The sequence below is a fragment of the Enterobacter sp. KBR-315C3_2022 genome (assembly GCF_041399425.1).
GTDB lineage: Bacteria > Pseudomonadota > Gammaproteobacteria > Enterobacterales > Enterobacteriaceae > Enterobacter.
The window spans coordinates 172,055-229,725 of record NZ_JBGKEB010000005.1 but is presented as its reverse complement, the minus strand read 5'-3'; the positions used below and the strand labels follow the sequence as shown (position 1 = coordinate 229,725).

Genomic DNA, 57,671 nt, shown 5'->3' with positions numbered 1-57,671 from the left:
TAATTCCCTGACTTCCATTGTAGAAATTAACTGCCATTATTAATTCCTTTGTTTTTAAATTACATTGTAGTGATTTTAGTGGTGTGTTTAGTGGTCACACAGTAGCATGGATACGGTTTTACAGTCACTAAAAAACACATCTGGTAGTCAGATTGAGGTTAAGTGGTGGTTTTAAGTGGGTTTTTAAAAGGTAATAGCGTGGTGTGAGTGTAGTCGTTAATGTTATTAAATTTCTTTCTAATACCTTGTTTTCTGGTTTTTATCTTCAATATTCCCTTTGTGAAAGGCGCATCTTAGCTACCCGATCATCCTTGTGTACACGCGCTTTTTCATCCCCATCATGGTGCCTGGTTCGCTGCTGGATACATTTTTGGCATCAGGTATGGTTACCCTGGTATAGTTTCACTTCATTGCTCAGAATCAGGGAGATGGCTTCTGTGAGTTGTGGAAATTTGGGCGTTATAGTGGTTGAGGTTATTTGAGGCGACAAAGTGTCTTTTTTTTGGTTGTTGGTAAAGATAATTCCAGAGTGAACGTGCATGGCTTTTATCGCGTATAGACCAGGCCTGACGTAACCTGCTCTGGTATTGTAGTCAGGCCCGATGTGTTGGATTGGTATTAATATAATAAAGAAGGGGGTGTCTTTATAGTTCAACAACAGTTAATACAAGCGTATTGCATCAGAAGGGTGAGTGATAGCTAAGAAAAGAATGACATCTGAAAGGGAGTGTTACTGTTAAGAAGAGTGTTACCGATGATATCAGTCGGTAGGTAAGGTTGTTATTAAGATAGTACTTGAGCTCAGATATATCCCCTTTATCAAAAAACAGGGTGAGGTGGTTGCCCTGAGATAAGGCTACGTAAATACGTTAGATATTAAATTTAGTGATATTGTTGCAGGTGTATAAACCTTCTTGGAGTGTAGTGCTGTCGATAATGTATCAGGGGAGTAACCTTGGCGTAAGGCAGCTTTTAGCGAAGTGAAAATGCATAGTGAATATTACTGGTGTTAGCCTGCCTGCTTAACGTGTTATTACGAGAGCTAGCCAGGAAAGATCAATGACAGCTGAATGGCTTGTATTGATCCGTTTAGTGTGTGCCAGAGTATTGATTACATCAACGAACCATAATCCATGTTGTAGCCTGCGTCGGGAGTAATAATCGGGGTAGATACCATAAGCTGAATAACGCAGTTAAAACTTGTTTATTCTTATGGGGAAGGCCATCAGTATGCAGGGATGATTAATACACTGGATGTCAGTGATTTGATAAGTGACTGAGCGTTTTAATTCTGAATATTACTGAAGCTTTCTGAAAGTCCCTGTAATCGCATGAAAGATAGAGGTAATGGAAATCTTTGAATGGTTCGAATACGTTGAACCTGACGCGACACAGTGCGTTTTAGAAGGTATTGAATAGTATTATCTTTCGGGGTAATGAATGGGCTAGTAATGTCAGTTTCTCAGCGGGTGCAGATTGTATAGTAGTCACTAGGATCCGCATTGCTGGCAGACCGGCAGGAACAACGGCATTATCAGAGCTACCTGGCCATTGATTGCATCAGGGCTTAATGCCTGGCTGTGGCAGATGTATAATGTTTCTTTTTTCATCAGTACTCTAAATAAGGCTACACATGGACGCAGAGAAAATTCAGTCAGATATCGATGCTCTTTTGACATACATGAACGATGACATGGAGAACCTCGGAGAAACGATCAAAACCGTTTCATTTGGATTCGATGCTGGCCAGAACGATCGCATCGCTATTGACGAGCTGCTTCACTGGTCGGAAGAGTATTTGTTCAAAATCATCAATATCTGTCATTCCCGTTCTCTCGTGCGTAAGGATTATGGTGGCTTTCAGGATGTCTCTCTGACAGAAGAAGGCCAGAGTCGCGCTATCTCAGTCAAACACGGGAAAAATCGCTCATACGAGTTAGGGGCCAGTATGCAGATTGCTACGCTAAATGTTCATGGGCCAGCGCAGGTTGGCAACGGTAACACACAAAACATCCACAACGTATTTAACCAGTTGCTTCAGCAGATCGAGATGTCTTCAGCTTCAGATGAAGAAAAACAGGAAGCTAAGAGCCGCCTTGCTAAATTTCTGGAACACCCTCTGGTCGGATCTATCGTTGGCGGACTTGCTGGTTCGCTTCCAGGTCTGATGGGATGATGGACGATCTCAAAGAAACGATCCGGCTACGTTGTGCATTTTGCAGATCAGAGCAGTTCGCCTTACCTTACACGGATTACTCACCTCCTGGTCACAGTTTTGTCGTCTGTGCCAATTGTGGGAGGGAAAATGATGTGACATCTCTGCTCATCAACGCTAAATCGAAAGGGATGGAAATAGCCCGGGCGTATGCTGATGGGCTGGTTGAACAGATGAAGAAGGATTTCGTTAACTCTTTTAAAAATAGCAAATACATTAAGATAAAGTGATCGGCCACGACAGCATCGAAGAACAACTCTTCAGGGAGTACAAATGACCAGAGAAGCGATAACGCCATTAAACTACACATCTTCCGCGATCGATGATCTGCGTGAGCTGGAACGTAATTGTCTGTATGAAGCGCCGTATTCAGCTCACGTTCTGCGCAATGTGATAACCCTGCTGGAGAACAGCGTTAAATTCATCCTGCCAAACTGCGCTGATTTTATTGCTCCCGAAGACCTGCGGCAGACGCATCTGGATCTGGCTCGTTTGCCTTATCCTGTGGTGACGTTTGAAATCCCCTGGGAGAAAGAAGGTACGCTTGAGACCTATTTTGACAAACAGGCCCTGCGCTCAACGAAACGGATAGCGTTATGTTGGGAAGCAAAAGTGGAACTGGAGCCAGTACCAGGAATTAACCATGTGCTGGAGCGTTTCCCGGGAGGTGGTGTTTTTGTATGTTCTGTCTACTGGGTCGATGATAGTCGGCGCTGGGACCCGAGCTACGGTGCTCTCTTTTACCCCTACGATAATACGCTTAATACCGTTGTTGATTTAACCTCTCGCCCTGGTGCCACCAGACTGGCTGTGGCCTCGTTGCAGGATGCAGGCCTGGTACCCCAAACGCACATGAAACAATACAAGGCAGAACCTGTGGTTATCCTGCCGGAGTTTGCCAGCCAGACGGAATCTTTACTGGGAAGCCGCGATAAGCTTTTTGCAGACATTATCATCAACTCCCGGGATGAACTTCAGGCATTCATCAACGCCTGCAGTATCCTGAATTGCGCAAATGTGGTGGTGGATGAACTGGTACCGTCGAATAGCAGGAAAGCCCAATGGGCCAGAGGAAAACGCGTCAAGGTACAGGAGCCGGCTGTAAAACCCCGCTTTACCTACAAAGTGCTGCAGATTTCGGATGAACAGCGTTCACATTCAGGAGGAAGTGGTCTCAGTACGGGGTCGCATACGAAACGAATGCATCTTCGCAGAGGTCATATTCGCCGCCGGGGGGAACGGCTGATCTGGATCCGTCCGTCGGTTGTGAACCCAGGTTCTGCACAGGGCATTGTTACCAAAGATTATCAGCTAAAAAAATCAGCTGAGTAGCCGTTACGTTGTGAAAGGTTGGCGCGAAACCTTTCTCCGTTGTCTGTTGGCCTTGGTATTCGCATCACCATGCCGCACTAAAGCCCTGTTTTTTAAGTCTGTGGCGGGTTTGTTTCACGTAAGCTACGTCAATGAGCTCATCCGGCGGCAGATCGCGTGTGATATTACAAATTGTCGCCAGCGCTGAATCTGAGAGTTTAAACGTTCGTGGTAAGGCGTAGTAATCCCCTGTTTTTTGCATGCCGATGTTATCGAATAACGCTCTGAAGAAATCCGTCAGCGAAGGGCGGCGTGCTTTAATTATCGCCTCTGTCGCTTCATCGGCAAATGTAACCTCAACCTCCTCCATACCCAGCGAACGAATAATCCCGGCAATGCCAGGCCAGTACTTAAGGTCGAAACTATTAAGCCGCTGCATTTCTGGTTTAAGGTGAAGCTGATAATGACCGCACCCCTCTCCGGCATCATCGATAAATTCGGTGAGTTTGAGCATACGCTCGCAATGAAAATGACCGTTCCCACTAAGCTCTGAACGTCGCTCCAGCATTTCAGCCAGTTGCATGCTCATGGTGCTGATATTGTCATTCAGGGCCGCCAGCTCCTGATGATCAGCACGTAGTTTTGCAAAACGCGAATCTGTTCCAAAGCTACCGGCATGGATAATCTGCTCAAGCAGCACCCAGAGCTGTTGTCTGGTAATGCTACAGGTAGAAATCTCCCTGTACACTGATGCCATTTCATCATGACGTTCGATAAGCCGATTAAAAACAGCCCATGTTGAAGGCCACGATGGTGGAACGGTTTTTTGCCAGCCAGACAGCTTCTCATTCAACAACAACAGGGCAATCGCCGGTGCTTCATCAACGCCAATAATCATCGTTACTTCCTCTGGTTCTTATCTGTTCATGTCCATTGTTCACTGAAGCCCTGGAGATGTCGGTAACGGGAAGACTGTTTTTTGGCAGCCTTCAGGTCACCTTGCATCTGAAACGTTGTTATCTCATGGCTCCAGTCGCAGTGCTGTTACCTGTAGTGTTTTCCACCTGCCCCCCGATATTTTCCAACTCCAGCCGTTTCTGAGGGAGCGGCTGGTGGATTTGTTGAAGGCAATAAATTTTTTTTAACGGCACCGGTAATGGTTATGAACGATAACCCACCGGAGTCCATTTTAATGAGTTACACATACGACCCTTTCTGGCAGCAACGCATCGCCGATACCTTCAGTTGCGCACTGAACGCTTACACCCGCTTACTGGCCCTGCGTGTTGACCTCCGTCTGCCGGATACGCCAGCGGCAAGCGATGCCGCTGTTATCTCCCGCTTCACCGATGCCATGAAAGCCCGCATTGCAGCCCTTCAGGCGCGTCAACGTCGCGAGGGCAAACGCGTCTGGCCGACCACGCTGCGTTTTGTCTGGGCGCGGGAGTTTGGTGAAATCAAAGGGAAGAAGCATTACCACGCGGTGCTGTTGCTGAACCGCGATACGTGGTGCGGACCGGGGGATTACAAAGACCCGGATTCGCTTGCAGGTATGATTAAGCAGGCATGGTGCAGCGCCCTGAAGGTGGACACACAGGAACATGCCGTTCTGGCCCGCTTCCCGAAGAGCCCTGTGTCCTGGCTGACGCGCGGTAATACCACAGAGCTTCAACAGGCGCTGGCGCAGGCCGCTTATCTTGCCAAACGCGAAACCAAAGTCACCGGTGATGGTGAACGTAACTTCGGTTGCAGCCGCGGCTGAGCCAGTCATATCGATTCACCAGGCCTGAACATACGGGCCTGGTAATTTTTTACAACGTTTCCCTATCCTCTGAGGCGAACCGGTAACCCCATGATTCAACCACCACCGGACGTCTCCCGACAGCCATATCCTCAGAGGGAGAAAAATACCATGACCACGTTGAATACGAACATTAATGTCAGCACTGACACACTGCTTTCAGCTCAGGACCCGCTTATCGACATGACCTTTATCACCACGTACACCGGTATGACGGACAAGTGGTTCTATAAACTGATTGGCGACGGGCTGTTTCCCAAACCCATCAAGCTGGGCCGCAGCTCCCGCTGGCGCAGAAGCGAGGTGGAAACCTGGATGCAGCAGCGTATCGCAGATTCCCGTGGTGTCTGAGCAGGCGAGGTCTCCTGATGGAAAAACAACGACGTACTAAACCACAGAACATCCCGGCGCGCTGGAAGTGTCCCCGTTGCCGGAGGCAGTATTGTGGTGCAAGACCCTGCCCCGTTTGTTTTCGTACCTCTGTAGCATCTGCACAACCGTAATCCCGGTGGTCTGCAGAGACTGAATACCAATAATCATCTTCCGCTAACGCATAACTGACCCGCCATTCACACAGCCATGCTGCCCATACCGGGACGGCTTACGCCTGCGTGTTGTCTGGCGGTAAGGAGCACCACGATGTACGCCAAATCTTTCATAGCCCTTGACGGTAATGGTCGTCCCACCGGAGCCAGAACCGCACAACGGTATCCGTATGACCGCTACACCTGCCACCTGTGCGGCAGTGCGCTGCGATACCATCCTGAATACAACACAGAGCGACCGTTCTTTGAACACCGGTCCGATATGCTGACAGATAACGGGCGACAGCATTGTCCGTATGTCAACCTGGAAGCGAAAGGGACCCGCCATATCCAGCAGCTGCAATGGTATGTACCGGATGCCCGTCCGCTAGTTTACCGCGCCGACTGGCACTGTCACGGTTGCAGCAGTGATTACCACGATGAGCGTTATTGCCTGACCTGCCGAACCGGTGAGTTCAGCAGGACGCTCTCTGATGCTGAAATCCGGACTGCAGAGGTTACGGCATGCGCGTACTGAAATGTTACCTGGCAAATGACCGTGAAGGCCACTTTGTGACGGCCAGTGAGGCCATGAGCGCACCGGGGCAGATATGGAGTTGTGCTTCCTGTGGCTGTCGTCTGGTGCTGCATGCCGGCACCTTCAGCGACCCGGCATGGTTTGAACACGATACGCAGACTGTGGCCAGGGATGTGCTGATGAATTGTGCCCATCTCGACCCGCAAGTGAAAGCTGAGGCCCTGCACAGGAAGTTACGCAATATGCTCAACGGCCTGGATGCTACGGTAATGACGCTGTCCTGGTACTGCGTGTGGTGCGGTGACCATTATCAGGGCGTGAAGCACTGTTACCGGTGCCAGACCGGTATCTACAGCATCGAAGAAGCTCACTGGCAGAGAAACTACTGCTGCACTACCAGATAGTTCCTCATTCTTATGAACAAGATACTACCGTAGAGGTGGTATCACTCCCTGATTCAATCCGAAGAGGTTTGCATTGTGAATCATTCTTACATACGGGCGTCTGATGCTGTCAGCGCGGATGCCGTCAGTACGCGTGCATTTCTGCAACAGGCCGTTGACCATTACCCGCGACTAGCGGCATTCAGCTTTACGCTGAAATTGCCGTATCGAGAAACCCTCAGCGAATACCGGTCATTAATTCTGCATTTTCATACTGAAGTCTGGCAGCGCACCGGCGAATATTCGCGCCAGCGTCAGCAGGCGCGCCAGAGTTCACCGCCAACAATCCTTCGATGGATGTGGGAGTCTGTCAGTGCACCAGAGTGCAAAATGGTGCTGCTGATGAATCTTGATACGCTGGGTGCCTTGCGCGATGAGGTCGTACAGCAGGAGATGAGCGGGATACTCAGAGAGGCATGGTGCGAGGTGATGCATGCTGATAGCAACGTCACCAGTATGGCGTCTTTCGTTATCAGTCGCACAGGAAAGTTTTTATTTTCACGGTCATTCAGTCAGTTACAGACCAAGGTGAATGAAATGGCATCTCTCGTCATGACGGCCAGAACGGGTGTGGTTTGTCCGTGACGGAAAGGCTTCTCCAGTAAAGCAGATGTCAGTTATACAGAGCTTCCTCGATGTATTCCGCGCCGATATAATTTCTGAATGAAAAAAGCTCACGATACCTTACCGCCTGAACAAACCGTTACGGCACTCGCGCATTTTGCATGGTGTGCCCTTGTCGCCTTACGTACCGCGCAGCAGGATGGCCAGGCGTTGTCGCCACTCAGTACGCATGCATTTTTGCAGCGCTGGTTAACTGTGGCGTATAAGCAAAAACGGTTTCCGCGTGCAATTGCATCCGATATTGAAGGGTTACTGACGCTGGGGCGCAGTAAAGGCCCTGCTGCTGGCTTACATCATCGTCTGGAATATCTCTGGTCTTCGTGCTCGGGGCCAGTGTCTGCGACGTCGGATTTGTACCGGCTGACGTATGCAATTGAACAGCTTAAATCGCAGGGCTGGGTCAATGCAGCGGTGAGTGACGGTGACTGGGACAATGAAGCGCTTCTGGTCCAGGAATACAGCGATACGGATGCACTGCTGGTAAGGAAGTCGGCTCTGACCGGTGGATTTTCGGAAGAGGGCAAACTGGTTGCGACGGTTGAGTTTCTGGCGACGGGCAACCTGTCAGCATGTACAGCGGTTTTTCAGGCCCATCTCCTCCCGTCGGTCATGATGGCATCGAACCGGATCGCATTACAACCTGAGCAATAGGACAAATATTCTCAACGCATCGGGTAATCTGAAGTTCCCTGAATGGCAGGTATCAAGATCGTGCTCACCTCCTGGTATTAAGGGATGTGTTAAGGGTTGTCGTGAAATTTCCTTTCTTCTGACGAAAACAAATAAGCCCCGTTTAAATGAATAATAAGAAATGATGAAAATCTGAAAATGTCGTCAATTTTTCACTTGCTCAGCCACGTCTGCTTCTCATTTTTGATAAAAGTACAAAATCAGATATTTCACGTGATTGGTGGTATTTTGTACAAAACCTTCCCCTAAGCTAAATCGATCATTTGCTGCACACCCTTATCCTATAAGGCCTGAAGGGGTTGTGCAAGAAAATTCTTATAAATCAGAAAGATGAACTTTTATTGTTAAAGCTTATAAATGTAAAGTTTTGTTACATTTTTTCATTTCCGATCTGGCAGGGAACGTTCCTACACTCCGGCTATTGGGTCTTATCTGAAATTTTCCATTTCAGACAAATGCTCAAAAATACAGTGTCGGCATGCTGGTGGATGGAATGCGCCCGCTTTTTAGTTCCGGGAATTTTATTTACGTCGGATGACGCGAACCGGAAAGTTGTTCTGGCAGGGTAATTTTTTCTTATTTATTTCTCACTGGCATTGACCGTTTCTATTACTCCATAGAACAGGGACAGCCATGTCTAACTCTTCCTTTCAGTCCGAAATACCTAAAGCGCGTATTAATTTAAAACTTGATTTGCACACTGGTGGTGCGAGCAAGAAAACGGAGCTCCCCCTGAAATTGCTGGTGGCGGGCGACTTCAGTAATGGTCAGGAGTCTGCCCCCCTTTCTGAGCGCAAAAAAGTTGATTTGAATAAAAATAATTTCGACTCAGTGTTGTCCGAATATTCCCCGAACGTCAATCTGACCGTTAAAAACACACTGGCTGATGATGGCAGCGAAGACAACATCAGCCTGACCTTCCAGAGCATGAAGGATTTCACCCCGGAGCAGGTCTCCCGTCAAATACCTCAGCTGAAGGCGATGCTGTCCATGCGCAACCTGCTTCGCGATTTAAAAGCGAACCTGCTGGACAACCAGGCATTCCGAAAGGAGCTGGAAAAAATTCTGCTCGACCCGGCATTAAGCGCAGAACTCCGCTCAGAGCTGTCTGCTCTGGCACCTAAACAGCCATAACGGTCACGATGATATAACGGATTAAAAAGGAAGATGCTGATGTCTGTAAAAAATGAGAATGCGGCTGGTGGCGAAAGCGTGGTGCTGGAACGTCCTGCAGCAGGTGGCGTTTATGCGTCCCTGTTTGAAAAAATCAACCTGAACCCGGTGTCCGAGCTGAGTGCGCTGGATATCTGGCAGGATGCACAGGCGATGTCGGATGCGACTGCTGATGAGCGTCTAACGGCGGGGATGCAGGTATTCCTGGAATGCCTGATAAAATCGGGTTCAAAAGTTGAAAAACTCGACAAAAACCTGATTGACCATCATATCGCGGAGCTGGACTACCAGATTAGCCGTCAGCTGGATGCGGTGATGCACAGCGACGAATTTCAGGCGGTAGAAAGTCTGTGGCGCGGGGTGAAATCCCTGGTCGACAAAACTGATTTCCGCCAGAACGTGAAGGTGGAACTGCTGGATATGTCCAAGGAAGACCTGCGTCAGGACTTCGAAGACAGTCCGGAAATCATCCAGAGTGGACTGTATAAACACACATATATTGATGAATATGACACTCCGGGCGGTGAGCCGATTGCCGCGCTGATTTCCGCTTACGAATTTGATGCGTCAGCGCAGGATGTTGCTCTGCTGCGCAACATTTCAAAAGTGTCTGCCGCAGCGCATATGCCGTTTATCGGCTCTGCAGGTCCGAAATTTTTCCTCAAGGATTCGATGGAGGAAGTTGCGGCCATTAAGGACATTGGTAACTACTTCGACCGTGCGGAGTACATCAAGTGGAAATCCTTCCGTGAGACAGACGATGCCCGTTATATCGGTCTGGTGATGCCGCGCGTGCTGGGTCGCCTGCCGTATGGCCCGGATACTGTGCCGGTTCGTAGCTTCAACTACGTGGAAGAAGTGAAAGGCCCCGATCACGATAAATACCTGTGGACCAACGCATCCTTCGCCTTTGCATCCAACATGGTTCGTAGCTTCATTACCAACGGCTGGTGTGTACAAATTCGTGGCCCGCAGGCCGGCGGAGCCGTGCAGGACCTGCCTATCCATCTGTACGATCTCGGTACCGGCAACCAGGTGAAGATCCCGTCAGAAGTGATGATCCCGGAAACCCGTGAGTTTGAGTTTGCGAACCTGGGCTTTATTCCATTAAGTTACTATAAAAACAGAGATTATTCCTGCTTCTTTAGCGCTAACTCCACGCAGAAGCCGGCCCTGTATGACACTGCCGATGCGACGGCTAACAGCCGTATCAACGCGCGTCTGCCGTATATCTTCCTGCTGTCACGTATCGCCCACTACCTGAAGCTTATTCAGCGCGAAAATATCGGCACCACCAAAGACCGTCGTCTACTGGAGCTTGAGCTCAACACCTGGGTGCGCAGCCTGGTGACCGAAATGACCGACCCGGGCGACGAACTGCAGGCCTCTCACCCGCTGCGTGATGCAAAAGTGGTGGTGGAAGACATCGAAGATAACCCGGGCTTCTTCCGCGTGAAGCTGTACGCCGTGCCGCACTTCCAGGTAGAAGGCATGGACGTCAATCTGTCGCTGGTTTCCCAGATGCCGAAAGCCAAGTCATAAGGCGAGAGGAAATCAGGGATGAAAATTTACCGCCCACTTTGGGAGGACGGGGCCGCTCTGGCCCCGCAACAGTTCCAGCAGCAGGCCCGCTGGAATGAGCACGTTGCCAGCATGGTCGCCCGGATGGGGGTTTCTCATCCCTGGGGCGTGGTTGCGGCAGAATTTGACGATGCTGCACTGGCGCTCGCGCGCCTGAATGTTATCCGTCTGGTCGTACGTTTCCAGGATGGCACGATTGTTGATACGGATCTGGCGGATAATATTCCGCCGGTCTGTGATTTGTCTGCCGCAAACGGCTCTGAGGCTGTTGAGGTAGTTGCCGCACTGCCGCTGCTGAGCGCCAGTGGTAGCAACCTCGATAACGGACAGGACAGTGAGCGCCCGCGTCGCTGGAAAGCTGAGCGTGTGGTGGTGCAGGAACTGGCTGGCCATGAAAGCGGGGAACTCGCGATCCTGCGTCATGCGCTGACCCTGCGCCTGTCCAACCAGGAAAACGCAGCATACCTGACCTGTCCGGTGGCCCGTCTGGTGCGTAATGCGCAGGGGCAGTGGAGCCGGGACCCGTCCTTTATCCCGCCAATGCTGTCTGTTGCTGCCAGTCCGTGGCTTGCCACCGAGCTGGGTGACCTGCTGGTCCGTCTGCAGGCCCGTCGCCGTCGCCTGATGGCTATGCGCCGGGAAAGCAATGAGCGGATGGCCGACTTTGCGGTCGCGGATGTCTCCCTGTTCTGGCTGCTCAATGCCCTGAACAGCGCTGAACCCGTACTGACTGAATTGTTGCAGACCCCGTCCCGTCACCCGGAACTGCTTTACCGCGAACTGGCCCGTCTGGCCGGCAGCCTGCTGACCTTTTCGCTGGAGCACGATGCCAGTGATATTCCGGCGTACCAGCATGCTGTACCTGAACGGGTCTTCCCGCCGTTACTGGCCCTGCTGGATAAGTTACTTGAAGCCAGCCTGCCATCGCGGGTTGTCAGTATCCAGCTTGAGCATCAGGACCAAATCTGGAAAGGCTCCCTTCACGATGCGCGCCTGCGCGAAGGCGCTGATTTTTATCTCTCGGTGCGTTCCTCCATGCCGAATCACGAGCTCCAGACCCGGTTCCCGCAGATGTGTAAGGCGGGCAGCTTTGAGGATGTCTCGGATGTGGTGAACGTGGCGCTGAGCGGAATAGAGATCAAACCTCTGACGCATGTTCCCGCCGCGATCCCTCTGCGCCTGGAGAACCAGTACTTTTCGCTGGACCTGAGTTCTGACGTGGCCCGGACCATGCTTGAAATGGGCAGTTGTACCTTCTATACCCCGCGTTCTCTGGGAGAGGTGAAACTTGAACTTTTTGCGGTGCTGCGTACATGAATACATCAGAAATGAGTCAAATTGAGCGTACGTTCTACCCCGGCTGGTTGATGGCCAGTCAGCTCCGGGGCGGACAGGAGATCCGCGACGGGGAAGGGCTCTACCGCCGGGCCTGCCGCCTGGTGCAGGAGGCGAAAGCCGCGCTGACGGAGGCAGGCTACAGCGATATCAGCCGGGAGCACATGGTCTATGCGCTGTGTGCCTTGCTGGATGAGAGCGTCCTGAATCGCGGGTCGACAGATGACGGTTACCTGTCGTGGCGGCGTGATCCGCTGCAGGCGCATTTTTTTGGCACCCTGAATGCCGGTGAAGAGCTCTGGGAGCGTATTCGCAATCTGCTTAAAGAAACGGCACCTGATATGGCGGTGCTGACCTGTATGTACCGCACCCTTCAGTTGGGCTTTGTCGGGCAGTACCGGGCTGAAGACGATGAACGACGTGAAGATGTGGTACGGGCACTTGGTGAACGGGTGCCTGCCTTTACGCTTTCGCAGGATGCGCCGATTGTCGCAAGGGCTTCCCGTCTGCGCAGCGGTCGTCGTCTGTACTGGCTTTCCTGGATTATCGGGACGGCTGTGCTGGTGGGGCTGTGGTTCTTCCTTTCATCCTCCCTCACCGAACTGGTGAGTCAGACGGTCAGACCGGGGTAAAGGATGCGTGATGTTTACCGGAGTCTGTTAACCGCCCTGGCGGGCGTACTGGCACTGTGGCTTATTCTGGGCTTCTGGCCGCTGTCGGTCGAGAGCCGTGTGGCACTCAGCCTGCTGGTCATTCTGTTGTGCGGGGCGATGCTCTGGCGTCAGCGGCGGGCATCACAGCGGCGGGCACTGGCACTCAGGGATATTGTGGACGAGAGCCTGCCCCCGGAAGATTTTCAGGGCGCGGTCATTCTGGTGTGTGGCGATAACCGCGCACTGTTCGCTGAGTCTGTCCGGCATCGTGAAACCCGTCAGGGCTGGTATCTGCGGGTAAAAGACGCAGAACAGCTGCCCTTGCTTGCCCAACATCTGAGTCTGATCCGTCCGGCCCTGGTGTCACAAATCTCCGTCATGCTGGCGGTGGTACCTGAAAAGCACACATCCGGTGATGATTTTACCCATTCTTTGCGCGGCTGGCAGCGTGTCGTCGTCCAGTGCCGCTCGGCATTTGGCACTCTCCCCCCGCTGTGGACCGTGACCTGGGTATCGCCTCCTGTGGCTTGCGCAGAGGCAGAGCCCGTCTGGTTTACCACGGTCAGTCAGCGGACCGGCATTCAGGTATATCAGCCCGGTCAGGGTAATGTGTCACTGACGGAATGGACCCGGGAGACAAGAGCAGACGGACGCCTTTCCCGTCTGAGTCAGATTTTGTGGCTGGACGGTCTGCTTGCCTGGCAGAACAGCGCGGTCAATGACCTGCTTTCGGTACGACAGGGAGATCTACCGGCAATGAAGCCCTGCGTGCAGGGCATGTGCATGGTGCCGGTGAGCGGTATCGCGGGCAATCTCTGGCAACAGCACATCACCGCCGTGACGGCGCTGCCACCGGATGCCGTTGTCACCACAGAGCCACTGCCGCTGCCTGAACTGCTGCTGCCGGCGTTGCCACGCCGACGTGGTGTCAGCCGCAGAATGGTGTTCTGGCGTTATGCCGGATTACTGTGCGGGATTTTTCTGGCACTTGCCATGCTGGCGTCCTGGATGAACAACCAGCGTCTCATTCGTAATGTTGGCGATCACCTTGCGTTATATCACCAGCTGACGGGTAATCCTGTTGCACCGAAACTGCGTGCGCAGCAGCGCCTCAGAGCCGATGGCGCATTACTGGACGACTGGCAGCGTCGCGGGGAGCCACTGCGTTATCGCCTGGGGCTGTATCAGGGGCTGCGTCTGGTTCCACCTATTGAGGCCGCCGTCAGCGACTGGGCTCCACCTCCACCGCCTCCACCGGTCATTAAGAAAATTATTGAGGGTCCGAAAACCATTCGCCTCGACAGCATGTCGTTGTTCGATTCGGGCAAATCGGCGCTGAAAGCCGGATCCACCAAAATGCTGGTGAACTCGCTGGTCGGCGTTAAGGCGAAGCCGGGCTGGCTGATTGTCGTGTCCGGCCATACCGATAACACCGGTAACCCGAAGCTTAATCAGACGCTGTCCCTGAAACGTGCCGAAGCGGTACGCGACTGGATGCGTGATACCGGTGATGTGCCGGAAAGCTGTTTTGCGGTGCAGGGCTATGGCGAAAGCCGCCCGGTCGCAACGAATGACACCCCGGAAGGGCGCGCACTTAACCGTCGTGTCGAAATCAGTCTGGTTCCGCAGGCAGACGCCTGTCAGATACCGGGCAATCCCCAGGCGTCATCGGATGATGGCGCAGATAAAACTGTAATGGAGTAAATCACATGGCAATTCCTGTTTATCTTTGGCTGAAAGACGACGGCGGCGCGGACATCAAAGGGTCTGTGGACGTTCAGGATCGTGAAGGCAGCATCGAAGTGGTTGCGCAGGAGCATAACCTGTACATCCCGACGGATAACAACACCGGCAAGCTGACCGGTACCCGCATCCACACCCCGTTCCTGTTCACCAAGGAAATCGACTCCTCCAGCCCGTATCTGTACAAGGCTGTGACCACCGGTCAGACCCTCAAGTCTGCCGAATTCAAGTGGTACAAAATCAACGACGCGGGCCAGGAAGTGGAGTACTTCAACACGAAGTTAGAAAACGTGAAAGTGGTGAAAGTGAATCCTGAAATGTATGACATCAAGGATCCTTCCAAAGAGAAGCATAACCACCTTGAGCGCGTAGAACTGCGCTACGAAAAAATCACCTGGACTTACAAAGACGGCAACATCATTCATTCCGATTCCTGGAACGAACGCGCCACCGCGTAAGAAAGACCGCGGGCAGCGCATCCTGCCCGCTTTTCTGCTTTTCACAACGCCTGCCTCGCGGACGTTCTGCAAAGCAGTCACACATTTTATCAGCACTGACCTTATGGGCATCGGTTAACGGCCAGGGGCGGTAGCGTGTCAAAAGAGAGGGAATGAAATCCATGGAAAATCCAGCCGTTCTGTTACGTCGCCTGAATCCTTACTGTGCCCGTGCGATGGAAGGGGCGGCCTCGCTCTGCCAGACCCGTGCGCATGCGGAAATCCTGCCTGAGCACTGGCTGCTGAAGTTGCTGGAGCAGGGCGAAGGTGACCTGACGGTGCTGGCCCGCCGCTATGAATGGGATATGGATGCGCTGTGGCAGGATTTGCTCGGCTGGCTGGATAATCAACCGCGCTCGGTGCGCCATCGTCCACAGCTCTCGGAAAACATTCAGATGCTGATGCAGGAAGCCTGGCTGATTGCTTCGCTCAACAGTGAAGAGCAGGTCCGCAGTCATCATCTGCTGATGGCCCTGACCGGCAAACCGAAACTGCTGCGTTGTGACGGTCTGTGGCCGATGCTGACTCTGGCACAAAGCCAGCTGGAGCGCCTGCGCCCGTTACTCGATGCACAGTCGGACGAACGTCCAGAATTGCAACTGGAGAAGGAACTGGCGCAGAGCCACGGTGGAGAAGTGGAGTTTGTTGGCCGTCCGGTTGGTGCAGAGCTGAAAGATGGTGAACTGAACCCGGCTCTACAGAACGCGCTGGATAAGTTCACTCTCGACGTTACCGCCAAAGCGAAGGAAGGCAAAATCGACCCGGTATTTGGTCGTGATACCGAAATCCGTCAGATGGTGGACATTCTCTCTCGTCGTCGTAAGAACAACCCGATCTTGGTCGGCGAGCCTGGCGTGGGAAAAACGGCGCTCGTGGAAGGGCTGGCGCTGCGTATCTCCGAAGGTAATGTGCCGGAAAGCCTGAAAACAGTCGTTCTGCGTACCCTGGACCTCGGTCTGCTGCAGGCGGGCGCGGGCGTAAAAGGCGAGTTCGAACAGCGCCTGAAAAATGTCATTGATGCCGTGCAGCAGTCGCCTGTGCCCATCCTGCTGTTTATCGACGAAGCGCACACCATCATTGGCACGGGCAACCAGGCCGGCGGTGCAGATGCGGCGAATCTGCTGAAGCCTGCCTTGGCGCGTGGTGAACTGCGTACCATTGCCGCCACTACCTGGTCTGAATACAAGCAGTATTTTGAACGCGATGCCGCGCTGGAGCGCCGCTTCCAGATGGTGAAAGTGGACGAGCCGGACGACGACACCGCCTGCCTTATGCTGCGTGGCCTGAAATCCCGCTACGCCGAACACCATGGCGTGCATATTACGGACGATGCGGTACGCGCCGCCGTTACGCTTTCACGCCGCTACCTGACGGGCCGCCAGTTGCCGGACAAAGCCGTTGATCTGCTGGATACCGCCAGTGCCCGCGTGCGCATGAGTCTCGACACCGTGCCGGAAGCGCTGACGCAGTACCGCGCACAGCTCACCGCGCTGGACATTGAGAAGCAGGCGCTGCTGGAAGATATCGCGCTGGGCAATAATCAGCATGGAGAACGTCTGGCGGCGATTGAACAGCAGCAGAACGACCTGATTGTCGAACTCGATATTCTGGAGAGTCAGTACGGTCGCGAGCTGAGCCTGACGGAACAGCTGCTGGACGTGCGCCAGGACATCAGCCGCCAGGCCGATATCACCACTCTGCAAAACCAGCTGTCGGTGCTGCAGGGCAACTCGCCGCTGCTGTCGCTGGATGTGGACACCCGCACCGTGGCGAACGTGATTGCCGACTGGACCGGTGTACCGCTCTCCTCGCTGATGAAGGATGAACAGACCGAACTTCTGGTGCTGGAAAATGAGATCGGCAAACGTGTGGTCGGCCAGAATGTGGCGCTGAATGCCATCGCCCAGCGCCTGCGCGCGGCCAAAACCGGGCTGACGTCTGAGAACGGTCCGCAGAGCGTGTTCCTGCTCGTTGGCCCGAGCGGTGTCGGTAAAACGGAGACCGCGCTGGCGCTGGCGGATGAGCTGTACGGCGGAGAAAAATCCCTTATCACCATCAACTTGTCTGAATACCAGGAGCCGCACACCGTTTCGCAGCTCAAAGGTTCCCCTCCGGGCTATGTCGGTTACGGACAGGGCGGCATTCTGACCGAAGCGGTGCGCAAGCGTCCGTACAGCGTGGTGCTGTTGGACGAAGTGGAAAAAGCGCACCGCGACGTGATGAATCTGTTCTATCAGGTCTTCGACCGCGGTTTTATGCGCGACGGTGAAGGGCGTGAAATCGACTTCCGCAATACCGTTATTCTGATGACCTCCAACCTCGGTAGTGATCATCTGATGCAGCTGCTTGATGAGCAACCAGAAGCGACTGAAGGCGATTTGCAGGAACTGCTGCGCCCGATCCTGCGTGATCACTTTCAGCCGGCGCTGCTGGCCCGCTTCCAGACTGTGATTTATCGCCCGCTGGCAGAAACCGCCATGCGCACCATCGTGGAAATGAAGCTCGCTCAGGTGAGCCAGCGCCTGCATCGTCATTACGGCTTGTCCACGAATATTGAAGAGAGTCTCTGTGATGCACTCACTGCTGCCTGCCTGCTTCCGGATACCGGTGCGCGTAATGTTGACAGCCTGCTTAACCAGCAAATTCTGCCGGTGCTGAGCCAGCAGCTGCTGACCCACATGGCCGCGAAGCAGAAACCCACTTCCCTGACCCTGGGATGGGATGAGGAAGAGGGGATTGGGCTTGAATTTTCAGGCGCGTCTGAACGCTAATCCGGAGGCAGAGAATGTCCATTCATGATGCCAGTAAGAAAAAGAAGGACGACAAGAATCAGGACGATGATTCCGTCAGAAAACTGACCACCGGGGAAATCGCCTTAGCCAGAACGGTATTTGGTAACAGGATCGATTACGAAAAGGTGAAAATTCATCATGGTAGCTATCTGCCATTTGGATTGCAGGGCGAGAATGTCGCAATGACACCTAATGGTGAACTGTATTTTCGTACCACGTTATACAGAGAGGATTTTTCTCAGACGCTGGATGACCTTCAGCATCTCTTCATTCATGAGATGAGTCATGTCTGGCAACGTGCCAAGGGAATGAACGTCATCGGTAGAGGTCTGGTGAGTTGGTTGGTCAGCTATCGCTACACCCTTGACGGTCGTTTGTTGAGTGATTATCCAATGGAGCAGCAGGCACAGATAATTGCCGATCATTTCACCTTGCAGGCGCATGGTTACAAAGCATGGATTACATTACGAAGATCGAATGGCGTTACTCTGGATGGAGATATTTCAGAAAGTGCTATCCGGCAACATTACAAAGAAGCGCTAAGAGGGTTTCCATGGTGATAAAAAGATATAGCACTCTATTTTTTAGGGGGGTAACCGTGCCCTTCGTTTTTCTGCTGGCAGGGTGTCCCGGTAAAGGGGATCGACTTCAGCTTGATGAAACGACACAGGTTAAATTGGTTAGTGATAGTATTTGTTTCCACATTAGAAATGCGCAGGATTATCAGCCCGCAATTATATCGATAAATCCAAGAGGTACGCCTCCGAAGAAACAAGGGTTTATTGATAATCCATCACTATCAATCAGATCAGAACAACTATGTATCCCTCCATCGTTTTATCAATTTGCAGATAATGGGAAATACATCGTTGATTTTGTTTTGACCTCTGCCGGAAATGTTGATGAACCAAGAAAGTTTGTTGTTGGTGTAGGGATAGACCATGGCCAGGTATATAACTTCCCCCTGACGGATAAAGAAATATTAAGACCATATGGCTCAATTGACGTTTCTGAATAGTGCCCCGGCATAACGTTATGAAGGTTTTTATCTTTTTAACTTTAATGATGGCGGGAGTGTTGTTTCTTCCTTATACGGGTTTTTACACATTCGTTAAGCGCTTTATCCCCATTAGTGGCGACGGCGAATACGGCATGAACAATTTTGAAATGACCGTATTGCTGATTAAAACCCTTGCCTGCGCCCTCGGGGCTGGAGTCGTAATCACGCTTTTACGTACTCGCTGAGTACCCCTGATTAAACCTGTTACTGCCCGTCGGCAAGAAAGTCATGGACTGCAGGTTATCCCATGGAGCCAATAATCATGAGTCTGACAGATACGCTTAAGAACACCCTGTCTGCGCTAACTGAAGGCGGACTGAACCGCTACCGTCTGGATATTCCGTCCTGCACAGCTTCACTGGATGTGGAAGAGTTTAACGGTAAGGAGTTCATGAGTGAGCTATATCACTACGACATTATCTTTACCAGCAGCGATCAGAATATCAGTTCAGCGCAACTGTTGACCAAACCTGCCACGCTGACCATGGGAACCGGGCCTCTGATGGGGCTGACCGGGCAGAAAGTGGTGCATGGTGTGGTGACGCATTTTAAGCGTATCAGTGGCTCACGTGACCAGACGACGTACCAGATTATTATTGAGCCTTTCCTGTCTCTGCTGCGAAAACAATTCCGTACTCACCGCTTTTTTGTCAATAAATCGGTACCGGAAGTTGTCGCCGAGGTGCTGCAGGAACATGGCCTGAAAGGCTGGGAATATGAGTTCACTCTCAAAGCTGACTATCCGAAGCGCGAACAGATTAACCAGTACAAGGAAAATGACCTCGCGTTCATTGAGCGTCTTCTGGCCGAAGTGGGGATTTTCTATTTCTTTACCCTGCAACCCGACACCCAGACTGAAGTGGTGCATTTCGCAGACAAGCAGAGCGCATGGACGTTCGGTAAGTCTCTGCCGCTCAGCAGCCCGTCAGGGATGAATGATAATGCCGCTGACTCGGTGTGGGGGGTTAACGTCCGACAGAACGTGGTTGAGCGCTCCGTTACCGCCAGTGATTACAATCACCGTGAAGCACAGAATATACTGACTTCTGTACCGGCGGACATGACCCGTGGCGACGGTGACGGTGTTACCTATGGTGATGTTTATCACTACCTGCCGCGTCACCTTGAGCGTGGTGACAAAATAACGCCGACGGCGGAAACCGGTAACTTCTGGGCGCGCCTTGAACACGAGCGTTTTCTGTCGGGGCAGACGACTATCAGCGGCTGCAGTAATAATGCCCTGCTTTCTCCGGCCCAGGTGCTGACCATCAGTGAACGTGTGGTACCGCCGACACTGCCATCAGAAACGGACAACGGCATAATCATTACCCGCACGGGCTATATTGCCAGTCGTAAGAATGCTCTGGTCGTGATGTGGGAAGGGATGCCGTACTACGAGAACCGTTGCTGGCGTCCTGCGGCTAAAAAGCGACCAGTGGTCAGCGGTACGCTGACGGCCCGCGTCACCAGCGCCAAAGACAACGACATCTACGCCTGGCAGGATGCATCCGGCATGTACCGGGTGAAATTTGATGCTGACCGCGACGATAAACGCCAGGGCATGGAAAGCATGCCCGTGCGCTTTGCCAAACCTTACGGTGGTGACAAATATGGCTTCCACTTCCCGCTGATACAGGGCACTGAAGTCGCTATTGCGTTCCATGAGGGTGATCCGGATCGTCCGTATATTGCCCATGCCCTCCACGACTCCCGCCACGTAGACCACGTCACTGAAGCCAACAGCACGCGCAACGTTGTCAGGACCGCGGGACTGAACAAGCTGCGGATGGAGGACAAGCGTGGTGAAGAGCATATCAAGCTCAGTACGGAGTACGGAGGTAAGACTCAACTCAATTTAGGACACAACGTCAATGCTTCCAGGGTTCTTCGTGGCGAGGGGGCGGAGCTGCGCACTAACGACTGGGTCAGCGTTCGTGGTGGGAAGGGGGTGTTACTTACCGCAGATGCGCAACCTGATGTCGGCAGTATAATGCTTGAAATGGACAGCGCTGTTGAACAACTCGAACAGGCTCTCACGCTGGCAAGAAGCCTGCAGGCTGCGGCTAAAGGGGCGAAGGCAACAGTATCCGATATCGACAGCCAGAAGACACTTAACCGTTCACTGAAATATCTGAAAATGCCAGGAATGCTGGCCAGTGCGCCAGCCGGAATAGGCATTCTAAGTCCTGAGGCTGTCCGGCTTGCTTCAGGCGGGGCAAGTATTGGTCTGATGTCCGGGAAAAACACGGATATCAGCACCGGGCAATCGTTCACTGTAGCGGCAAGCGAGGCTGTAAGTTTGTTTGCACAGGCTGCAGGAATGAAAATGTATGCCGGGGGAGGGAAAGTTGATATTCAGGCGCAGGCGGATGCCATGAATGTCTCAGCATTACAGGACATCACTGTCGCCAGTGGTCAGGGGAGCGTGAAGGTAAATGCCAGCAAGGAACTGATTTTAAGCTGCGGGGGCGCTTATATAAAGCTTAGCGGCGGGAATATTGAACTGGGATGCTCGGGGAATATTTTACTGAAAGCCGCCAATGTCAATCAGACCGGACCAGCCAGTTTAGATACACCGCCGGTGACCTTCCCTAAAGGATATGGCGGAACTTTTACCGTTACCGATCCCGAATCAGGGGATATCAAACCATTCACCAGTTATAAAGTAACGTCTCCTGATGGTGAGATATTTGAAGGAATATCTGACTCGTCAGGGAAGACCGCACCGCTTTACACATCGATGCCTGGCAACGTAAACATTGAATTTCCACGTGAGCAAAAGGATGAAGGGCCTGGGCATTGGGTTACTATTGACCATGATTATCATGGGTTGAAAAATACTGCAATTATGGCAATCAATCGCTTAACCTCTATGGGAGATGAAGGACGTGTTTTTGGTTCTGAAGGAAAGGACTATATGAATACGAAAAGAGATAAAATTCAGGAATGGCAGCCTTTGCCATCTGATGCCGCCGACGAGACAGTTCAAAAATCAGCAGTACATCGCTATGGAGAGCAGAGAAAAGTAACGCAAACTTTCTTGGAAGGTGACGATGCCTGGGCTATTACCGGCCAGTCGTGGCACTGGCAACCAACTACCGCTGATGATGTCTATGAGGGAAGTAAATGAAAGTTTTCTTAAAACGGAATCGTGTATTGTATTTTTGGGCTATGTTTGACCTCTTTTACATTGTCAGATTTGGTTGGTTGAATATCTCTCAGGGCCGAATTCCTTTAGTTGATGATATATTATCTTTTAGCGATATCTATCCGCAGCAAGGAGTGTATTCGCTAATCCTTTTTTCATTCTCATTGCTGCTTAACATATCAATTATCTTTTCTGCTGTAATGTTCTTAAAAAAGTGTAAGTATGCAAATTGGATAGTCTATGTTCAAACGCCATTCAGGTTGTTTTTCATAATTCCTTCTATATCGATATTGCCATGGGTGTTTAAATCTATGTCAATCAAGGCTGGAGTGATATTTCTTGCTGCTGTGTTCATCTCAGAGATAATAAAGATTGGAACATTTTATCTAACAAGAAAAGAGAGCCAATAAGTTTGTTATTAAACCTGGATAAGGAGGGATGTTTATGGCAGGCAGTTCATTAGTGACATCTGTGACGCATACAGAAGCAAAAGCTACAGCGGGAAAGCAGAAACCGTATTGGGTCGAATTCCAACTTGTAGATGAACAGAACGAGCCAGTGGCTAATATGCCATGGACTGTGGAAAGCGCTCATCCTGTTTCCGGGCCGGTGGAGGGATTCACTTATTCTGGTCAGAGCGATGCTGACGGGCTAATCAGGGTCGACATGCCGCACGGTCTGGAGCTGAGACTGACTTTAGACAATAATCAGCTGGTAACGGAAATGGAAAAACGCGCCTTGCGTGTTAGCAGGGATGCGGAAAATGATTCTGTTGTTCGTCCTGGGGCAGAAGGGAAGGGCTATATCTGGCACTATGCGGTAGTGGGAGAGCTCTGCCAGAGTTCCCCAAACCTGGAATTAAGACCCGGAGAAATGTTGCCCGCATATCACTTCCCTGCAAAAACAGCATTTAAGGGAATTAAAATCCGTACAAATGAACTTGAAAAACGCCATGTGATTGAAATATGCCCTTTCAGAGCCTGGGAGCTTGTTCTGCATCATAAAAAGGACTATTCCATTGCGAATGGAATTAACCTCGGGGCGGCAGCGACACTTGCCTATGCAAACGCCAGCACTCTGGATACGGTGTCAATTACGCGCTTTTTTATTAACCAGTGTCAGGATCTTTCCCGCTTACCCCAGCTTTATAAAGACGGCTCTGCATGGAATACGCTGGTACAGGATGTTCCCTTCAGCCATCGGTATTATCCCCCGGTGTTTATGGATACCTCACGGGATACTTCGCCTAAGGTGGATAAGAAGGATTCACAGGCAACAGCACAGACAGGGGGCGATACTGCTGCAACAAAGGCAGATGGTGATACGCAGCTTTATTATGTTTATAACGCGAATAAGGTGATCGTTGCCTGGCGCGGAACGGCCAGCTTGTTTGATGTGGGGACGGATCTTGCGTTCAGGCCGGTAAGTTCTGAAGTCTGTGATAAAGATAAAACGCAATGTACTGGCTTACTACCTGCTGGAAAAGTGCATACCGGGTTCTGGAGTGGTTATAGTCGCGTTGAGAAGAAATTTAAAGAGGAAGTCGAAACATTAAAAGATCTGCTGGCAAATCTTAAGTTGTTTATCTGTGGGCATAGTTTAGGTGGCGCACTGGCATTAATTCATGCAGCAAAACTGAAGGACTATAACCCGATACTTTACACCTATGGAATGCCGCGAACTTTTACCCGCGATGCCGTAATGCAATTATCGGAGATTACCCATTTCCGCCATGTTAATGATAACGATCCGATTCCAGCCGTACCTGCGGAGGCCAATCTGGATAATGAACTATACAAACTCTGGGGATGGCTTGGCGGTACACTGGGCTTTTTCTGGTCAGTGGGTGAACTTCTCGCTTACCAGATGGTTGCCTGGGGAGACTGCTTCTGGCACCACGGTAATACGGTGGCCTTTCTCACCGTCACCCAGAGCAGGGAGTGGAAAGAGTGTAAGAGAGACCTGCCAACGCCGGCAGGGTGTATTCCTATCAGAAGTTCACTTCCTCTTAAGGCTAAGCTTTACCTGGTGCCTGCGCTGGCGGAACAGGAGATGCAGCAGGCTGGCCAGCAGCAAAAAGAGTTTAAAGCGTCATTAACGCAGGTAGATCTAAATGACTTTTTCCCCAGAGGCAGTAATCCGGACAGAGGCGTAAATTTAAATCTTTTTGAACATTTTATGACCTCCTATATGCCCTATATGTATAACAAGGTGTTAGAGCTGATTGATAATGCCGGGATAGTGGAAAAGCGTACCTTTACTGAGCATCGTTATAACGTTGATTCATTCAGGGAGCAGATGGAAGAAAATAAAAATGCCATACCAGAGAAAGAGTTAGCAAGAAATAACATCTTTCTGGGTATAGAAGGGCTGCTTGGCGTATCGCTTTCCCCTACGTTATCCATGCCGTCTGGCAACGATACGCTTTTGCGGTTTGCTCAATACGGAGAAGAGGTGATGGAAAATGTATAATCAAGCAAAAATTATTCTGCTTTCCCTGGTGTTGTTTTCCTCGGCGGGTTGCAGCATAAGTCGGGCCGTAAATAAAACGTTATCTCCACCGGCAGATACAAAATGGGTCAATATTGAAGTAAAAAATCCGTCTCAGTATACGAAACCGTTTCCGCTTGAGGTCAGATACATCTCGTATGAATGCATGAAAAAGAGAATCAGTGGATTTGATGGCTCAGTTATCACGGAGCCAAGCTATAACGTTATTGGTATCCTTATGCAGCAAGATATCGGGGATATCTGGAAAGCAAAAGTTGCTATGACTGGCGGTGGCTCGTGTAAATGGACCCTGAGTGCGGTCAATTTAGGTATCGAGTATATAGACGCAACACACCTTGGCAAAGATCTTGTACCCGGTACAGCGGTAGGTGTGACGCTTGCTTTTGATAATGATGCTTCGCGTAATGGCCAATTCACCTTCTCTACCGGTGACTTAAATATTTCACCTAAATATTATCCATATATTCGAGAAAGGAAAATAGCAGAGAAAACAAAATCACTTTCTCTGTTAGGGAAAAACAATTTCCTTTCTTATAGAGTGTCTGAATTTAGTAATATTTATTTTCACCCTGAAATTGATGAGATGAAAGTTGTTAAGTATATAGAGCCAGAAAAAAAAATCGATGGTGTGTACTCCAAGATAATTTATCCGGACGGAAGTGTTGCTCCTGAAAAAACTCTCTTCCCTGATTTTGATAAAGTTGACAAGATGAAAATCAATTGATTGTTTTTTATCGAGAGTGAAATATGGCAAAAGGTCTGGTTTTACTTGGTGACAATACGTCTCATGGTGGAAAAGTAATTTCCGCCTCTTCCGCTATTACAGTCGACGGAAAAAAAACAGCATTAGTCGGTGACATGGTGAGTTGCCCGATTGAAGGTCATGGCACAAATCCAATTGTTGAAGGATCAACGCACCGGACATTTAACGGTCGCGCTGTTGCCGTCGATGGCTGTAAGTGCCAGTGTGGCTGTACGGTAATTTCAAGTGCGATGAACAGCACCGTAGGATGATAAATGGGCTGGGAAAGGTCGAAAGCAACAACAACGGAATTGCCACCTGAGCCGTCGTTTTTTGGGTGGCTGATGGCTGGTGGTGTTGCTGCTGTTGTGGGGGTACTGCTGTTTATACTCCATGCTTCTGGTATGGTTAAAGCACTGGCTACATTCAATATCTGGTGGCTGGCAATCAGCCCTATGATTGGCTGGTTATTCCTGTTTTGTCTGCGTGGCTGGCTCTGGGGAAAAACGGTTGATGAACACCGTTTTTTGCTAAAGGAAGCTGAATACGGACAGCAGCAGTGGGAATCCTGGGCAGGGCGTTATCTGGCAGTGCTTGGCAGCAGTGCTCTGTTGCCTTCAGGTGTGACGTCTGATGCTATCGCGAAATCAGAGGTATCAGGCGCACCGCAACTTCTTTCACTGACCAGCCATTTTGGCGCTCAACCCGTAACTTTCGGCTCTCTGTTAGAGCTGGGTCTGGCTGGTGTGCAGAACGCAATCGCGACACTACCTGCTACCGTGCCACTTAATATTACTGTTGTGAGCGACAACAATTCTGCGGAATCTGCTTCTCAATTTCACAAAGTCTGGGGAAATCTATATCCCGATCGCGCTATCTCTGGTTCCGTTTCTTTTTGTGAAACCCTGTCTTTTGCCTGGGTTGAAGAGCGTCTTAAAAACCCGGTTCTGGATATCGATTTGATCCTAGTAATACAGCAGCATGGGGCCGGGCGATATTCCGATGCACTCGCAGCGATGGTACTTACCAGCGATGATGTTGCTGAAAAATACCAGCTTTCACACTCTGCCCGCATATTGCGACCGATGCCGCTGGACATGACTAATTTCAGGGCTGATATAGGTTTGTTCCTCGAAACACAAACGATCGCCTGTCAGACGTCAAACGTGTTTTGTGATTACGGGCACTGGAATGGCTGGTTTGCTGATCTAATGACCGCGTCTCAATCGCATCTGACACCATGGGTGCCCCAGGAAATTGATGTACTGGAAAAATATAACGGAATTCCTGGGGGCGGGAGTGCGTGGCTTTTAGCCACATTACTGGCCGACATAGTGTTCGTCAGCAACAAACCTGTTTTAGGGTTGTTTACCTCAGGTGCTGATCGTTTTGTCAGTACTGTTACCTCAGGGAGTGGAAATAATGATGCCGGGTAGTACATGGAGCAGAGGGGGGCTTGTCGGCATAATAGCCTGCATCTCAGCGATTATAGTGGCCTTGATCCTGCATTTGGGGCCCTCGTATGGCCTTGATACCCGACTGAAGCAAGTGCTTGCATTTGTTGCCGTATGGATAGTATTGCTAATTGTTTTCTATACGCCGTTCATGTTCCGGTACATGCGGGAAAAGTATCACCGCTGGCGGGAGCAGAAGAACAATGCGTTGCCTTCTGATGAATCAAGAGTTGCCCTGACTCCGCCACGCAACGTCACCGTTGATACCATCCGTGACGCCATGCGTAACCTCTACGGTCGACGCTGGGGCCGTAAAACACGCATTCTGCTGATAACTGGCACCGCCGCTGAAGTGGAGCAACTGACCCCAGGCCTGACGGGCCAGCTCTGGCAGGAAGATCGCGGCACGCTGCTGCTGTGGGGCGGTGACCTCAACACCCCTGCGGACAGTGCATGGCTGACTGCGCTGCGCAAACTGCGCCGTCGCCCGGTGGATGGTCTGGTGTGGGTCACTTCGGCCTTTGATCAGCTCTCAGCACCAGGGCTGGAACCGCCATTGCTGGTGCCGTCTGAAAGCACCATGGACTCCCTGTCTCATGCCATCAGCGCGCGTATGGAAACGCTTGGCTGGAAGCTTCCCCTGTATGTCTGGTCTCTGCATCCGCGCGCCGGTAAGCCGGAAGGCCGCATCGTACAGGCCACCGGCTGCCTGCTGCCTGCCGGTTGCGGTCCTGAAGATCTGGCTGAGCAGCTTTCAGCCCTGACGCCGGAACTGACTTCTCAGGGTTTGTTGCAAACCTGCGATGATGTAAAACACAACTTCCTGCTGACGCTTGCCGACCAGCTCATCCGTAAACCGGAGAGCGTGACCGCGCCATTGTCGGTGATGCTCAATCCGTATCGTCCGCTGCCGCTGGCCGGATTGGTGTTCAGTCAGCCTTCTTCCGGTGCTGAACGTAGCGTGCTGCACCACTGGGGTATGGATAAGCGCTGGGATGTCCTGCCTGAATCTGTTGGCATGCTTCCTGCCGCGCTGCGCCCCGTGAAACCTGGCATTGCGTGGCGCAGGGTGTTGGCGTCTGCTGCTGCGCTTACGATGGTGAGCTGGGCTGTGTGGATGAGCATTTCGTATGTCAACAACCGTAGCCAGATTGCTGGCGCAAATGCCCAGGCATCTCTTGCCGCCCGGGAGAATCAGCCGCTGGAGCAACGTCTGCATGCGCTGTCGGAACTGCAGAAGACCCTGGCTCGTCTTCAGTATCGCGCTGAGCATGGTGTGCCATGGTATGAACGTGCCGGACTCAGTCAGAATGATGCACTACTGACCGCACTCTGGCCCCGTTATCAGGACAGTGCACAGCCATTGTTAAGGGATGCGGCGGCAAACCATCTGCAGAAGCAGGTTAGTGCCTTTAACGCGCTGCCACCGGGTAGTCCGTTGCGGGAACAGATGGCAAAAAGTACCTATGACCAGCTCAAGCTCTACCTCATGCTGGCGCGCCCGGAGCATATGGACGCTACCTGGTTCAGCTCAGCTTTGCTGAACGACTGGCCGAAACGTAACGGTGTGAAAGACGCCGTCTGGCAGGGTGTGGCTCCGTCACTGCTGACGTTCTGGGGGGCGCAGCTGATTGCGCATCCGGAATGGAAGCTCCGTGCGGATGAGAGTATGGTCAGTCAGGCGCGCTCGCTGCTGGTTCGCCTGATGGGCGTGCGCAACAGCGAATCGACCCTGTACCAGAAGATGCTCTCTCAGGTGGCGCGCCTGTATGTCGATATGCGCCTCGAAGATATGACCGGTGATACCGATGCTTCCCGCCTGTTCAGTACCACCGAAATTGTGCCGGGCATGTTTACCCGCCAGGCCTGGGAACAGGCGGTACAGCCCGCTATTGAAAAAGTGGTGAAAGCTCGCCGGGATGAACTCGACTGGGTGCTCACGGACAGTAAGCGTCAGGTGAATCAACAGGATGAAACCTCACCGGAAGCGCTGAAGCAGCGGCTGACGGAGCGCTACTTCGCCGACTTTGGTGGTGCCTGGCTGGCGTTTTTGAACAGCCTGCGCTGGAACCCGGCTGCGACGCTGTCGGACTCCATTGATCAGTTGACGCTGATGGCCGATGTGCGCCAGTCCCCTCTGGTGGCGTTGATGAACACACTTAACATCCAGGGACGCACCGGACAGACCGGCGAGGCGATTTCCGACTCCTTGGTGAAATCCGCGAAGAATCTGCTGGGCGGTGACAACAAAGATGCCATTGACCAGAGTGCCGGTGTTCATGGTCCACTGGATGCGACCTTTGGTCCGGTACTGGCCCTGATGGACAAGAGCCGCACCGGTGCACAGGAACTGAGCCTGCAGTCATATCTGACCCGCGTGACGCAGGTCCGCCTGCGCCTTCAGCAGGTGACCAACGCCGCCGACCCGCAGGCGATGACTCAGACCATTGCCCAGACGGTATTCCAGGGCAAAGCCGTGGATCTGACCGAAACCCGTGACTACGGCAGTCTGATTGCCGCCGGTCTGGGACAGGAGTGGAGCGGATTTGGGCGGACGGTGTTTGTGAATCCCATGGAGCAGGCCTGGCAGCAGGTGCTGACCCCGGCGGCCGACAGCCTCAATGCCCAGTGGCAGCAGGCCGTCGTCAGTGAGTGGAATTCTGTGTTTGGTGGTCGCTATCCGTTTAATGATGCCAGCAGTGATGTTTCCCTGCCTCTGCTGGCGAAGTACCTTAACGCGGACTCCGGGCGTATTGCACAGTTCCTGCAGACCCGCTTGAAAGGTGTCCTGCATAAGGAAGGCAACCACTGGGTGCCGGACAGCATCAACTCGCAGGGGCTGACGTTTAACCCGGCATTCCTCAGTGCCATCAACACCCTTAGCCATATCTCGGATGTGGCCTTCACGGAAGGCAATGCCGGGATGAACTTTGAGCTGCGGCCGGGCACCGCCGATGGTGTGATGCAGACCGACATGATTATCGACAGCCAGAAGCTGACGTATGTGAATCAGCTGCCGGCGTGGAAGCGCTTCTCCTGGCCTGCAGATACTGAGGCTCCGGGGGCGAACCTGAGCTGGATTAGCACACAGGCAGGCACCCGTCAGTACGCCGATATCCCAGGTGCCTGGGGCTGGATCCGTCTGCTCGACAAAGCCGCGGTCAGTGCTTACCCGGGTGTCGGCAGCAGCTACAGCCTGAGCTGGAAGGCACAGGACGGTCGCATGCTCAATTACACCCTGCGTACCGAAGCCGGCGAAGGTCCGCTGGCGCTGCTGAAACTGCGTAATTTCCGTCTGCCGGAGACCATCTTCAGCACGACCGGCATTACGGCATCAGGCGAGGTCGCCAGTGCGGCCAGCGATGCAGAGGAGGTCCACTAATGAGCACGCTGAACACGTTACTGAGTGCCTGTCAGGCAGAGCAGGAACCATTACTTGTAGCAACCCGTGAGCGGGTGGCGCAGTGGGATAACTGGCTGCAGCCACTGTCCGGACCCTCGTCCGCTGGTGAAGATCCGGGCTATGATGATGATTTCCAGCAGATGCGTGAAGAGGTCAACAAACTCACTGGTGCAGACACCGAGCTTATCTGCCGTCTGGCGGAGAAGCTGCTGACCACCACTGCAAAAGACATTCGCGTCGCGACGTACTATTGCTGGGCGAAGCTGCACCGTGAAGGTGAGCAGGGGCTGGCCGAAGGACTCGAGCTACTGGCCGGACTACTGGCGCGCTTTGGATCACAACTGCATCCGCAGCGTGACCGCAGCCGTAAGGCGGCACTGGAATGGCTGGCCGGTTCGCGTATGACTGACTCCCTTTCCTTGTACCCTGAGGTGGTCAGGAACGATGCGATGCGAACCACCGGGGCGCTGTTGTTGATTGCGCAACTTACCGAAAATGAACCGGATGAAATACGCCCTGAGCTGAACGCGCTGTATGGTGCCCTGGAAAGCCGTCTGCAGAAAGCTGGCGGGGTGGATGCGGTGGTACCACAGAACGCGAGTACTACTGAAACACCTTCCATGGCGAGTCACAGCGATGCTCCGGCTATCGGGCGTATCACCTCCGGTCAGGATTTGCTGTCACAGGCCCGCACGCTCAGTGAATACCTGCGTGAGCAGCCCGATGGCTGGCTGTCAGCCCACCATCTGATGAAAAGCCTGCGTCATGACACCCTGCGGGCCATTCCGGCCCCGGACGCACAGGGGCGTACCCGTATCGAACCGCCAAGAGCGGATCAGCGTGCGTTACTCAAACGCCTCTACCTGCAGCAAAACTGGGCTGAAATGCTGGAAACGGCGGACAGCACCTTTTCCCGCGGTGCCAATCACCTGTGGCTGGATTTGCAGTGGTATATCCACCAGGCCCTGACGAAATCCGGGCAGGAGACGCTGGCTGACATCGTCGCGGCTGACCTTAAAGGACTGCTGACCCGCCTTTCCGGTCTCGAAACGCTGGCGTTCAGTGACGGAACACCGTTTGCGGACGAAGTGACGCTGAACTGGATAAAGCAGAGCGTGCTTGATACCACAGGCGGGTGGGGCAACGACACACCATCAGCCCCGGTTACCGCCGGTAACGATGACATTCTGGCACTGGAGCCTGAAGCGGTGGCGCTGGCGGACAGCGAAGGCCCGGATGCGGCGCTGAACTGGTTACAGAGCCGCCCCGGTATCACAACAACACGTCAGCGCTGGCTGTTGCGCCTGCTGATGGGTCGCATTGCTGAGCAGTACGGAAAAAATGACCTGGCGGTGCATCTGTTTGCAGAGCTGGGTGAGCGTGCAAGAGAAGTGACCCTCAGTGAGTGGGAGCCAGAGCTGCTGTTTGAGGTACAGGCCCGCCATCTGAAACTCCTGCGCCTGAAAGCCGGTCGCAGCGAGGCTGACAAAGCACGCCTTACGCCGGTGATGGACCAGCTGCTGGCCGGACTGATTACCGTTGACCCTGCTCGCGCCGCCGTACTTTGCGGTTAGATCCACAGGAATATGAATAAATGGAAGATTTAACCCTGCGTTATTACGACGCAGAAATGCGCTACCTGCGTGAAGCCGCGAAAGAGTTCGCGCAAACCCACCCCGATCGGGCGGCAATGCTCGACCTGGATAAGGCCGGTACGCCCGATCCGTATGTTGAACGCCTGCTTGAAGGGTTTGCCTTCTCGATGGGGCGGCTGCGCGAAAAAATTGACGACGATCTGCCGGAACTGACGGAAGGGCTGGTCAGCATGCTCTGGCCACACTATCTACGCACCATTCCGTCCCTCTCAGTGGTGGCACTCACTCCGGCGTTGCATGCTATGAAAATGGCGGAAGTGGTACCCGCGGGTCTTGAGATATATTCCCGTCCGGTAGGGCCGAAGAACACGGTCTGTCGTTACCGTACCACCCGGGATGTGATGCTCAATCCCCTGAGCGTTTCGGGCATTACCATGACGACTGAGCCTGACGGTCGTTCGCTGTTGCGGATGCGCTTTGCCTGTAGCAGCCAGGCAGACTGGTCCGGAGCTGACCTCAGCCCTCTGAGCCTGTATCTCGGGGCGGATGCCCCCGTCAGCAGCCAGCTGCATCTGATGCTGACCAAACGGCAGGCGGCGCTGTATATGCGCCTGCCTGGCCAGGCCGACCGTATCCGGCTTGACGGCTATTTCTCGCCGGGCGGGTTTGCTGAAGAGGACGGACTGTGGCCGAAAGGCGATACCGCCTTCAGCGGCTACCAGCTGCTGCTGGAGTACTTCACCTTCCGTGACAAGTTTATGTTTGTCCACCTCAACGGCCTGGATGGCATTACACCGCCTGCCGGAGCGGAGTATTTCGACATCGAAGTCGTGTTCAGCACACCGTGGCCATCAGAGCTGCCGGTCACCGATGACGCGGTTCGTCTGCACTGTGTGCCGGTGATTAACCTGTTCACACTGGAAGCTGACCCGCTCACCATTACCGGGCTTGAAAGTGAGTACCTGCTGCGCCCCAAACGTCTGCAGGACGGACACACCGAGATTTATTCGGTGGATTCGGTGACAGGCTCAAACCGGACCAGTGACGCAGAGTATGTGCCGTTCAGCAGCTTCCGCCACAAGGGGGGGATGATGCGTCGCCATGCACCGCCGCGCTATTACCACACGCGCGTGAAGCGCAGCGTGACCGGGCTGTATGACACCTGGCTTATCCTTGGCGGGCACCAGTGGGAAAATGACCGTCTGTTTGAGCGAGAAGCTGTCTCACTGCAAATTACCGGCACCAACGGTCAGTTACCTCGCAGGGCGCTGCAGAGCACGCTGCTGGACCGCTGTGAGCAGGTGGTGGATACGCAACTGACGGTGCGCAACCTCTGCAAGCCCACGCTGCCGGTTTATCCGCCTGTAGAAGACCGTTTCCACTGGCGGGTACTGAGTCACCTGGGCTCCGGGTTCCTGAATATGATGAGCACGGCTGAAGTGCTGCGCGGGACGCTAGCGCTCTATAACTGGCAGGAAGATGAACTGAACACCCGGCGTCTGGAGGCGATTCAGCATGTGGAGCACCATCGCCTTCAACGTTTTGAACAGGGCTACCTGCTTCGGGGGCTGGATATCGAAGTGACCCTCGACAGCAACGGTTTCACCGGTGAGGGCGACATCCATTTGTTCGGTGAAATGCTCAACCGTTTCTTCGCGTTGTATGCCGACATGAACCAGTTTAATCAGCTTACCCTTATCGTTCAGCCAGAAGGAAAATGCATCCGGTGGAAAGAGAATCACAGTCCGCGTCTGCCCGGCTGATAGCACAACTGGGGGACCGGCTGCCATATATCAACTTTTACCGCTTCTGCCAGTTGCTGGAGCAGAGCCAGCCAGACAACCCGGTTACGGGCAGTACCTGGCAGGTACGTCATGAACCGGTACGTTTTCGGCCACACCCGGGGATGGGCTTTCCGGCATCTGAAGTCAAAGGGATTGAGCAGTCTGAGCATTCGCATCTGTCGCCGACGGTACGCATCACCTTTATGGGGCTCTACGGCGTGGAGTCCCCGCTGCCAACGCACTATATCGATGACATTACCCAGCGCCGAGAAGGGTATGAGGCCACCGCAGATTTCCTCGATATCTTCAACCACCGGCTGATTGCCCAGTACTACCGTATCTGGCGTAAATATTCATACCCGGCGACTTTCGAAGAGGGCGGTAAGGACAAAACCTCGCAGTATCTGCTGGGGCTGGCCGGGCTCGGCATTGACGGCTGCACGGACAGTATCGCGACCCCGGCTTCGCGCTTTCTGGCGCTGTTGCCGGTCATGTTATTGCCCGGACGTACCGCAGAAGGTATGGCCTCACTGGTGCGCCTGCTGGCACCCAACACGCTGGCGAAAATCTGGCACCATGACAAACGCCGTGTGCCGCTAAAGAAGCGACTGACCATGAGCGTCAGCCAGCCCGTCACCCTGACAAACCGACCGGTGATGGGCAGTTATGCCACCGACGTGAACAGCCAGGTGCTGATGCGCCTGACAACCTCTGACCCGGCTGAAGTACAGGGCTGGTTACCGGGCGGTGAGCTTCACTCGGATTTAATGGCGCTGCTGCATGTCTATCTTGGCTCCCGCCTCGATGTGCGTCTGCAGCTGTGTGTCGACCGTAGCCTGCTGCCGGACGCGACAATGAGCACTAAACCCGACGCCGGAGCAGTGCAACTGGGTCGTACCGCCGTGATGCGGCCGCTGAATGCGGCAAACACAGTCACGCACCCCAAAACTATAACCATCAATCTTGGCCGCTATGAGCGGGTACAGGAAAATATTCACCGCAGGGAGACCGATGAAGATGGCGATTACCGCTGGTAAATTTCCTCTGGCTGCGCTGGCCGCTGGTATCACCTTGATGCTGGCGGGGTGCGGGCTGACTCAAAAAGTGACAGACGGCACCATTGCCGTGACCAAATCGATATTTTATAAACAGGTAAAAACCCTGCACCTTGATATCCGCGCCCGCGAGGCCGTGAACAGCAATGCCGGTGGTGTGCCGTTGTCGACGGTGGTGCGTATTTATCAGCTAAAGGACCGCAAGACCTTCGACAGCACGGACTACCCGTCCCTGTTTAAAGCCGACAGCCAGGCTATTAAAGCAGACCTGGTGGCAGAGAAAGATATCCGCCTGCAGCCGGGTGGCGCGGTGACGGTCGATATGCCGATGGAGGAAAATGCGCAGTACGTGGCGGTGGCCGGAATGTTTATGTCGCCGGACCAGGTGAACAACACCTGGCGCGTAGTCCTGAGCCGTGATGACCTCGATCCGGATAAAGCCCGGATGATTGAGGCCGGTAACAACCGCCTGACCCTGAAGGCACTTAAAGATGAGTGAGTCATTCCGTCCTTCACTGTATGAAACTCTTTATGGCAATTTCACCGGCGGTCTCGACCTGCATCAGGTCAGCGAGCAGAACCAGGTCATTTTGTCCGTACTCGACAATATGCAGCGTATCCTCAACTGTCGTGCCGGCACGCTGGCGCATCTGCCGGACTATGGCCTGCCGGATATGACCAAAATTCTGCAGGGCATGTCGGGTACCGCCCATGAGCTGATGGGTACCCTGTCGGCTGTTTTGCTCAAATATGAGCCGCGTCTGAAAAGTATCAATGTTATTCTGCTCGACGAGGAAATCCCCGGCGAATTGCGTTACGCCATTGATGCAGAACTTAGCGGTATTGGTCTGGTGCGCTATGGCACTGAGTTTATGCCGGAGGGGCGTGTAATGTTACGCCATCTTAAGCAACAGCAGTATATCGATACTGCAACCCGTCAGTAAGGCCAGAGAACACCATGTCAGTAAAAGCACAGTTCCTCAAAAAACTGCAGGCCAGACAGCCTGCCCCGGTCTCGTTTACCAGCAAGACTCTGGCCGATATCGCAGAATTTCGCCTGCGAATGACTAAACTTCAGGAGCAGATGGACGCGTGGCTGGAAAGTACCGGACTGAGCGTGGAGGCGTACAGTACATCTGTTACGGACCTGCTGGTTGAGGGGAGAGTATTTGATATTGATGCTCTCGTTCTGCGTATCGACGACCGGTCTGTAAAATTTGTGCCGGTATTCCTTTATGGTCAGGGTGTAACCGGGTGCGTGGAGGCGACCTTCCATAATGGAGGACTCGTGACGCCTCTGGGGCGATTATTTATGCGGTCAGGCACGGTGAACAACTGGACCTTTACTCCGTCTGGTGCTTTATCCCACCATGGGCAGGTTTATGATGAAAGCACGTTTTTTGGTTTGATTCTGGCGCTCCTTCCATAGCGGAACCGGAATGAGTAATAGTTTGTTTACTTGTCAGTCATTGCATATTTACATGGAGAAACACTCAAAGCTGACGGGGGGAAATCCCGAAATAACTTACAGATCTGGAAATGCGTAAATCCACTTACGCAACGTTCACTCCTCTTTTATATTGCGATTAAACCTGGATGAGTGGGGCGGCGTCAATCGATAGTTCTGAGATATTAATACCGCTTATGAGGGAATGGTTTTGGATAATTTTGTAAGAAAAATGGTTAATGGTCTTTCGTTAGTTCTAACCATACTGGCATTATCGGGTTGTGCAACAAAAAAACTGAAAAATGACATAAAAGACCATGAAAATGGCCGGGCGTTGTATAGCAATGATGTGCTCACTGCGGCAACCATCACCGAATCGGGAAAGGGAAATTATAGCTGGGTGTTTATTGGCAATAATTTTGATTATGCCCTTACCTCGGGCGCCAGTGATTTTTTACGCGCACTGGTGTCTGGTAAAGTTGACAAGACCAGGGTCAGGGTATCTGAAGATGGTACCTTCATGTTGAATAAAGAAAAAAATCAGTTCAGTGGGGAGATTACCCTGAAATATAGCTATCGGGATAAATCTGAGAAGATGCTAATCTTAAATATCCTCAAATTAACAGAGTGGTATTGTCCTGGTAATAATAACGGTGCTGGTGAGTGCGAAATCAGGCTTTCTGGTTTGCATGGCACCATACATCAAAAAGCGCAAGTTCCGGCTGATGTCTTCCAGTTTGACCATCCGATTAAGGTGAAATTCTATACCCACAATACTCTCTCTACGAAACGACTTCTCTATCCAGCTGCTGTGGCAACTGATGTCGTGCTTTCTCCTCTGTACCTCCTGGGAGGTGTTGCTGTATTAACGGTCTATGGTGTCATTTTGCTGCACTGATGGCCTGCAATAATTCACCGTTGAGGTCTTAAAGTCGACTCACAAAGAGGCTGTCGGCTTCCAGAGGGCGTGCTGGTGTATTTACCAGACGTCCGCGTTGAGGCGAATAAACTAACGGACTATTTAATCATGAGATTCACTCAATCTAAAAAATAAGGATAGAAGTTATCTATGAAATCTAACGTGAAAACATCTTCGCCAGCATTCAATATCATGTCCTGGATCGCACTGGTCGGCGGTATCCTTGTATATCTGATTGGACTTTGGCGTTCGGATATGATGCTGAATGAAAAAGGCTATTATTTTGCAGTCATGCTGTTGGGGGTATTTTCTTCCATTTCGTTACAGAAAACCGTGCGGGATCGAGTGGAAGAAATCCCGACGAGTCAGATCTATTATGTCTCTTGCGTGGCTTCTTTTGCCATTTCCATTATTTTGCTTGCGATTGGTCTATGGAATGCGGATTTATTACCAAGCGAAAAAGGGTTTTATGCTATTGCCTACTTTCTTTGCTTGTTTGGCTCCATTTCGGTACAGAAAAATGTGCGTGATAATCAAGGTGAACCAGATAGCATTATCTACAGCGGCTTGAGTAAAAAAGAAACTGTTGAGGAAGATTAATGAGAAAGCGTGCAGGTATACCTGCACGCCATTAAGTTAATGGTGATGTGATTTGACGTCATGGTTACCATATTCAACTTATTAATGGTAATGGGCATTGAAATGCAAGATGTTAAATTTTTCTGATAAATGGACTGTCAAATTACAATATGACTCTTTACGATATTAAACCAAAATTTCAGGATTTATTACGACCAATAGTCCGTATGTTGTTTATCCGGGGGGTTACGGCCAATCAGGTCACCGTCAGCGCGGCAATTATCTCAATGGTCCTAGGTGCAGTGTTGATGCTCTTTCCCGAACCCCGTCTCTATATTTTATTACCTATCTATCTGTTTGTCCGTATGGCGCTGAATGCCATCGACGGCATGTTAGCGCGGGAGTTTAACCAGCAGTCCAGGCTTGGGGCGATCCTCAATGAAATCGGCGACATTATCGCGGATGCCGCGCTCTATCTCGCATTTGCTTTTGTGACCGGGGTTTGTCCTTGGCTGGTCGTGCTGGTGGTGTTGCTGTCGTGGCTGACAGAATTTTGCGGCGTCATGGCCCAGACGCTGACGGGCAGCCGAAATTATCGTGGTCCGATGGGTAAAAGCGACCGCGCCTTTGTTCTGGGGGCGCTAGGTTTGTTAATCGCGCTTTGGCCGCAGTATATCGTCGTTGCCAATATCGTCTTTGGTGCCTCGGCGGTGCTGCTGGCCTGGACCTCAATCAACCGCTGCCGCAGTGCATTGGAGGTCAAATATGCCTGATTCTCTGCACACGTTGTATTACTGCCTTGGCGGGATCTTCAGCGTTTTAGTGCTGGCAACCGTTATCATCTTCGCCTTAAAAAAATGTCGCCCGCAACGTGACTGGCTGGAGCTTCAGCAACGGGTCAACAGTTGGTGGGTCATCGTTGGCTTATTTTCACTGGCGATGCTCTCACCAAAAGGGCTGGCGCTCACCTTCTTTGGACTTCTCAGCTTCCTGTCACTGAAGGAATATCTGACCCTGGCACCGACTCGCCGCTCCGACAGCGTGCCGTTGCTGTGGATGTATGCCGCGATCCCGCTGCAATACATTTGGGTGGGCATGTCGTGGTACGGCATGTTCATTATCTTCATCCCGATTTACGTCTTTCTGTTCCTGCCCGCCCGCATGGTGCTCGTCGGTGATACGAGGGGGTTCCTGCATTCTGCGTCCGTCATGCACTGGGGCATGATGACAACGGTCTTTGCTTTAAGCCACGTTGCGTTTCTGATGATGTTGCCTGGCGTGGATACCAAAGCGGGTGCACTGCTGGTGATATTCCTGGTGGCAACCACTGAGCTTAACGATATTGCGCAATATCTGTGGGGAAAATCGCTGGGGAAAATCAAAGTCACGCCGAAGGTAAGCCCGAATAAAACGCTGGCCGGATTGCTGGGTGGCATGCTGACCACCACGCTGCTGGCGGCCATTTTCGGCCCGCTGCTGACGCCGATGAACTGGATCCACTCGCTGGGTGCCGGGGTGATTATCGGCCTGAGCGGATTCTGCGGCGATGTGGTGATGTCGGCCATCAAGCGCGATTTTGGTGTGAAAGACTCCGGTAAATTGCTGCCGGGGCACGGCGGCATCCTTGACCGTCTGGATTCGCTGATTTACACCGCGCCGCTGTTCTTCCACTTCTATTACTACTTCTACGTATAAGGGGCGCAGATGAACCGTTTTCTGCGCTGGATCTTTACGCTGTGCATCGCGTACCCCGTGGTCTGGATATGGCTGGGCGTTCGCGTGTCGGGTCGCAAAAAGCTTCCTGTAGAAGGTCCGGCTATTATCGTGGCGAACCACAACAGCCATCTGGATGTGCTGACGCTGTTCACGCTGTTTCCGCTTTCAACGCTGGTGAACGTGCAGCCCGTGGCGGCAGCAGACTATTTCCTGCGTAACAAAGTGATTGGCTGGTTCGCACTCAAGGTCATTGGCATCATCCCCGTTTATCGCGGAGCCCATCAGGCCAATCCGCTACAAGCTTGCGTCGATGCGCTGGCGGAAAAGAAAATTGTGATTATTTTCCCCGAAGGCACTCGCGGCGAGCCGGGGAAATTCTCAGAGATCAAATCCGGCATCTGGCATTTAAGCCAGCAGTGCCCGGAGGTGCCGATTATTCCCGTATATATGCACGGGCTGGACCGCTCAATGGGCAAAGGCCAGAAAATCCCTGTGCCGTTTTTTATCGATATCTTTATCGACGAACCGCTGTTTCACAACGCGGATAAAGTCACGTTTAAACAATCGTTATTCACTCGTTTCGTCACATTACAACAGCAGGCGACAAGGAAAATCACATGAGCCAGGAAATGCGTTTATTTCAGGAAAGTACATTCACAACCAGCGATGGAGAGTCACTCTATTTTCGCCACTGGCCTGCAACGGAAGGCAACGGTAAGAAAGTGATCGTGCTGTTTCACCGTGGGCATGAACATTCCGGGCGTCTGCAGCACATTGTCGACGAGCTGGTCATGCCCGATACGCATTTCTACGCCTGGGATGCTCGCGGCCACGGTCAGTCGCCGGGCGCTCGCGGGTACAGTCCGAGCCTGGCTCGCTCTGTTCTGGACGTGGATGAATTTGTCCGTTTTGTGGCGAAGGACGCGCAGGTCAGCCTCGAGGATATCGTGGTGATTGCGCAGAGCGTGGGGGCGGTGCTGGTTTCTACCTGGGTTCATGACTATGCGCCGGAAATTCGCGGGATGGTGCTTGCTTCTCCGGCCTTTAAGGTCAAGCTGTATGTGCCGTTCGCCCGAACGGGCCTTGGGTTGATGCAGCGGATCCGTGGCCTGTTCTACGTCAACTCCTACGTGAAAGGGAAATTCCTTACCCACGATCCGGAGCGTGTAGCCAGTTTTGAGCAGGATAAACTCATCACGCGGGCAATCGCGGTGAACATTCTTCTCGATCTCTACAAAACGGCTGAGCGCATTGTGTCCGACTCCGCCGCCATTACGCTGCCGACTCAGTTGCTTATCTCGGGTGATGATTTTGTGGTGCATGCGAAGCCGCAAAAACAGTTCTACGCCGGTTTGCGCAGTGCCATCAAAGAGCAGCATATTTTACCCGGCTTCTATCACGATACGCTGGGTGAAAAAGATCGCGCCCTGGCCTTCGATAAAATGAAAACCTTTATCGACAAACTCTATGCGACAAAACCTTATCACTTCGATTACAGCCATGAAGATCAGTGGAGCCCAAGTGCCGACGCGTACCGTGAGTTGCAGGCACCGCCAAAAGCACTCTCGCTGGAGGGGATGTTCTATTCCTCATTGAGCTATGGCATGAAAACGGTCGGCAGACTGTCGAAAGGGATGCGTCTGGGCTACGAGACCGGCTTTGATTCCGGTAGTACGCTGGATTATGTGTACCGTAACTACCCGGAAGGTAAAGGTATTCTGGGGCGCATGATAGACAGGCACTACCTTAGCAGCATTGGCTGGAGGGGCATTCGGGTTCGAAAAGTCAATATTCAGCAGGTGATTGAGCAGGCGGTCACCCGGCTGAAAGACAGCGGTATGCCGGTGCGCGTGGTGGATATTGCGGCCGGGCATGGCCGCTATGTGCTTGACTCACTAGAAAAAAATCAGGATATCGAAAGCATCCTGCTGCGAGATTACAGCGACCTGAATGTGGAAAAAGGACAGGCTATGGTTGAACAGCGCGGATTAAGCCATGTAGCTCAGTTCAAAAAGGGCAATGCTTTCGACTATGACTCTCTTGCCTCGCTCGATCCTGCTCCAACTTTGGGGATCGTTTCCGGGCTGTATGAACTCTTCCCGGATAACGACTTAATTAAAGCCTCGCTTGCCGGGCTGGCTGCTGCAATACCGCCTGGCGGCGTGCTGGTTTACACCGGGCAGCCGTGGCATCCGCAGTTAAAAACCATCGCCTATACCTTAACCAGCCACCAGAACGGCATTCCGTGGATGATGCGTGTGCGCACGCAGAAAGAGATGGATACGCTGGTGGAACAGGCGGGCTTCGAGAAATGCCATCAGGTGATTGATGAGTTCGGTATTTTCACCGTCTCGCTGGCCGTGAGAAAACAGCATGGCTGAGTCTATGCTCATGCAGAACAAAGTCAGCCTCTGGAAACAGGGGCTGTGTTGGCTGGTGCTGTTGGGACCGCTGTTTTTCCTCAGCTATGGGCAGGTGAATCAGTTCACGGCCACGCGTGATGATGTGGGAAGCATGGTCATTGGTTGGGAACATGCTATCCCATTTATGCCCTGGACCATCGTGCCTTACTGGAGCATTGACCTGCTGTATGGCATTTCGCTGTTTATCTGCACTTCAAAGCAGGAGCTGACCCGCCACGGCTGTCGGCTGCTCGCCGCATCGCTTATTGCCAGCGTGGGCTTTCTCGTGTTCCCGCTGAAATTCACCTTCGTGCGCCCGGAAACGCAGGGAATGTTTGGCTGGTTATTTCAACAGCTCGAACAGTTTGATTTGCCTTATAACCAGGCTCCGTCGCTGCATATCATCCTGACATGGCTGCTATGGCTGCGTTTTCGTCAGCATTTGGGGGAAGGCGCAAGGCTTCTTTCCGGTGCATGGTTTTTGCTGATAGCGTTATCTGTGCTTACCACATGGCAGCACCATTTTATCGATGTCGTTAGCGGGTTTGTGGTCGGCGTGATGATTAGCTATGCCATTCCGGTTGAAGGCCACGGGCGGTGGAAGCGACCGTCAGTGCACGCCATGCGGCTCGCCACTAAATATTGTGTTGGTGGGATAGTGTTTTTACTGGCGGGATTATGGATCCCCCAGGGTGTCATCTTGCTGTGGCCTGCGGCGGCATTATTGATGGTGGCGGCGGGCTATGCCGGACTCGGCGTGTCGGTGTTCCAGAAAAATATCCACGGTGATTTATCCCTCTCTGCCCGCTGGCTGTTGTTCCCTTATTTAGCCGGAGCATGGCTTTCAAAAAAATGGTTTTCCCGGCGGAGATCTCTGAGCAACGTTGTTTATGGCGGGGTGGCATTGGGTCGCTTTCCGGATAGAACCATTGCGCAGGCCGCCGTTTTCGACCTGACGGCTGAATTTCATAAGGGTAGCCGCAAAGCAGAGCGCTGGGAGGCTTACCCGCTGATGGATTTGGTGGTGCCAGGCGTACCTGACATCCGCCAGGCCGTAATGAAGCTCAGTCAGCTGCAGCAAAGACATGAAAGTGTACTGGTGTGCTGTGCCTTAGGCTTATCACGCAGCGCAACGGTTGTAGCGGCCTGGCTGCTGAAAGAAGGGCACGCCGGGTCGGTCACGCAGGCCGTGGCGTTAATCAAATCCCGGCGACCTCAGGTGGTGCTTACTTTCGCTCATCTTCAGGTTCTGGAAACGTTCAGTAAGGAGCTGCAATGTCAGATATCACCATGACCAACAAAATCATGCACATTCATCTGTCGAGCTGGCGCTACTTTGCAGCACTGACGCTTCCGCCGTTGGCGCTGATCTTTAATCTCTTATTTTCAGCCAGTTGTATGTTGCTTATGGCACTCTTTTTGCTGACTCATTATTACTGCTGGCGCCTGTGGCTGGATGAACGACTTTTTCAGCTCATTGAGAGTGAAAGCGATCTCACTGAATTCGACAACGGGATGGCGCATTTATGGGCAAAAAGAAAGAGTAACACTTGCTCTCTGGTTGAACGCTGGTATGGAGCCAGGGTTTTGTTTTATAAGGCCATTTTTTCGTTGTTGGCGCTGTGGTTTGTTTCATTGTGCATTTCCCTTTATAAGACTCTTGGTTAATCAGGTTGAAAGTGAAACCGCACAAACACTAATAGCTCCATAGCATTAGACCTCTCGAATGGACAACTGGTCATGAATGATATCCCCACGCGTAAAATCAAAACTGGCGGCGACCCCAGGGCGCTACCAGATTATGCCGCCCTGCGTGATGAACTGGGCAAGCTGACCCATCCGGCTCGCCCGGATGTGAACTGGCATTATGTCGAAAAACTCTGTCTCTTACTGTTTGAGCAGAACGGCGTGGAATTGCAGACGGCAGCCTGGTATACGCTGGCGCGTACGCAGCTGGCTGGCTTATTGGGACTCAATGAAGGACTGGCGATACTCGAGGCCCTGATAGGCCATCAGTGGGGAGCGCTGTGGCCGCAGCCAGTCCATGCCCGCATGGAAATTCTCAGCAGTCTGAGCCAGCGCCTGCAGCAACGGATGCGCTCGCTCCCGCTCAATTACAGTGACCTTAGCCAGTTGTACCGGGCGGAGCAACTGCTTACAGGCCTTGGCGAGGTGCTGCAGCGCCTGGAGCTAAAACATCTCAGCCAGCTCGATACGTTGCGTACTCAGATACACAACAGCTCTATCCGTCTGGAAAACAGCGATGGTATTACCAGCATCGGGCCGAATATTCAGCCTGGGGTAGTGTTGCCTGCCACCACGATGAATGATGCGACAACATCCACGAGAGACCTTGCTGGTGGTCTGGATGACGATTTCCAGGTACCCGGCACTACAGTGAAGTGGGTATATGTCGCGCAACCGGAACAGCAGCCGAACGTGGAAGTGCTGGCAGCAGTGCCCACTCCGATAAAAAAATGGAAATCCTTCGCCGCCGGGATGTGTACCATGCTGGTGATAAGTATCGTATCAGTGTGGGGCTGGCAGTATCTACACCGACCAGACCCTCTACAGAATCAGCTTGCTGCTTCACTGGCTCCGTTCCCTGCACCTCTCACATCTGAACAACTGGGGATTTTGCGTCAGCAGACTCCGTTACCTCAGGACCTTATCGCACAGGCACAGCAGCAGCTTGCCCGGCTGGATAAATTACCTCCTGACTGGAATATCACTTACGCCAGAAAACTTATCGAACAGGTTCAGTCGTTGTGGCCGGAGCAGGCTAAGCCTCTGACACAGCAGTGGCAGCAACAGGTTAACGTCACAACATTGTCAACTGATGCAATGAATGGATGGCATGAGGGTATGCTCAAACTGCAGGATCTGACGGCACAGCTCAATACCTTGGATAGGCAAAAAGGAAAGTATATTACTGTCAGCGAGCTGAAATCACAGGTGTTTGCTGCTACCCAGGCATTCAGTAAAACTGTGCCCGTTGAAGAACAGCTGCGGCAGATGAGCATTCGGGAAAACTCAGGGATGATCCCGTCCGCGCAAAAAATCCAGACAGAGCTGCGCCTGAAGCAGCTAATCAGTAGCTACTCGACGGTGACGGCAGATCAGTAGGCCGGTACCCGCATTCTGTTATTGTGTAAAAATACACTGGGTTGATCAGATTACTGTCCCTGCCTGCTGACAGAATCTGCTACAGAGCTATCACCGGAGTAAGGATAAGAACCGATGCCAGAGAAGACGCGGCGAGGCCGAAACCATTTGTCCCCATGGACGGTAGAAGAGATGAGTTTTATTGAAAATAATTATGGAAAATTTTCTGCTCAGGACATTGGTGATACGTTGGGGAGAAGCGCAGGAGCCGTCAGAGGAGTAGCGCGAAAATTAGGGTTATCCACTCCCCGGCCTCCGGTGTGGACGGAAGAGGAACTGGCGCTTATTCGTGTGAATTATTACAAGGGTATTATGTTTGTTCATTCGCTTCTGGCAGGGAGAACAATATATGCAATTCGCATTCAGGCAAGCCTTATGGGCGTGACGAACGCCTCCTGGGGCGACGAGGAACTGCGGTATCTTGAGGCGCATCATGGCAGTGTGCCCATTGCGAGAATAGCGGCATCGCTGGGCCGAAGTGCCAAGGGCGTCGCTGATATGGTCAGAAAAATGGGCCTGGCAAAGCGACCTGAAACCGTCAACGTTCCCTGGTCAGAGCAGGAACTGGAAATATTGCGGGCCCATTACGGTTCTGGTGCATGGATCACGCGTGTACAAGCCCTACTTCCGGGACGCACTAAGGGAGCAATCGGTGTACAGGCCAATAAAATGGGGATAAGAGAATCCCAGAACTGGTCACCTGAAGAAATTGAAATTTTGCGAGAATACTATCCTTATCCAGGTTCAGAAGTTGCCAAAAAATTACCCCACCGAACTGTGGCAGCAGTTAAAACTCAGGCCAGTCGGCTGAAAATTAAGAAGTTTCATAACAGGAAAACGATTTTCGATTCCAGTGTGAAGGAGGTTGATGAATAACAAAAAATACGCATCTAAGTGTATCGGTAAAGCCAGCGATGTTGTGCGTTGAAAATTTATAAATTAATACAAGTAAGAATGGATGACTAACTTTTAATTACATATAGAGGTTATGAATTAATGAAAATTCTCTCTTATAATCCAGGGCATGATGGTGCTGTAGCATTTCTGGATAATGGACGATTAGTTATGTCTATTGAAGCAGAAAAAGATTCTAACCATCGCTATTCTCCACTTGGTATTTCGAACGTATTAGATGCTATTGGTGAAATCGACGATATACCAGATGTAATTTGCGCAGGGGGATGGTGGCCCAGGGATCATGATGAATATTTAAATGGTTCGAAAATTAATGTTGGTTATCGGGGCATCTCAGATACAGATGTCATGGTTTCAGAAAGACGATTCCTAAAGAAGAAAATTAAATATTATTCGTCTTCTCACGAGCGAGCACACATACTTTGTGCATTTGGCATGTCAGACTTACCAAAAGGAACATCCTGTTATGCTTTGATTTGGGAAGGAGGAATCGGAGCATTCTACGAATTAGATGCAGATCTGAATATAACGCTCATTGGCGATGTTCAAAATCAGCCTGGTAACCGCTATGGTATTGTTTATGGGTTAGCCGATCCAGTTTTTTCCAAAGACAGTGCCTACCCTCGCTTCTCAGATGCCGGGAAACTTATGGCGTTGGCATCTTTTTCAAAGAGAAGTATAGCCTCCCCGGAAGAACAAGAACTCATCGACTTTCTGTTGAATGGCCCTGCCAGAAAACTTAGCGACTATGCGAATATTGAAAAAGCTCCGCACTATAATGTTGGTCTGGACGATAAAGAATTTCGTAACTTTACTGGGATATATAGTGATGCACTGTTTAATGTTTTTTATCAGTTTGCAAAAGACAACTTAAAGAAAAGGCAACCACTTATTATTGCTGGCGGATGCGGCCTGAACTGTGACTGGAATACTAAATGGAGGGAGACAAACCTTTTTTCTGAAGTTTTCGTTCCTCCTGTTGCTAACGATTCCGGTGTTGCTATAGGCACTGCGATTGATGCTCAGTTCTATTTTACAGGTAATCCTAAGATTGAATGGGATGTTTACAGCGGATTAGATTTTAGAGCGGATAATACATTCTGCTCAGAGAAATATGATGTCTATAATGTCGACAATGATCAGATTGCTAATATGCTGGCTAACGATCTCATCCTTGGTTGGGTGAATGGAAAATATGAAATAGGTCCACGCGCGCTGGGCAACAGATCCATCCTTGCTGCTCCTTTTCAGGAAAGTACCAGGGTTCGTTTAAACGAAATCAAACAACGTGAACAGTTTCGCCCAATTGCTCCAGTTTGTCTTTTGGAGGACGCTGAAAAGTGGTTCGGCTGTAATAACGAAAGCCCATATATGCTCTTTACGCATAGAGCAAAGACTGAAACCCTTGCAGCAGTCACGCATGTTAATGGTACTGCGCGTATTCAGACCGTTACAACTGCAACAAATAGTAATCTTCATAAATTACTTTCAGCATTTAAAAATCGGACTGGTTATGGTGTCTTGTGCAATACATCCCTCAACTTCAATGGGAAAGGCTTTATAAACAATATCAATGATCTGGCTGTATACGCTCAGGAGCATCACCTGGATGGGTTTGTGGTGGAAGGTCAGGTATATCTTTTAATTGAATCATCACGTTATCAGGCATACAAGGAAAGCCAGTTGTTTTTATGAAAAATAAAGAGCTACCTTGAGCCAGTTCATTTCATCGTTGAGCGGCAAAATCTGGAGAGGACTTCATGTATGCTGTTCACAAAAGTTGATTTAATAGGGGGAGTATGAATTCATATCGAACGGGTTTTGAAGAGGATGACGACTTACGCTCTTCATTCATCCGGGATCTTACGCTGCAGCAACTGGAACATCCTGCTTCATTACATACTGATAATCAGGAGTTATCGCCCCTTATTCCCAAGAAACTGATTCGCTACTGGCATGACCAGCACAATGTACCGGAAGACGTTATGGTTTGTCTCAGAAGCTGGGATCGGCTTCTTGATGATGGTTTTGAATGTAGTATGTTTAACGATGAATCGGCAATGGCATATATTGCCGAACGATTTGGCGCTAAAGAGTGTAAAGCCTTCTCCCTTTGCTATCATCCGGCAATGCGCTGCGACTATTTGCGTATGTGCGTTTTACTTGCTGAGGGGGGATTATACGTTGATGCTGACGATGTTTTAATTGGCGACAACTGGAAGTATCTTTTCCATGATGGGACACTCAAAGTACAACCTTTATGTTACGACATTCAGTCCTCTTCAATGGTACCTGCTGTGGATATCTGGAGAAGTGATTTACCGACGATTGAGCGCATTTTTTACATTAATAATGACCCTATTGTGGCCCCTGCAGGCCATCCGGTTCTGCAGAGTGCGCTTATTAGGGCGACCGAAACGCTACTGAGTAATGTACATTCTCCCGAAATTCAGTCAACAACTGGGCCTGGGAACTTCACAGCTGCACTGGCAGCACACGCTCACAATTTGATAAGGGAAGGGAAGTCATTCGATTTCGAATTGTTACGTGATTGGGAAAAGATTGCAGAAACGCGCTGGGATCTGTCCTACCGTAATGATGAACGTAACTGGCGTAATATGGGCTCAGCCTGATCCCACATATCAAGGACAGAATTAATGAACCTTCAGGATGCTTCAGGTGTTTTGCGCAAGGTATTATTCAAAATCTCACGTGTAATAATAAGTATCTTTCCTGGTCGTAGGATCCCCGTTTTCGGTTCAGGTCCCGAAATGATCGGTTTAATTGTTGTTATTAATCTCGATCGTCAACCCGGCAGGTGGCGGAGGTTGAGCAGAGAGCTCAAAAGATTCCGGACTTATGATGGTTTTCCACTAGCCTCTATCATTCAGCGGTTTTCTGCCGTGGATGCCAGGGATGGTCGCGCGAGTGCCGCAACGGCTGATGTTGATTCGGTCTACTGTATTGGTGATCAGCTTTATGTCCAGCCGGATGCAAGGCTGGAGGCACATTTCAGCAATGATGAACCCATCAAAATGACCAGGCAGGAGATTGCTGTTGCAAGGTCACATGTGGAAGTATGGAAGGCTATTGCTGCCGGGGATAAGGAATATGTTCTTGTCCTTGAAGACGATGTATGGTTTCGGTTGGGGGCTGTTGCGGCTATCACAAGAGGCTGGCAGGCCGCTATACGAGAGTGTTCAGAGGATCACGGGCCGCATTTACTGTATCTGTCTTATGAAGATGCAGGGGGAACAGCTGAACGTATGAATTGCTGTGGTGACCTCTTCAGGCCCGTAAGAGGACTGTGGTTTCTTTCTGGCTATGTGTTATCACGCTATGGAGCGGCAGCTCTGTTGCGGGCAATGCCCGTGGTTGGTCCAGTGGATCTCTGGATGAACTACCGCTTTAATGAACTTGGCGCGCTTGCGCTCTCAAAGCCAGCTATTTTGCAACGACATGATGGTGCTTCCGATAACGCTTATTCCGTACTTCCTTACCTGGCCCGCGCAGGGATTGTTGATGCCGGTACGGGATTGATGGCTCCGGATCAAATTGACTCATGTTCAGTGATGGCCTGGACTGCTGGTGGTCCACGAGAGGGGCTGGCGATGGCGCTGGCTATGCTGGGGCTGCGGGTTTGTGTATTCGATGCTGATGAAGAGGAAATCCAGCCCCAGGAATTGCTGAATCTTTTTACGGTATTTGATGTTCTTCTTGATGTTCCGCTCACTCCTGAAACTTTTAATACTGTGCTTGCAAGGACCGAAATAAAATTCATTGTGGAGGCGGGGACTGAACAGAGGTTTAAATTTGAACTGAAGTCTTTACCTTCATTACGCTCGGTATTCTTATCGGACCTTGAGTCTGATTTTCAAATGTGGGATCCGCTTTGTACCCTGCTCAATCTTCCGAGGCCTGCACAGGGGTACCCTATTGGTGCACCGCGTGGATCCCGATTATTCAGGTGGAATCGGCTCTGTGATTTATCTCATCAGGATCAATTTGAGTCACCTGAAACATATTTTTTACTGGATGTTTCACCCTGGGTACTGCCTCCTCAATATGGGTGGCGACCAGCACACCTCTCAGGTAATGAGATGCATCCTGTGGGCAATTGTCTGTTATATACAGATATGGCGACTGAAACGCCATCCTTCATTGGGCTTGTCGAAACTTTTCCTGGCAATATGGCTTCGTTTTCTAAAGAAAACCTGGTCTGCGATGAGGACGGTACGCATCTAACTATCAGTGCAATACCTACCGGCAACAGGCCGTACCGCGCGGGAGCCTTCGCATCAAAACAATCTTTTGAATACGGGCGGTTTGAGGCAGAAATTAAAGCTGCTCGCGGTTCTGGTCTGGTAACCGGCTTCTTTCTGCATCGTGATTCACCAAGGCAGGAGATAGATATTGAAATAGCGGGTGATGCTCCTGAGAGCATGTTAGTGAATGTCTATTTCAATCCTGGCGACGAAGGAGCAACTTTTGGTTATGGATACAGAGGGTCCCCATATCGTGTAGAACTCGGTTTCGATGCTTCTCTGGATTTTCATCGCTATACCATTGACTGGCGACCAGACCGGATCGTCTGGTCTGTAGATGGGAGAGTTGTGCACGAGCGCGCCAGTTGGGATCCTACACCAGTTCCGCATCTTGCAATGCGTTTACATGCAAATCTCTGGGCTCCTCGCTCGGAAGAACTCGCCGGGAGAATTGATATTCAGGCTTTGCCAGCAACGACAACCTTTAAAAATATAACGTTGTGGGAATAATTCATAAAGAAATTGACGAGATGAAGGTGTTGCTGCTAGGTCCGTATTTTTGCCCCGTCCCAAAAAATGGAAAGTGAACGAGGCTTAGTTCTGACTGCCAGATGAGGACCGCGTATTAAGGAAAATATATCCTGAAGACGGTGTTCCCGGTGTGCGAGAGAGGCTTCCCATAAGACGATCCCGGCGATTAAGCACCTGGCAACGAATCTGGGGCTGAGCTTCCTCAGGAGAAAAAATGCATAATCAGATAATTGCGGAACAAACAGATAACCGGGATAAGACGTGATAGTGGAAGATTAGGTCGCACAAAAGCTGGAGGCTGCTGGTCTCTGGCGCAGGGCTGCAAGTCGCTGGCTTGATGTGATGCAGCACCATGGGCTGACGGATCAGCAACGTGACCTAATATGTCAGCACAGAAAATATTGTCTTTCCTGCGCGAAGCACATCAACTCCCCGGAGAAACTGGATGTGACGGAAATCGCGACGGCAACTTCGCGCCACGCAGGCCGATCTGCAGCACTCCCTTACGCTGATGGCCTGCCACGTGTATGATGCCGGGTTCAACCATATGCAGGCCTGCTCGCTCAAGGGAAAGCACGTCGATGCGCTGCGCAACCAGTGGCAGGTGCAAGGGGGGTCGACCAGCCCTCTGAAAAACCTCCAGCTCGGCATTCCCGAATGTCGGCACAACACCAATCAGAGCAAGACACATTTCCTGGACGAGCTCCTGCGGCTGGAGTCCATCCGCGATCCGTATGTGCAGATGAGCCTGCACCTGAAGTTCGCCTTTGGACTACGCAGCCAAGAGTGTATCAAGCTCCAGCTGGCCTGGGCCGACCACATTGCACTCAAAAGTTCATGGACGAAAGGCGGCAAGCCTGAGCAACATGCACAGCCTGCACCATCAGTACGCACAGGCCCACCAGATCAACAGCCATGAACTGAGGCATGCACAACCCCAGATCGTCACGCTGTACGTGGGGCGCTAAGCACTGGCTAGCCTCGTCGCATCCACAGTTCATACGCCTGGCCCGAGAGCATGAAGTAGGCCGCGCAGAGCAGTATGATCAGTAGCACAACGCCGCTGGCACGAGCGGAAAACCGGGTATACCGCGCCAGGGAAAACCAGAGCGGCGACAGTGCGCCGCTGGCCCGCTGGTTCATCAGAGCGAGGTAGTGTAGCGACCGGAGCGCTGCAGCAAGTGTTGAGCCGATCCCCATCACCACCCCTAAGAGCTGGGATAGTATCCAGATCCGGTGCCCATCCTTCAGTACATCAAAATAGTAATCAAAGATTCCGTAGCGGAAAGCTGCCTCACGGGCACCAGCAATAATGCCCGCTTGCGCCAGTTCGGACAAATAGACGGAAGCGCCCACTACAATCAGGGGCGTGAAGATGTACCAGACCCATTCCGCACTGTTATACTGCCCCCGGATGGCAGACGCCAAACCGGCCGCCAGGATAAACGCCGTGCAGGAAAACATCCCACTCAGCCAATAGTGCAGAATGTCGCTGGCATAACGGCTATATCCTCAGGTGACAACAGCCACGACAATGAATAGAGCGGCAATATAACCCCATATATCATCCGAAGAAGAGGAGGAGCCCCCGCGTTGATTCACCATGACCGTTTGCCTGAAAATGATAACGGTCTGCTGCACTGTGGCAGGTGCCGCAGGAGAAGGAGGAGTGTTGAATCCACCAAATAGCAGCCCTAATATGGCACCGACAAGTGGAGATTTAATAGTACTTTGTACGAGCGGGTTATTTATCCAGGTAATAAAAGCTTCCAATCAATACTCCTTTACATGCTCACATGGTTATTGCGCCCCGAAAGAAAACCGCCTGCAGAGCAACGTTGCCATTAAGCGGCTGCTCACATCGAAGACGGCTTATCTGTAGGGTCTTCTGTAATTCTCTGTATTTTCACTGCAAAGCGAGCATTGCACCCTGAACTGTGCGATCAGGCCATTGACAGATGAACCGGGTATATCCTGTGCAATTGTATCGACAGAATACCGGGGAGTTTGCTGTCTCCTGTGCCACTGAAAGCCATACTTAACTGGCTCGGGCGTTCGCGCTTGAGGGTTACCAGAGTTGTACGACAGGTTTTACCATCACACCTATATCCGATATTTTTATAAAACCCATTTTCTGGTAATAACGTCTCAGCTGGCGTAAGGCCTTTTTTTATCCTGACATAAAAGGTCGTATGCCATTTTTTCCTGCCATCGGAGATGCTCTTCATCTTCTGATGGGACCTCAAATTGCAGCGGGAATGCCTTGAGGGCAATCAACTCAGCCTGACCGCCAACACAGCGTATCCCGTCGTTAATAACCTGTAAAAAAACGTTTTTCCCCCTGAATGGTGGCAATAACTCTATACGGTCGACCAGGAACAGGTCTGAGTTGAAGATTTCAGTATCAAACAGGTTCTGAATTTTTCGTCTGAAATAACATCCGCCGTTATCGAAAATTGTCCCCAGAAAATGGGCAGTATTGCTGGTGAGGTCGAGGATATCTTCTGGTCGATAGCCATTATCCATCGCATCATTAGCGTGGATCCGGTAATATTTTACCCTCCCCGCAAGTCTTTCTTCTCCGTCATCGTCACTGGCAATAATATCGCCGGTGATTTTTGTGATCCATCTGCTCTCATCGTTACCCAGAATCGATCTGACCTGATAATTCACGGACCAGATTTCTGTGTCCTGAATTTTATTTTCCATACCGGCATTCCTGTTTGCTGAGGTGATGATATTAGAGCCCGGTTAAAAAGGACTTTTGTTTAGCCACATGAGGACTGATTGTCGTGAGTGTTGTCCGTTTTTGGGCCGAGTATGATCTCTGATTGGTTCATTTCAGCCCTGAAGGACACACAAGAACCCCGTTCGGTCGGCACAGGGCCCACGGGGGAGTCAGAAACTGTAGCGCACCCATAATCCAGGTGTAGCCAGACTGCAGGAGCATACTGAGCGACCAGAATTCACTCACTGCTGCCGTGAGTAATAGCGTGACCAGAATGATCATGATGACCGACGTTATTCGCTCAACCCGGCGATATGATTGCATTGCGGCATTAACAGGAAGACCCGCCAGCTCCTGATAATCCTGTTCATCCAGAAAACCATATAACTTATTCCTCCAGGTGGCTCTGTTTTTTCCCTGCAGTGAAAGGGAATGCCTGTTGATATAGACCGACATCCCGTATGAGATGGCGATATACAGGGCCAGTGCACAAAATGCTAGGGCATACACTTTTTGCGGACCACTTGCCTTCAGAGCCTCCAGACTGTAGCGAAGAACCAGCGTGCTGATAACCAAGGCCATATCTTTCCACAACGCGGAAGACAGGTCCCGCGACTGCTGCAGAATTTTCTGGGTATCCTCTGTCAGGCTTTTTCGCAAATCGCCCAGCGATTTCAGGGTGTCTTTTCCCCCTGTACGGATATGAGCCTTGTAGAGTAGTCGGGCTGACTCCAGCGCCGGGGGGAGTCGACACACAATGCCTTCACAAAACGTGACACCCTCAGGCCATTCTCTGGCCAGTTCGCTGGATAGAAAGGTATGTTTAAGCTCAGTTTCGTTCCCTTCCAGAAAAACCCATTTTGCCGTTTCCTGAATGACGTCAAAGGCGGGCAGAGCCGCATGTTCTTCCCCGAAAGGGATTTTCCGTGGCGGTTTTCCGGACAATCCGACTTTTTTTATTTCGGCGGAAAAAAGTTCATTGACGAAACACTTCAACAACTCGCGGCAGGCGAGCGACGCCCAAAGCTTCATTGGTTCGTCGGTCATTTTATCGCCGGATATCAGGAGCCAGGGGGCAATGGTATCCGGAGGAAGAAAGTCGGTTGAAAAACACCTGATAATACTTTTTGTGACGGATACTGTCCGGACAGGGACGTTGGTTTCACTCTCCTCCGGATTCATCTGTTTCCATGGCACGACCTTCCACTGTTGTGTTTCAAACGATTCGTTGACAAACAGGGCGCAGATACGGTGATACTGACGGAGTCTGGGATCCTGCAACAAAAATGTGCGCCACCCTTCCTGGGTGAAGAGTCGCAGGATCCCGGGGATTTCATCGCTGATTATGGTGATAAAGTGCTTCTGACCGGGGACACCCTGCGCGGGGTGGATATCATCCCGACTTTCATCAACAAAGGTGATCCGAAGGTTCTCAGCATCAGCATCTATCACTTCTCCCCATAACTGAAGAGTGTCATTATCCATGCTTCCGGAAATGAATAGTTTCCGGGTAGTTACTTGCTGATCTTCCGTGATCACCAGATCAGATGCGCGGCGTGAGCAGTTAATTGCCTTACCGATTTTTTCCAGTATCGATGTCATCTGTCACCAGCCCAGCAGTCACAATTACTATACGTTTTCGCCCGTCTTCCATCGTTTCGATATCCGGGGCATTATCCTCATCGTAGATAACGATAACATCTTCCAGTGTTTCCAGTTTTCTTTTCCGTGGCTTAGGGATGTTCTCAGGGGCGATCCGGAAAGACTCACCTGAAATGCCCAAGTCTTTTATTTTTCGGGTGAAGGATTTGACCAGTGGATGATCTTCTTCCATTGGTCCAAAAATCTGGTTCAGCAGGGAAAGGGGCTTATCGGTATTAAAATCCTGAGCCCCGTGATGTAACGTTTCATAAATCTTGTTAACACCGCTGCGTCTTATGTCATCCGGGAACTGGTCGCGGTGCTTTTTGAAGACATCCTTGAGCGCGCCAACCAGTTTGTTGCTGAGGTCGGCTGTACTGTTGACTCGCTGTACCTGCAGAAAACGCTCAAAATAAACGGAGATATTGGTTCGTTTGCTGCGATCCCGTACGACAACCTGTCCACCCTGAGCATCTGCCGTCAGGCGGACCAGAGCAATTTTCTGCATGGCTTCCGCTTTCTTGACGAAGCTTTCGCGGAAACGTTCGAGTTTGGGGACCTGAAACTCGTTTCCCTCTGCATCCAACACGTAACGCACCACATCTTCATTATCATATTTTATGAGAGCAAACAGTTTTTCATCGTTGAGGGTGTGAAGCTCAAAAAGAAAGAATACCCCCATACTGGCATTTTTTGTGTGGTGGTGAGACTGAAAATCGTTTGCCAGAAAGGTGGACTGTTCGGTGAAACTACCGGTGTCGGTATCGGCATGGTTTCTGATGAGGCGCAGAATACGCTCGGTATTGGAGAATTCAGTAAACCGGAACATGTTTCCGCTTAATGCAGATTTAATTCGTTCCAGAAAAAAATCGACGTGTTCAGGTGGTGAGATTTCACTCAGCAGCACGGGGATCTCCAGCTCTCCGCCAACGATATGGAAAATCATTCGTTTTATTGCCAGTGCATTAATTTCTTCATCCGTTAAAAAACTCATAGTGATATCCCGTTATTTTGTGTCTTATTTTATCATTAATCGCTGTGACAGTCTTCAACCCGGGTAGTATAGGTAATCCATTGTCTCTGCGTAAAATATTTCAGCACAGGGTCAGGAGTTAGTGAGTCTCCAGCCCTCGGTGGAGAAAGGTATACAGGGAAAAAAATAAAATAAGGAAACATTCTCCCGGCATTTATGCCGGGAGAATGGATTATAATTTTTGTCTGGCGTAATCGAAAGGTGAGACTGGGTTTTCACGGTTTGCATCCAGAAAATCCCCCCACCACTGCAGCATCAGCCTCCGCTCACCCAGAAATTCCGCTTTATGGATATAAGCCGCGCGTACGCCATTACGTTCCTGATGGCTCATCTGGCGTTCAACAGCATCCCTGGACCATAACCCTGACTCAATCAACGAACTACAGGCCATTGCCCGGAATCCGTGACCACAGACATCGACCTTTGTATCGTAGCCCATCAGTCGCAGTGCGTTATTCACGGTATTTTCACTCATGGGTTTCCATGGATTGTGATCGCCGGTGAAAATCAGTTCGTGTTCACCGCTGATGGTGTGGATCTGGTTCAGTATATCCAGCGCCTGACTGGAGAGCGGTACCAGATGCTCTGTACGCATTTTGGATCCACGGTGTGAGTACTTGACTCCTTCAATAGGTTTCCGCTCTGGAGGAATGGTCCACATGGCTTTCCTGAAGTCGATCTCAGACCACCTGGCAAAGCGAAGCTCGCTGGAACGTATGAAGATAAGCAGGGTAAGTTTAGTTGCCAGTCGGGTGAGGGGTTGTCCCCTGTAACTATCCAGTCGCTCAAGTAGTTCTGAAATGCGATTTAAGGCGAGGGCAGGGCGATGCTGGCGTTTCACCGTTGTTAAAGCGCCAGCCATATCCACGGCAGGGTTGTAGGTGATAATGCCTGACTGGGCGGCATAGCGCATGATTGCAGTGATACGTTGCTGAAGGCGGGCTGCAATCTCATAAATCTCTTTTGCTTCGGCTGCTTTAACGGGGACAAGTAAATCGGGAGTCCTGAGGGTGGTAATATCACGTGAGCCGATATAGGGAAAGACATGCCCCTCAAGGCTTTTGAGAATCTTGTCGCTGTGAGCTTCGGACCATTTTTTATTGCTCTTATGCCATTGACGGGCAATGAGCTCAAAAGTATTTACGGCATCCGGTGCTGCTTTCTTCGCTCTCCGTTGCTCGCAGGGGTCAATGCCTTCAGAGATGAGTTTTCTGGCTTCATCGCGTTTGTCACGTGCTTCAGACAGTGAGACTTCGGGATACTGACCAAGCGCCAGCGTTTTTTCTTTACCGAGATGACGATAGCGCAGCCGCCAGTACTTCGAGCCATTAGGATGAACAAGCAAAAACATGTTACCGCTATCGGCAAGTTTATAAGGTTTTTCATCCGGTTTAGCTGCACGGATTTTAGCGTCAGTGAGCGCCATTAGCGGTATCTCCTGATAGTAAAAAGGGGTATAAATTTTATCGAATCAGACTATACCCTCAGTTGTACCCTCGCAAGGCACTTGATGCGTGTTGAAGTTGATTGAGTTGGGTGGAGTTAAGGGATTGTTGAAGTGTTGATTTTTGCGGGCTCAGAATGCAAAAACGGACCTCCGTGGAGGTCCGTTGATATGAATTTGGTGCCCGGACTCGGAATCGAACCAAGGACACGGG

General features: G+C 51.5%; 54 protein-coding genes and 1 tRNA gene (2 of these 55 running past the window's edge). 46 read left to right on the top strand and 9 right to left on the bottom strand.

Annotated features, from left to right (window positions below; all coding sequences use genetic code 11):
- Positions 1–37 carry the beginning of a hypothetical protein gene (locus AB8804_RS08090; RefSeq protein WP_050141320.1) on the bottom strand. It extends 926 nt beyond the left edge of the window, so the window shows 37 of its 963 coding nt (coding positions 1–37); the start codon lies at positions 35–37; its stop codon lies beyond the left edge, outside the window.
- Positions 38–1,633: 1,596 nt separating this feature from the next.
- Between AB8804_RS08090 and AB8804_RS08085 the strand changes: the two genes are divergently transcribed.
- From AB8804_RS08085 to AB8804_RS08075, 3 genes are read left to right on the top strand one after another with little or no spacing between them, the layout of a single operon-like run.
- Positions 1,634–2,176, top strand: a complete 543-nt coding sequence (locus AB8804_RS08085) for a hypothetical protein (protein ID WP_050141319.1) — start codon at positions 1,634–1,636, stop codon at positions 2,174–2,176.
- Positions 2,173–2,445 carry a hypothetical protein gene (locus AB8804_RS08080; RefSeq protein WP_371184934.1) on the top strand — a complete coding sequence of 91 codons (273 nt, stop codon included), beginning with the start codon at positions 2,173–2,175 and terminating at the stop codon, positions 2,443–2,445. The genes AB8804_RS08085 and AB8804_RS08080 overlap by 4 nt, the downstream gene beginning before the upstream one ends.
- A gap of 43 nt (positions 2,446–2,488) precedes the next feature.
- The gene (locus AB8804_RS08075; RefSeq protein ID WP_371184933.1) at positions 2,489–3,547 is read left to right on the top strand and encodes a hypothetical protein; all 1,059 of its coding nucleotides are present in this window, start codon (positions 2,489–2,491) and stop codon (positions 3,545–3,547) included.
- A 64-nt stretch (positions 3,548–3,611) separates the two neighbouring features.
- Here the strand turns inward: AB8804_RS08075 and AB8804_RS08070 are convergent, their stop codons facing one another.
- A complete protein-coding gene (locus AB8804_RS08070) occupies positions 3,612–4,424 on the bottom strand; it encodes a hypothetical protein (RefSeq protein WP_371184932.1) in 813 nt (270 codons plus the stop codon).
- A 294-nt stretch (positions 4,425–4,718) separates the two neighbouring features.
- Between AB8804_RS08070 and AB8804_RS08065 the strand changes: the two genes are divergently transcribed.
- The 43 genes from AB8804_RS08065 (at position 4,719) to AB8804_RS07855 (ending at position 51,530) form a co-directional block, all read left to right on the top strand.
- Positions 4,719–5,288 carry an inovirus Gp2 family protein gene (locus tag AB8804_RS08065; protein WP_032650469.1) on the top strand — a complete coding sequence of 190 codons (570 nt, stop codon included), beginning with the start codon at positions 4,719–4,721 and terminating at the stop codon, positions 5,286–5,288.
- 150 nt (positions 5,289–5,438) lie between these two features.
- Complete coding sequence (locus AB8804_RS08060) at positions 5,439–5,678, top strand: AlpA family transcriptional regulator (protein WP_032650204.1); 240 nt, start codon at positions 5,439–5,441, stop codon at positions 5,676–5,678.
- 288 nt (positions 5,679–5,966) lie between these two features.
- A complete protein-coding gene (locus AB8804_RS08055; protein WP_050141315.1) occupies positions 5,967–6,389 on the top strand; it encodes a putative zinc ribbon protein in 423 nt (140 codons plus the stop codon).
- Positions 6,377–6,793, top strand: coding sequence for a putative zinc ribbon protein (locus AB8804_RS08050; protein WP_032650202.1), 417 nt, complete (start codon positions 6,377–6,379; stop codon positions 6,791–6,793). The genes AB8804_RS08055 and AB8804_RS08050 overlap by 13 nt, the downstream gene beginning before the upstream one ends.
- Positions 6,794–6,868: 75 nt before the next feature.
- On the top strand, positions 6,869–7,417 hold the full coding sequence (locus tag AB8804_RS08045; protein WP_110190996.1) for an inovirus-type Gp2 protein: 549 nt from the start codon (positions 6,869–6,871) through the stop codon (positions 7,415–7,417).
- 78 nt (positions 7,418–7,495) lie between these two features.
- Positions 7,496–8,107 carry a DUF2913 family protein gene (locus tag AB8804_RS08040; protein ID WP_371184931.1) on the top strand — a complete coding sequence of 204 codons (612 nt, stop codon included), beginning with the start codon at positions 7,496–7,498 and terminating at the stop codon, positions 8,105–8,107.
- A gap of 672 nt (positions 8,108–8,779) precedes the next feature.
- Complete coding sequence (gene tssB / locus AB8804_RS08035; protein ID WP_371184930.1) at positions 8,780–9,280, top strand: type VI secretion system contractile sheath small subunit; 501 nt, start codon at positions 8,780–8,782, stop codon at positions 9,278–9,280.
- 33 nt (positions 9,281–9,313) lie between these two features.
- The gene (gene tssC / locus AB8804_RS08030; protein ID WP_371184929.1) at positions 9,314–10,861 is read left to right on the top strand and encodes a type VI secretion system contractile sheath large subunit; all 1,548 of its coding nucleotides are present in this window, start codon (positions 9,314–9,316) and stop codon (positions 10,859–10,861) included.
- An 18-nt stretch (positions 10,862–10,879) separates the two neighbouring features.
- A complete protein-coding gene (gene tssK / locus AB8804_RS08025) occupies positions 10,880–12,217 on the top strand; it encodes a type VI secretion system baseplate subunit TssK (protein ID WP_371184928.1) in 1,338 nt (445 codons plus the stop codon).
- A complete protein-coding gene (gene tssL, locus AB8804_RS08020) occupies positions 12,214–12,867 on the top strand; it encodes a type VI secretion system protein TssL, short form (protein WP_371184927.1) in 654 nt (217 codons plus the stop codon). The genes tssK and tssL overlap by 4 nt, the downstream gene beginning before the upstream one ends.
- A gap of 3 nt (positions 12,868–12,870) precedes the next feature.
- Positions 12,871–14,592: an OmpA family protein gene (locus AB8804_RS08015; RefSeq protein ID WP_371184926.1), complete on the top strand. Its 1,722-nt coding sequence runs from the start codon at positions 12,871–12,873 to the stop codon at positions 14,590–14,592.
- A 5-nt stretch (positions 14,593–14,597) separates the two neighbouring features.
- Positions 14,598–15,089, top strand: a complete 492-nt coding sequence (gene hcp / locus AB8804_RS08010) for a type VI secretion system effector Hcp (protein ID WP_023325816.1) — start codon at positions 14,598–14,600, stop codon at positions 15,087–15,089.
- 161 nt (positions 15,090–15,250) lie between these two features.
- Positions 15,251–17,899 carry a type VI secretion system ATPase TssH gene (gene tssH / locus AB8804_RS08005; protein WP_371184925.1) on the top strand — a complete coding sequence of 883 codons (2,649 nt, stop codon included), beginning with the start codon at positions 15,251–15,253 and terminating at the stop codon, positions 17,897–17,899.
- Between the two features lie 14 nt (positions 17,900–17,913).
- A complete protein-coding gene (locus AB8804_RS08000; protein ID WP_371184924.1) occupies positions 17,914–18,480 on the top strand; it encodes a type IV secretion protein Rhs in 567 nt (188 codons plus the stop codon).
- Positions 18,474–18,938 (top strand): putative T6SS immunity periplasmic lipoprotein, encoded by a 465-nt coding sequence (locus AB8804_RS07995; protein WP_371184923.1) that lies wholly within the window; start codon positions 18,474–18,476, stop codon positions 18,936–18,938. The genes AB8804_RS08000 and AB8804_RS07995 overlap by 7 nt, the downstream gene beginning before the upstream one ends.
- A 17-nt stretch (positions 18,939–18,955) precedes the next feature.
- Positions 18,956–19,165 (top strand): hypothetical protein, encoded by a 210-nt coding sequence (locus AB8804_RS07990; RefSeq protein ID WP_371184922.1) that lies wholly within the window; start codon positions 18,956–18,958, stop codon positions 19,163–19,165.
- Positions 19,166–19,242: 77 nt separating this feature from the next.
- Positions 19,243–22,110 carry a type VI secretion system Vgr family protein gene (locus AB8804_RS07985; protein ID WP_371184921.1) on the top strand — a complete coding sequence of 956 codons (2,868 nt, stop codon included), beginning with the start codon at positions 19,243–19,245 and terminating at the stop codon, positions 22,108–22,110.
- Between the two features lie 462 nt (positions 22,111–22,572).
- The gene (locus AB8804_RS07980) at positions 22,573–24,600 is read left to right on the top strand and encodes a lipase family protein (protein WP_371184920.1); all 2,028 of its coding nucleotides are present in this window, start codon (positions 22,573–22,575) and stop codon (positions 24,598–24,600) included.
- Positions 24,593–25,363 carry a hypothetical protein gene (locus tag AB8804_RS07975; protein ID WP_371184919.1) on the top strand — a complete coding sequence of 257 codons (771 nt, stop codon included), beginning with the start codon at positions 24,593–24,595 and terminating at the stop codon, positions 25,361–25,363. Before AB8804_RS07980 ends, AB8804_RS07975 begins: the two co-directional genes overlap by 8 nt.
- Positions 25,364–25,386: 23 nt before the next feature.
- Positions 25,387–25,653 carry a PAAR domain-containing protein gene (locus AB8804_RS07970; RefSeq protein ID WP_110191008.1) on the top strand — a complete coding sequence of 89 codons (267 nt, stop codon included), beginning with the start codon at positions 25,387–25,389 and terminating at the stop codon, positions 25,651–25,653.
- A 3-nt stretch (positions 25,654–25,656) separates the two neighbouring features.
- A complete protein-coding gene (locus AB8804_RS07965; protein ID WP_371184918.1) occupies positions 25,657–26,817 on the top strand; it encodes a hypothetical protein in 1,161 nt (386 codons plus the stop codon).
- Entirely contained in the window at positions 26,804–30,217 is a 3,414-nt protein-coding gene (locus AB8804_RS07960) for an ImcF-related family protein (protein ID WP_371184917.1), read from the top strand. The genes AB8804_RS07965 and AB8804_RS07960 overlap by 14 nt, the downstream gene beginning before the upstream one ends.
- A complete protein-coding gene (gene tssA / locus AB8804_RS07955; RefSeq protein ID WP_371184916.1) occupies positions 30,217–31,812 on the top strand; it encodes a type VI secretion system protein TssA in 1,596 nt (531 codons plus the stop codon). Before AB8804_RS07960 ends, tssA begins: the two co-directional genes overlap by 1 nt.
- 20 nt (positions 31,813–31,832) lie before the next feature.
- Positions 31,833–33,596, top strand: coding sequence for a type VI secretion system baseplate subunit TssF (tssF, locus tag AB8804_RS07950; protein WP_371184915.1), 1,764 nt, complete (start codon positions 31,833–31,835; stop codon positions 33,594–33,596).
- Positions 33,551–34,654, top strand: coding sequence for a type VI secretion system baseplate subunit TssG (tssG, locus tag AB8804_RS07945; protein WP_371184914.1), 1,104 nt, complete (start codon positions 33,551–33,553; stop codon positions 34,652–34,654). Before tssF ends, tssG begins: the two co-directional genes overlap by 46 nt.
- Complete coding sequence (tssJ, locus tag AB8804_RS07940) at positions 34,635–35,171, top strand: type VI secretion system lipoprotein TssJ (RefSeq protein WP_371184951.1); 537 nt, start codon at positions 34,635–34,637, stop codon at positions 35,169–35,171. The genes tssG and tssJ overlap by 20 nt, the downstream gene beginning before the upstream one ends.
- On the top strand, positions 35,164–35,616 hold the full coding sequence (gene tssE, locus AB8804_RS07935; protein WP_371184913.1) for a type VI secretion system baseplate subunit TssE: 453 nt from the start codon (positions 35,164–35,166) through the stop codon (positions 35,614–35,616). The genes tssJ and tssE overlap by 8 nt, the downstream gene beginning before the upstream one ends.
- Before the next feature lie 14 nt (positions 35,617–35,630).
- Positions 35,631–36,101 carry a hypothetical protein gene (locus AB8804_RS07930; protein WP_371184912.1) on the top strand — a complete coding sequence of 157 codons (471 nt, stop codon included), beginning with the start codon at positions 35,631–35,633 and terminating at the stop codon, positions 36,099–36,101.
- Between the two features lie 229 nt (positions 36,102–36,330).
- Positions 36,331–37,017: a hypothetical protein gene (locus AB8804_RS07925; RefSeq protein ID WP_280029495.1), complete on the top strand. Its 687-nt coding sequence runs from the start codon at positions 36,331–36,333 to the stop codon at positions 37,015–37,017.
- Positions 37,018–37,188: 171 nt separating this feature from the next.
- A complete protein-coding gene (yiaA, locus tag AB8804_RS07920) occupies positions 37,189–37,638 on the top strand; it encodes an inner membrane protein YiaA (protein ID WP_371184911.1) in 450 nt (149 codons plus the stop codon).
- Positions 37,639–37,787: 149 nt separating this feature from the next.
- Positions 37,788–38,390, top strand: a complete 603-nt coding sequence (locus AB8804_RS07915) for a CDP-alcohol phosphatidyltransferase family protein (protein WP_371184910.1) — start codon at positions 37,788–37,790, stop codon at positions 38,388–38,390.
- Positions 38,383–39,312 (top strand): phosphatidate cytidylyltransferase, encoded by a 930-nt coding sequence (locus tag AB8804_RS07910; RefSeq protein WP_280029499.1) that lies wholly within the window; start codon positions 38,383–38,385, stop codon positions 39,310–39,312. Before AB8804_RS07915 ends, AB8804_RS07910 begins: the two co-directional genes overlap by 8 nt.
- Positions 39,313–39,321: 9 nt before the next feature.
- Entirely contained in the window at positions 39,322–39,954 is a 633-nt protein-coding gene (locus AB8804_RS07905; RefSeq protein WP_280029500.1) for a lysophospholipid acyltransferase family protein, read from the top strand.
- Entirely contained in the window at positions 39,951–41,714 is a 1,764-nt protein-coding gene (locus AB8804_RS07900) for a bifunctional alpha/beta hydrolase/class I SAM-dependent methyltransferase (RefSeq protein ID WP_371184909.1), read from the top strand. The genes AB8804_RS07905 and AB8804_RS07900 overlap by 4 nt, the downstream gene beginning before the upstream one ends.
- A complete protein-coding gene (locus AB8804_RS07895) occupies positions 41,707–43,029 on the top strand; it encodes a phosphatase PAP2/dual specificity phosphatase family protein (protein ID WP_371184908.1) in 1,323 nt (440 codons plus the stop codon). Before AB8804_RS07900 ends, AB8804_RS07895 begins: the two co-directional genes overlap by 8 nt.
- Positions 43,011–43,403, top strand: a complete 393-nt coding sequence (locus AB8804_RS07890; protein WP_371184907.1) for a hypothetical protein — start codon at positions 43,011–43,013, stop codon at positions 43,401–43,403. The genes AB8804_RS07895 and AB8804_RS07890 overlap by 19 nt, the downstream gene beginning before the upstream one ends.
- A 72-nt stretch (positions 43,404–43,475) precedes the next feature.
- Positions 43,476–44,861, top strand: a complete 1,386-nt coding sequence (locus AB8804_RS07885; RefSeq protein ID WP_371184906.1) for a VasL domain-containing protein — start codon at positions 43,476–43,478, stop codon at positions 44,859–44,861.
- 171 nt (positions 44,862–45,032) lie between these two features.
- Positions 45,033–45,776 (top strand): SANT/Myb-like DNA-binding domain-containing protein, encoded by a 744-nt coding sequence (locus AB8804_RS07880; RefSeq protein WP_371184905.1) that lies wholly within the window; start codon positions 45,033–45,035, stop codon positions 45,774–45,776.
- A gap of 120 nt (positions 45,777–45,896) precedes the next feature.
- The gene (locus AB8804_RS07875) at positions 45,897–47,510 is read left to right on the top strand and encodes a carbamoyltransferase C-terminal domain-containing protein (RefSeq protein WP_371184904.1); all 1,614 of its coding nucleotides are present in this window, start codon (positions 45,897–45,899) and stop codon (positions 47,508–47,510) included.
- Between the two features lie 104 nt (positions 47,511–47,614).
- Positions 47,615–48,448, top strand: coding sequence for a glycosyltransferase (locus tag AB8804_RS07870; protein WP_371184903.1), 834 nt, complete (start codon positions 47,615–47,617; stop codon positions 48,446–48,448).
- A 24-nt stretch (positions 48,449–48,472) separates the two neighbouring features.
- A complete protein-coding gene (locus tag AB8804_RS07865) occupies positions 48,473–50,590 on the top strand; it encodes a family 16 glycosylhydrolase (RefSeq protein ID WP_371184902.1) in 2,118 nt (705 codons plus the stop codon).
- Positions 50,591–50,950: 360 nt separating this feature from the next.
- Positions 50,951–51,142 (top strand): hypothetical protein, encoded by a 192-nt coding sequence (locus AB8804_RS07860; protein ID WP_371184901.1) that lies wholly within the window; start codon positions 50,951–50,953, stop codon positions 51,140–51,142.
- Positions 51,135–51,530 carry a hypothetical protein gene (locus AB8804_RS07855; protein WP_371184900.1) on the top strand — a complete coding sequence of 132 codons (396 nt, stop codon included), beginning with the start codon at positions 51,135–51,137 and terminating at the stop codon, positions 51,528–51,530. The genes AB8804_RS07860 and AB8804_RS07855 overlap by 8 nt, the downstream gene beginning before the upstream one ends.
- Before the next feature lie 56 nt (positions 51,531–51,586).
- Here the strand turns inward: AB8804_RS07855 and AB8804_RS07850 are convergent, their stop codons facing one another.
- The 7 genes from AB8804_RS07850 to AB8804_RS07820 form a co-directional block, all read right to left on the bottom strand.
- Positions 51,587–52,039, bottom strand: a complete 453-nt coding sequence (locus AB8804_RS07850; RefSeq protein WP_371184899.1) for a hypothetical protein — start codon at positions 52,037–52,039, stop codon at positions 51,587–51,589.
- Between the two features lie 84 nt (positions 52,040–52,123).
- Entirely contained in the window at positions 52,124–52,384 is a 261-nt protein-coding gene (locus AB8804_RS07845; protein WP_371184898.1) for a hypothetical protein, read from the bottom strand.
- Positions 52,385–52,759: 375 nt separating this feature from the next.
- Positions 52,760–53,320 carry a hypothetical protein gene (locus AB8804_RS07840; RefSeq protein WP_371184897.1) on the bottom strand — a complete coding sequence of 187 codons (561 nt, stop codon included), beginning with the start codon at positions 53,318–53,320 and terminating at the stop codon, positions 52,760–52,762.
- A 127-nt stretch (positions 53,321–53,447) separates the two neighbouring features.
- On the bottom strand, positions 53,448–54,941 hold the full coding sequence (locus AB8804_RS07835; protein ID WP_371184896.1) for a hypothetical protein: 1,494 nt from the start codon (positions 54,939–54,941) through the stop codon (positions 53,448–53,450).
- Positions 54,913–55,974: a nucleoid-associated protein gene (locus AB8804_RS07830; protein ID WP_371184895.1), complete on the bottom strand. Its 1,062-nt coding sequence runs from the start codon at positions 55,972–55,974 to the stop codon at positions 54,913–54,915. The genes AB8804_RS07835 and AB8804_RS07830 overlap by 29 nt, the downstream gene beginning before the upstream one ends.
- A gap of 211 nt (positions 55,975–56,185) precedes the next feature.
- Positions 56,186–57,439 carry a tyrosine-type recombinase/integrase gene (locus tag AB8804_RS07825; protein WP_371184894.1) on the bottom strand — a complete coding sequence of 418 codons (1,254 nt, stop codon included), beginning with the start codon at positions 57,437–57,439 and terminating at the stop codon, positions 56,186–56,188.
- 196 nt (positions 57,440–57,635) lie between these two features.
- Positions 57,636–57,671: transfer RNA gene (locus tag AB8804_RS07820), tRNA-Phe, on the bottom strand (it continues 40 nt past the right edge of the window).

Coding starts and splice junctions, on each gene's coding strand:
- AB8804_RS08085 (WP_050141319.1), top strand. CDS start 1,634: ATGGACGCAGAGAAAATTCAGTCAGATATCGATGCTCTTTTGACATAC.
- AB8804_RS08080 (WP_371184934.1), top strand. CDS start 2,173: ATGATGGACGATCTCAAAGAAACGATCCGGCTACGTTGTGCATTTTGC.
- AB8804_RS08075 (WP_371184933.1), top strand. CDS start 2,489: ATGACCAGAGAAGCGATAACGCCATTAAACTACACATCTTCCGCGATC.
- AB8804_RS08070 (WP_371184932.1), bottom strand. CDS start 4,424: ATGATTATTGGCGTTGATGAAGCACCGGCGATTGCCCTGTTGTTGTTG.
- AB8804_RS08065 (WP_032650469.1), top strand. CDS start 4,719: ATGAGTTACACATACGACCCTTTCTGGCAGCAACGCATCGCCGATACC.
- AB8804_RS08060 (WP_032650204.1), top strand. CDS start 5,439: ATGACCACGTTGAATACGAACATTAATGTCAGCACTGACACACTGCTT.
- AB8804_RS08055 (WP_050141315.1), top strand. CDS start 5,967: ATGTACGCCAAATCTTTCATAGCCCTTGACGGTAATGGTCGTCCCACC.
- AB8804_RS08050 (WP_032650202.1), top strand. CDS start 6,377: ATGCGCGTACTGAAATGTTACCTGGCAAATGACCGTGAAGGCCACTTT.
- AB8804_RS08040 (WP_371184931.1), top strand. CDS start 7,496: ATGAAAAAAGCTCACGATACCTTACCGCCTGAACAAACCGTTACGGCA.
- tssB (WP_371184930.1), top strand. CDS start 8,780: ATGTCTAACTCTTCCTTTCAGTCCGAAATACCTAAAGCGCGTATTAAT.
- tssC (WP_371184929.1), top strand. CDS start 9,314: ATGCTGATGTCTGTAAAAAATGAGAATGCGGCTGGTGGCGAAAGCGTG.
- tssK (WP_371184928.1), top strand. CDS start 10,880: ATGAAAATTTACCGCCCACTTTGGGAGGACGGGGCCGCTCTGGCCCCG.
- tssL (WP_371184927.1), top strand. CDS start 12,214: ATGAATACATCAGAAATGAGTCAAATTGAGCGTACGTTCTACCCCGGC.
- AB8804_RS08015 (WP_371184926.1), top strand. CDS start 12,871: ATGCGTGATGTTTACCGGAGTCTGTTAACCGCCCTGGCGGGCGTACTG.
- hcp (WP_023325816.1), top strand. CDS start 14,598: ATGGCAATTCCTGTTTATCTTTGGCTGAAAGACGACGGCGGCGCGGAC.
- tssH (WP_371184925.1), top strand. CDS start 15,251: ATGGAAAATCCAGCCGTTCTGTTACGTCGCCTGAATCCTTACTGTGCC.
- AB8804_RS08000 (WP_371184924.1), top strand. CDS start 17,914: ATGTCCATTCATGATGCCAGTAAGAAAAAGAAGGACGACAAGAATCAG.
- AB8804_RS07995 (WP_371184923.1), top strand. CDS start 18,474: ATGGTGATAAAAAGATATAGCACTCTATTTTTTAGGGGGGTAACCGTG.
- AB8804_RS07990 (WP_371184922.1), top strand. CDS start 18,956: ATGAAGGTTTTTATCTTTTTAACTTTAATGATGGCGGGAGTGTTGTTT.
- AB8804_RS07985 (WP_371184921.1), top strand. CDS start 19,243: ATGAGTCTGACAGATACGCTTAAGAACACCCTGTCTGCGCTAACTGAA.
- AB8804_RS07980 (WP_371184920.1), top strand. CDS start 22,573: ATGGCAGGCAGTTCATTAGTGACATCTGTGACGCATACAGAAGCAAAA.
- AB8804_RS07975 (WP_371184919.1), top strand. CDS start 24,593: ATGTATAATCAAGCAAAAATTATTCTGCTTTCCCTGGTGTTGTTTTCC.
- AB8804_RS07970 (WP_110191008.1), top strand. CDS start 25,387: ATGGCAAAAGGTCTGGTTTTACTTGGTGACAATACGTCTCATGGTGGA.
- AB8804_RS07965 (WP_371184918.1), top strand. CDS start 25,657: ATGGGCTGGGAAAGGTCGAAAGCAACAACAACGGAATTGCCACCTGAG.
- AB8804_RS07960 (WP_371184917.1), top strand. CDS start 26,804: ATGATGCCGGGTAGTACATGGAGCAGAGGGGGGCTTGTCGGCATAATA.
- tssA (WP_371184916.1), top strand. CDS start 30,217: ATGAGCACGCTGAACACGTTACTGAGTGCCTGTCAGGCAGAGCAGGAA.
- tssF (WP_371184915.1), top strand. CDS start 31,833: ATGGAAGATTTAACCCTGCGTTATTACGACGCAGAAATGCGCTACCTG.
- tssG (WP_371184914.1), top strand. CDS start 33,551: ATGCATCCGGTGGAAAGAGAATCACAGTCCGCGTCTGCCCGGCTGATA.
- tssJ (WP_371184951.1), top strand. CDS start 34,635: ATGGCGATTACCGCTGGTAAATTTCCTCTGGCTGCGCTGGCCGCTGGT.
- tssE (WP_371184913.1), top strand. CDS start 35,164: ATGAGTGAGTCATTCCGTCCTTCACTGTATGAAACTCTTTATGGCAAT.
- AB8804_RS07930 (WP_371184912.1), top strand. CDS start 35,631: ATGTCAGTAAAAGCACAGTTCCTCAAAAAACTGCAGGCCAGACAGCCT.
- yiaA (WP_371184911.1), top strand. CDS start 37,189: ATGAAATCTAACGTGAAAACATCTTCGCCAGCATTCAATATCATGTCC.
- AB8804_RS07915 (WP_371184910.1), top strand. CDS start 37,788: ATGACTCTTTACGATATTAAACCAAAATTTCAGGATTTATTACGACCA.
- AB8804_RS07910 (WP_280029499.1), top strand. CDS start 38,383: ATGCCTGATTCTCTGCACACGTTGTATTACTGCCTTGGCGGGATCTTC.
- AB8804_RS07905 (WP_280029500.1), top strand. CDS start 39,322: ATGAACCGTTTTCTGCGCTGGATCTTTACGCTGTGCATCGCGTACCCC.
- AB8804_RS07900 (WP_371184909.1), top strand. CDS start 39,951: ATGAGCCAGGAAATGCGTTTATTTCAGGAAAGTACATTCACAACCAGC.
- AB8804_RS07895 (WP_371184908.1), top strand. CDS start 41,707: ATGGCTGAGTCTATGCTCATGCAGAACAAAGTCAGCCTCTGGAAACAG.
- AB8804_RS07890 (WP_371184907.1), top strand. CDS start 43,011: ATGTCAGATATCACCATGACCAACAAAATCATGCACATTCATCTGTCG.
- AB8804_RS07885 (WP_371184906.1), top strand. CDS start 43,476: ATGAATGATATCCCCACGCGTAAAATCAAAACTGGCGGCGACCCCAGG.
- AB8804_RS07880 (WP_371184905.1), top strand. CDS start 45,033: ATGAGTTTTATTGAAAATAATTATGGAAAATTTTCTGCTCAGGACATT.
- AB8804_RS07875 (WP_371184904.1), top strand. CDS start 45,897: ATGAAAATTCTCTCTTATAATCCAGGGCATGATGGTGCTGTAGCATTT.
- AB8804_RS07870 (WP_371184903.1), top strand. CDS start 47,615: ATGAATTCATATCGAACGGGTTTTGAAGAGGATGACGACTTACGCTCT.
- AB8804_RS07865 (WP_371184902.1), top strand. CDS start 48,473: ATGAACCTTCAGGATGCTTCAGGTGTTTTGCGCAAGGTATTATTCAAA.
- AB8804_RS07840 (WP_371184897.1), bottom strand. CDS start 53,320: ATGGAAAATAAAATTCAGGACACAGAAATCTGGTCCGTGAATTATCAG.
- AB8804_RS07835 (WP_371184896.1), bottom strand. CDS start 54,941: ATGACATCGATACTGGAAAAAATCGGTAAGGCAATTAACTGCTCACGC.
- AB8804_RS07830 (WP_371184895.1), bottom strand. CDS start 55,974: ATGAGTTTTTTAACGGATGAAGAAATTAATGCACTGGCAATAAAACGA.
- AB8804_RS07825 (WP_371184894.1), bottom strand. CDS start 57,439: ATGGCGCTCACTGACGCTAAAATCCGTGCAGCTAAACCGGATGAAAAA.